The following is a 57,671-nucleotide window of genomic DNA, read 5'->3' on the forward strand; positions in this document are numbered from 1 at the left end:
TACAGGATATTTCAAAACACAGATTCAATCCTTAAAAAGTAAAAATTATGAGTAGAATGTTTCCGGCAGGAGTTGCCACAGGTGAAATGGTAACAGACCTTTTTCAGTATGCTAAAGAGAATAAATTTGCGCTTCCCGCTGTAAATGTTATTGGTTCCAGCAATGTAAATGCTACCATGGAAACCGCTGCCAAACTAAACTCGCCGGTAATTATTCAGTTTTCGAATGGCGGTGCTGCTTTCAACGGTGGTAAAGGCCTGAGTACTGAAGGACAAAAATCTGCTATCCTGGGCGGTATTGCTGGTGCACAGCACATTCACACATTGGCTGAAGCCTACGGTGCTACCGTGATTTTACATACCGACCATTGCGCGAAAAAACTACTTCCATGGATTGACGGTCTTATGGATGCCAACGAAGATTTCTACAAAAGAACCGGTAAATCACTTTACAGTTCGCATATGCTGGACCTTTCTGAAGAATCTTTGGAGGAAAATATGGAAATTTCCTGCAGATATTTTGAAAGAATGGCAAAGATGGGCATGACACTGGAGATTGAACTTGGTGTTACAGGTGGTGAAGAAGATGGTGTAGACAATACAGGTGTTGATTCCTCCAAACTTTACACACAACCTGATGAGGTGGCTTACGCTTATGAAAAACTGAAGGCGATTTCTGATAACTTCACTATTGCTGCAGCATTTGGTAATGTTCACGGAGTTTATAAGCCGGGTAATGTAAAACTTACCCCTAAGATTCTGGACAATTCACAGAAATTTGTACAGGAAAAATTTGGCACAGCTGAAAAACCGATCAATTTTGTATTCCATGGCGGTTCCGGTTCCTCACTGGAAGAAATCAGGGAAGCAATTGATTACGGAGTAATTAAGATGAATATCGATACTGATCTTCAGTTTGCATATACTGAAGGTGTTCGCGACTATGTGGCTGAAAAGATGGAATATCTGAAAGCGCAGATCGGAAACCCGGACGGTGATGACAAACCTAACAAGAAATTCTACGATCCAAGGGTTTGGATCAGAAAAGGTGAAGAAACATTCGGAACAAGACTGGTTCAGGCATTTGAGGACCTGAACAATGTAAACACCCTTAAGTAACAGTTAGAATTCCAAAGGAGCTCAGTAAATCGGAAAATTACAGAACTCCTTTGGAATTCAGTTTTAATAAATATTAGATAATGGCATTTGACTGGTTTAAAAGAAAGGCGCAGAATATAACAACTTCTACAGAAGACAAAAAGGACGTTCCTAAAGGTTTGTGGCACCAGACCCCATCCGGAAAGATAGTGGAGCATGAAGAGCTCAGGAAAAACAATTATGTTTCTCCTGAAGACGGGTTCCATGTGCGCATAGGCAGTACCGAATTCTTTGAAATGCTTTTTGACGGAAATCAGTACAAAGAACTGGACAAGGACGTGGAAAGTGTGGATATGCTGAACTTTAAGGATACAAAAGCATATTCAGAAAGATTGAAGGAGGTGAAGGCCAAAACCAAACTCACAGATTCAATACGGAACGCTACCGGAACCGTGAACGGTGCGCCTATGGTGGTTTCCTGTATGGATTTCTCTTTCATTGGAGGATCTTTGGGCTCTGTAATGGGTGAGAAAATCCGCCGTGCGGTGGATTACTGCATCGAAAATAAACTTCCGTACATGATTATATGTCAGTCCGGTGGTGCCCGAATGCAGGAAGCCACTTATTCGCTGATGCAATTGGCTAAAGTGCAGAGTAAACTGGCACAGCTGTCTGAAGCCGGCCTGCCCTATATTGCATATCTGTGCGACCCAACTTTTGGCGGGATCACCGCTTCGTTTGCGATGACGGCAGATATCATTATGGCAGAACCGGGTGCGCTTATCGGATTTGCAGGCCCGCGCGTTATTAAAGAGACCATTGGGCGTGATTTGCCGGAAGGTTTCCAGACATCTGAATTCATTCAGGAAAAAGGATTTGTTGATTTCATCGTACGCCGCACCGAAATCAAGGAAACAGTTTCCAAAACGGTTAAATTACTGACCCCGGCTTAATTTTAAAAACACTCTATAGATCTCACCTTATCGGGTGAGATTTCTGTTTATGCGGAAGTTACCTACCCTGTTTGTCCGGACTCTTTCTACCTTAAGCTTTGAAAAGATCGTGATGCTTATCAGAGCCACGGCTCCTCATCCTTTATTCACACTTTTGAGTTTTTACGCAACTGCAAGGTCTTTTTCCATTGCGCAGAAACATTTTCCGAAGACCAGTGCTGCAAACGGAATCGGCAATGCTTACCGGCATGCTTTATGGACCTGCCTGATTTTGATGTACTGCTGTAAGGTTTCCTCTCCGCAAAAGGCGTTGAATTACTGTAAGAAAATTACCGACCTGCACGAGGAACTTTTCCCCAATAAACCGCTGGAAAAAAAAATGGACCTGCACAACAACAAGGTAGGTATGGATTTGTTTATGAAACTGCTACAGGGCATTCACAGACAGTTTTTTGAGACTTCATTTTTTGTGGAACACCTGATGACCAAGACGAAAACTGCGGTAATACTTTCAGATATTAATCAGAATCCGGGTGAGGAACTGGTTTACCTGGAGGAGTAGACGGTTCTTATTAAAGAGGACGGCCATCCCGTAAAGAAATGGCCATCCGGTCAATATTTAATCAATAATTACACTTCAACTACCGTTGCGCGGTAATTCTGCACCAAATCCTGCTGCACATTTGACGGCACCAGCTGGTAGTCCGAGAATTTCATGCTGAACTTCGCTTTGCCGCCGGTAATAGATCTTAGTGAAGATCCATAGTCGTTCATTTCGGCCAGCGGCACCTCAGCCATAATCTTTTGGTAATGACCTTCAGTATCCATACCGGTGATCATGGCACGTCGGGTTTGCAGATCACCCATCACATCCCCGGTGGCTTCCTCTGGGCATAGAATCTCTACATGGTACATGGGTTCCAGCAGCTGGGGCTTCGCATTGTTAAAACCATCTCTGAATGCGCCGGAAGCTGCCAGCTGGAATGATATATCGTTACTGTCCACACTGTGCATCTTTCCGTCGTATACCACTACCCGTACGTTCTGACATGGAGATCCAGTTAAAGGGCCGTTTTTCATCTGCTGCATGATCCCTTTCTTGATGGCTCCGATGTAACGGTTGTCTATGGTGCCTCCTACAATACACCAGTAGAAAGCCAGTTTACCGCCCCAGGGCAGCTCCTCAAAATCTTTCTGACGGATACTCAGTCCGGATGGTTCGTCCATTCCGTCGTAATAATTTTCAACACGCATATGGATCTCAGCAAACTGTCCCGCACCACCTGACTGTTTTTTATGACGGTAACTTGCATCAGCACGTCCCGTAATGGTTTCCCTGTAAGAAATCCGCGGATCTTTCATCTGCATCTTTACCCCAAAATCCTTCTCCAACCTTTGTTTCAGCAAATCCAGATGCAACTGCCCCTGTCCGCCAATAATGGCTTCATGGGTGTCCGCATCAATATCAAGTTTCAGGGTTGGATCTTCCTCTTTCATTTTGTTCAGAGCTGCAAAAAGTTTTTCCGTATCGGCTGTAGTTTCAGCCCAAACAGCCTTCCTTACACGGCTTTCGGGAAATTCCATCGGCCTTATGCTCCTGGTGGCACCCCGGGCATTAAGGGTGCTGTTGGTGCGCGCAGACTTAAGTTTTACAGTTACCCCCAAATCACCAGCCTCCAGCTGACGGACGGGAATTCGCTCTTTTCCTTCAGAGACAAATAACTGCGCAATTCGTTCAATTTCTCCTGTTTCGGCATTCACAAGTTCATCTCCCGGTTTCAGGATTCCGGACATCACCTTAAAGTAGGAAAGGAGGCCCACCTGAGGTTCGGAGCTTGTTTTGTAGATAAATACGGTGGTTTTTTCAGTGGGATCACAGGTCAGCTCACTGCCATCCAGCAGCCTCCTGGCCGGACGGTCCAGCGGTGAGGGCGCAATATCATCAATAAAGCCCATGACTCTCCCACTGCCCATGTCTTTCAGGCCCGAAGAGACAAAAACCGGGAAAAACTGCTGGTGCGCTAATGCGATGGTTATCCCTTTTGCCAGTTCTTCCTCCGTAAGTGTTCCCTGTTCAAAATATTTTTCCATGAGTCCTTCTTCATTTTCAGCGGCAATCTCTACAAGAGCATTATGCATCTCATTTGCCCGCTGTATCTCACTTTCGGGAATAGGCATCTTTTCGGGCTTGCCGCCACTTTCAGGAAATTCATACATCACCATCCTTAAAGCATCAATAATCCGGTTAAACTTGTCGCCAGCGTTCAGCGGATACTGTACTGGTACAATGCGGGAACCGAATCTTTCACGAGCTTGCTGCAGGGTACTGTCATAGTCAGCCTTGGGATGATCCATCTGATTGATAACGAAAATTGCGGGTGTTTCATAACGCTGAACATATTCCCATACAAGTTCGGTACCTACCTCTACACCATTAGCAGCGTTCAGGACAATAACGGCAGTATCGGAAACCTTCAGCGAAGACACTTCCTCACCCACAAAGTCATCAAAACCCGGAGTATCCAGAACATTGATCTTATTGTTTTTCCAGTTTACGAACATCTGGTGCGAAAAGATTGTATTTTCCCGCTGATGTTCCAGATCTGTGTTATCACTTACGGTATTGTGACCCTCTACGCTGCCGCGGCGCCTTATGGCTCCTCCTTCATACAACATTGCCTCTATAAGCGTGGTTTTGCCGGAACCGGAATGTCCCAGCATCACCACATTACGTAAATCTTGTGTTTGTGCACTCATAGTATTGATGGTTTTTAGTTTCTAGGAAAGGATGCTGCATCGAGGTAAGCCCATCATCTGCATTTTGACATACTAAAGTTACGAAACTTTAAAATGCGCAATAAAAAAGTTTCCATGGTTTATCCATGATATTTAACATTGTTTTCCGAAAAGGCCTATTTTTAACGAAATTTTCAGAAGAATGGTTTTAAGCAGAATATGGTCAGCCTTCATCATTGTTGCCATCTTAGTAGCGAGCATAAAGTATCTTTTTTTCCCGGCCTACGGCGATATTTATAATGACATGGTTGTGGGAAAGGGCGGAGACACTGTGCAAATTGCACAGCAGCCGCTTGCCAGCATGACGCCAACGGTGCAGGAGGCACTGAAAAAAACCGATCTCTACGAAGAGCAGCATATTTCCTATAAAACGGACAGCCTGAAACAGAATGTTCAGGTCTACCGCGTACAGGCTACGGACGGCGTAATCGGCACTTCCGAAACGGCAGTAAAAATCTGCATAGGGCTTATCGGGATTATGACCCTGTTTATGGGTTTTATGAGTATTGCTGAAAAGGCCGGCGGCATCAACCTGCTTTCCAGGATGATACAGCCGTTTTTTTCCAGACTGTTTCCTGAAGTTCCTAAAAACCACCCCTCATTCGGACATATGATGCTGAATTTCAGCGCTAATCTCCTGGGTCTGGATAATGCCGCCACCCCTTTTGGACTGAAAGCCATGGAAAGCCTGCAGACCCTTAACCCATCTGCTGAGCGGGCATCCAATGCGCAGATCATGTTTCTGTGTCTTCATGCAAGTGGCCTAACGCTTATTCCGGTATCGATTATTGCCATCAGGGCCTCGATGAATGCTCAGAACCCAACTGATATCTTCCTGCCATGCCTTATTGCTACATTTGCCGCTACAATGGCCGCTATGATCATCGTATCCGTTAAGCAGAGAATAAATCTGTTTCAGCCTGTAATACTGGCGTATATCGGTGGGATCTCAGCGGTAATTGCTGCTCTGGTCGTATTCCTGCTACGCCTTAACCAGTCCGAACTTGCCAGTTTCTCCAAAGTGCTGAGCAACGGAATTATCCTGCTTATCTTCTTCGCTATTGTTCTGGGCGGGATTTATAAGAAAATTAATGTTTTTGATGCTTTTATTGAAGGGGCAAAAGAAGGTTTCTGGACCTGCGTGAAAATCATTCCTTACCTGGTTGGGATGCTTATCGCAATTTCCATGCTCAGAACTTCCGGTGTGTTCGAGGGGATCATAGACGGAATGAAGTGGCTGGCTGCGGCTGCAGGCACCGATACAAGGTTTGTGGACGGACTTCCGACTGCGCTCATCAAACCTCTGTCGGGGTCGGGAGCACGCGGTATGATGGTAGATACTATGGCCACCTTCGGCGCGGACTCCTTCCCCTCACGTTTAGCGGGTATTCTTCAGGGAAGTTCAGACACTACATTTTATGTAATCGCGGTATATTATGGAGCGGTAAATATCCGCAACACAAGATATACGGTTGGAGCCATGCTGCTGGCTGACCTGGTGGGTATTACTACATCTGTTATTTTGGCCTATATGTTCTTTGGGTAAAAATATGGTTCTTGTGATAGGCGAAGAGTGCAAATTATAAATACAGATTATCAGTCACCGAAAACCTCATTATGCTGTTCGGCCACACGGATAAATGTGGTTCGTTTGGAAAGCTCTTTAAGTTTTGACGCACCTACATAGGTACACGCAGAACGCACGCCGCCCAGGATATCCCGAACGGTTTCTGCTACGGCACCACGGTAGGGCACCTGGACAGTCTTGCCTTCGGAGGCACGATATCCTGCGACACCACCAGCATGTTTGTCCATAGCGGTCTTTGAGCTCATACCATAAAACTGGCGGAATTTTTTACCGTCAACCTCAACAATCTCACCACCGCTTTCGGCATGTCCGGCCAGCATGCCGCCAAGCATCACAAAATCGGCTCCGCCACCAAAGGCTTTGGCCACATCGCCGGGAACTCTGCAGCCTCCATCCGAAATAATATGTCCGCCCAAACCGTGTGCGGCATCAGCACACTCAACGATAGCAGAAAGTTGCGGATATCCCACACCTGTTTTTATTCGGGTGGTGCATACGGAGCCGGGACCAATACCGACCTTAATAATGTCTGCACCGGCGAGAATCAACTCTTCCACCATTTCGCCCGTCACCACATTTCCCGCCATAATCGTTTTAGCTGGAAAATGATGTCTCATTTTCTGAACAAATTCTACAAAATATTCCGAATAACCATTTGCCACATCAATACACAGAAACTGCAGCCGCGAGTGGTGTTGAAAGAGGTTTTTGATTTTTTGCTCATCTTCTTTACCTGTACCTGTGCTCACTGCAATATGTTCGTAAATTCCATCTGTAGGAGTACTGAGAAATTGATCCCATTCCTGCAGCGAGTAATGTTTATGAACAGCGGTCATCCATCCATCTCTTGCCAGTGCGGCAGCCATTTCAAATGTGCCCACCGTATCCATATTCGCTGCGATAAGCGGTATACCGTTCCACTCTTTCTGCGAGTTCCTGAAGATAAATTTTCTTGTTAAATCCACTTCGGCGCGTGACTTTAATGTAGAACGTTTTGGCCGGATCATCACATCCTTAAAACCAAGTTTTATATCATTTTCAATTCTCATTCGTTGCCATTTTATGATTGACAGTCATTTGGATTTCAAGGCCACAAGCGCCGCATCTACCACCATCAAAGCTTTCTCCCTTAATTCGCTGTTTCCACGGTTAAGTTTGAGGAGTATTTGACGTACTTCACGCAGATAAACGCGTGCAAAATCGCCGTCCCCGGCAGAAATTTCCTGCGCATTATCCATAATGTCGGCATACTTTATTGTCTGCGCGTCAGGCGATATGCGTATTAACCGCTGCAGTTCTTTTTCTTTACGGGTTCGACGGTTCAAAAGTGGATAGTTCTTTTTAATATAAACATCCGTCAGCTCGATCACCAGATCCACCGTTCTTTCTGTCTCGTCTTCATTCAGGTATATATTCAGGAACTTTCGCATTTCCCCGGCGGTAACCGGAGTATCTTCCAACACATCATGCAGCAGTGCAGCAGCAAGAACAGAAATATCAGAGGTATATATTTTTAAAGTTTCCATTACCCTTATCGGATGAACAATATATCTGTCCGGTGCGTATTTGCGGAGTTGTTCACCATGAGCTCTGTCTGCAAATTCTGTTATATGTTGAAGAATATTATTCAAACTTGTATATATTACGGAAAGTGCGGCAAAATCTGTTCCTATACCCTTTCACGATAACGTCAACGTTTTTCCTGCGCGTCCATCATCTTCTTATACTTTCCTTTGCTTTTCCTTATCCGGCAGCTCACCACTTTATATTCTGGACACATCGCTTCGGAACAATGTTCGTCCGAGGTGATGATGTTCAGCATAACCTCAGGGAAATGAAAGGTTGAACTCAATATTCCCGGTTTCATTTCCTCCGTTATTCTGGCTTTGATGTCTACTTTTCCACGCGGAGACTCCACACACACAAAATCGCCGTTCTGAATTTTTTCCCTGGCCGCATCTTCCGGGTTAATGAGCAAAAGATCTTCAGTAAGAATTTCTACATTGCCGGTACGGCGCGTCATTGCACCACAGTTATAATGTTCCAACTCACGGTTGGTGGTGATTATGTAGGGATAGTCCTTACCGTAATTTTCGATTTCATTGGATTCTTTAAAATTGATGAAGGTAAATTTTCCCAGGCCGCGGTTAAATTTTTCCACATGCAAAAGTTTGGTATCAGTGCCATCCGGCGCCACCGGCCACTGTTTTCCGCTGTTTCCCAGTTCGGTCCATTTTACGCCTGCAAAGAAGGGAACGATCTGGGAAATCTCCTGCAACATTACGCCCGCACTATAATCCGGCTGGGGATAACCCATTAAGTTCATTATATCAACTATAATTTGACCGTCGGTCTTTGTTCCTTGCAATGGCTGTACTACTCTTTGTACGCGCTGGATTCGTCGCTCGCCGTTTGTAAATGTGCCTTCTTTTTCCAGGAACGAAGTCCCGGGCAGGATTACTGTGGCATGACGCGCAGTTTCTGTCATGAAAAGCTCCTGCACGATGAGCATTTCCAGACTGTCCAGTGCATTGATCACCTTCTTCGTGTTGGGGTCCGTCTGCACGACATCTTCACCAATGAGCCAAAGCGCCTTTAATTTTCCTGCAATAGCTGCATCAAACATTTCGGGAATCTTGTAGCCAATATGCATTGGCAGGTTACGGCCGTAAAAAAGACTGTATCTTTCATTAATTTCGGGATCGGTTACATCCAGATAGCCGGCACCCTGGTGAGGCTGGCAACCCATATCTGCAGCACCCTGAACATTATTCTGCCCGCGCAGAGGATTTACGCCGGCGCCCTTTTTTCCGATATTGCCTGTGATCATCGCAAGATCTGCAATAAGCTGTACTGTAAATGTTCCCTGCATCTGCTCAGTAACACCCAAACCATGAAATTCCATGGCGGCCCCTGCCGCAGCGTATGCAACTGAGGCTTCCCGGACCAGCTTTTTATCAACACCTGTGATGCGCTCCAGTTCATCAATATCCAGTTTCAGGACTTCGCCTTTCATTTCCTCATAACCCTCTGTTCTGTTACGTATGAATTCCTGATCCTCCAATCCTTCACTAATAATATAGTACAACATCATGTTGAGCAAGGCGACGTTTGTACCCGGTCTGAGCTGAAGGTGATATTTTGCGAATTTGGCCAACTCTATTTTCCTGGGATCGATCACGATGCCAGTTACTCCCTTCATCATTCTTTGCTTGATCCGGGCACCTGTTACAGGATGCGCAACAGTAGGATTGGCACCGATCACCAGGATACAGTCCGTGTAGGCCAAATCATCTATGGAATTGGTGGCAGCTCCGGTTCCAAAGGCCCGCTGCATACCCAAAGCTGTTGGCGAATGGCAAACCCGGGCACAACAGTCTATATTATTAGTACCAATAACTGCACGCATGAATTTCTGCATCAGATAATTCTCTTCGTTGGGGGTGCGTGCCGATGATATGCCGGCAATGGAATCCGGTCCGTCATTTAGGAGTATTTTTTTGAAATTCTCAACTATAAATGAGTAGGCCTCATCCCAACTAACCTCCTCGAACTGACCGTTTCTCCTGATCATGGGGCTGCGAAGCCGGTCCGGATGATTGTAAAATTTAAAGGCATAGCGGCCTTTCAGACAGGTATGACCCAAATTGGCTTCAGCATCATAGGGACTTGTTATAGAAATTATTTCATTACCCCGGCTTGCGACATTGAGGTTACAACCCACCCCGCAGTAGGTACAGACAGTTCTTGTTATCTTTTCAGGAACAGTTTCAGACAGTTGGAAAATATCGGTGATGGCATCGGTAGGACAGGTTTGTGAGCAGGCGCCACAGCTTACGCAGTCTGATTCCATAAAACTAACGTCCATCCCTTTGATGATATGTGCTTCATATCCCCTGCCGGCCATATTGAGTACCATCTGGCCCTGAACCTCATCGCAGGCGCGAACGCAGCGGAAACAGTTGATGCAGTTATTCAGGTCCGACCGCATATAAGGATGGCTTGTATCCGGTAAGAAATAATCTTTACCTGATGTTTCATATCTGACACCCTTTATACCGATATTCTGAACCACACGGTCAAACTCCGAAGGCTGGGTACTTTTACTGAAACGTCGGTCAGGCGGCAGATCCGAAAGTACCAGTTCAAGGATGTTTTTTCTTAGACTCTGGATATTAGGCGATTCCGGGTAAATAAAAAGGTTTTTCGCCATTGGTGAGTGGCAGGAAGCCATCGCTTTTGTTTTCCCGTCCCGTTCCAGCGCCACATCAACGCAGCAAACCCTGCAGGAGCCAAAGGGCTCCAGATTAGGTGCATCACAAAGCGTGGGAACTGAATGCTGCCCTTTATGCCTCCGTATGAAGGTAAGCATGGTTTCGCCGGGATAGAATTCAAATGGCTGGTTATTGATATAGGCAATGTTTTCCATCATTCTGGAGATATTAATTGAAATGCAGGTTCAGCTCATCCACAAAATACATAAGTGCATTTCGTGCCGGCAGAGGAATTCCGCCGCCATGTGCACATAATGAACCCTGCTGCAGGGTGTTCAGCAAATCCATAAAAAGTTCCCTGTTTACTGTCTTCATATCATGGGCTGCCGCGTGCAGCATCTCATGCGCGCGTTTAGTGCCCAAACGGCAGGGGAAACATTTTCCGCAGCTTTCAAAAGCCGCAAACTGGAAAAGATGTTCCAGATATTTTATCATGGGAAAATCCGAAGGTATACAGACTATAGATGCATGGCCTAATAGAAAACCTTCTGCCGCAAAAGATTCAAAATCCACCGTAAGTGACGAAATTTTCTCTACAGGTACAATGCCACCCAAGGGCCCTCCAATGTGAAGCGCCTTAACCGGCTTGCGGAAGCCACCACCCAATTCATAAATAACTTTCTGCAGCGGTGTACCCATTTCAACCTCTACAATCCCCGGTCTGTTGAAGATTCCGTCCAGAGACACCAGTTTGGTACCTCTTGATTTTTCGGTTCCCAATCGGGCATATGCAGATCCTCCGTTCTCTACAATCCATTTGGCGGCTGCCAGTGTTTCTACATTATTCACCACAGTGGGCTTAAGGAAAAGCCCTTGTTGGGTAGGGAACGGGGGTCTTGTACGTACTTCGGGGCGCTGCCCTTCTATGGCGTTTATAAGCGCGGTTTCCTCGCCACAAATGTAGGCACCCTGTGCTTTTATTACCTTAAAATTAAAAGTAAAACCTGAACCTAGAATATCTTCTCCTATCAGTTTATTTGCTAATAGCTGCCGGATTGTCTCTTCAACTGTATGTACAGCCTCAGGATATTCCGCACGGATAAAGAGGACGCCCCAATTTGCACCCGTGCAGATACCGGCTATCAGCATACCGAAAAGCACGGACAAAGGCTTCTCCTCCAAAAGATAGCGGTCTGAAAACGCACCCGGATCTCCCTCATCGGCATTACAAATGATGAATTTTTCGTCTGAAATTTCATTACGGCAACCTTCCCATTTTATTCCCATAGGAAAACCGGCGCCACCCCTGCCGCGAATCTGAGAAATTTTTATTTCATCCAGGAGTTTCTCAGGACCACTTTGCAAAGCAGTGTAAAGCAGTGCTTTAAATTCCTTCACATCATTAAAAGATTCCGTGAGGAGCGGGTAACCGGCAGAAACTCCATAATGTCCGTTCTGAACCACTTCTTCTTTTTTAAGAAGATTTTCCAGTTGGTCAATACTGTTACCTGAGTAATTTTTTCCCTGATAATGGAAAGAGGAATTTTCGTGGCAGCGACCCAAACAGGTCATATGGCCTATCGCAGACTCCTCAAAATGCTGTTTCACTATTTCGTTAACCTTTTCCTGTGTACCGGCACAGAGGCAGGCGGAACCATTGCAGATGTAGATTTGCTTTCCCCTGTTTTCAGGTTTCATAAAATCATAAGCTGTGATGCTGCCGTAGGTATTCGCATCGCCGATAAGAAATTCATCTGCCAACCAGGCAAGAGCTTCAGGAGCCGGCGTACCGTCAGCGGCTATCGCTGCCAGTCCCATTTGTTCAAACAAATTCCGCTGAAGTCCTTTACGGCCTGAAAGTGCGCTTAAATTCCTGGACATGAGTACTTTATTTAGTAGAGTGAAGTTAAGAAAATTTATTTGCGGACTCAACTATTATTTCAAATCAGCTTGATTAGGTTGGAAGCATCTATATTTGCGGAAATTTGTGCTCATGGAACCCTTCATTGTCAGCATCGCCGTATTCACTGCTGTCCTTCTGGTTGCATACAGAAGAAATTCACTTCGCCTGCTTAACCCGGAAACCGCTGTGGGAAGTCCTTCACTGCTTATTTTGCTGAATGTGACAGGAATCCTGACGTTCGGACTTCTGCCACTGCTTTATTTTCCCCTGCCAGAAATGTTTCTGGTAAACGCAGCCACCTCAAAATGGCTGTTGCTTGCCGCACTTGTCTTGCTTACGTCCTGTTTCGCCTATTTTATTGCTGAAAAAGACCTTCAGCAAAATAAGGTTTCTGTTCATCCGAAACTCCTGAGCAGCGGGTTCCTTCTCCTGTATTTTACAGTGCGGATTGCCTTTATAGCCACTTATGAGATATGGTTCAGGGGATTTTTTCTGTTTTTCTGCATGGACCGGTTGGGAACCTTTAACGCCGTCGCATTAAATGTTGTTTTATATGTTCTTCTGCATGCTGTAAACGGAAAAAGGGAGATGCTGTCCTGCATTCCCTTTGGTATCTTGCTTTGCGCAATGGCTATTTGGTTTGAATCACCTCTTCCCGCCGTGCTGATTCATCTGGCACTCACGGTGCCGTATGACATTCAGTTTGTAAGGATTAAGTCTAAGACACGTTAGCTTCTGAATTCAGTATTTCACCGAGGCTGATCATATGCTCGTGTGCGGTAAGGTCAAACTTCACCGGCACGACCGATATATAACCTTCAGCGAGCGCATTCTCATCTGCATCGGCGCCCGAGTCCATATTGTTGAAATAACCTGTCAGCCAGTAATACTTCTTGCCGTGCGGATTGATTCTTTCATCAAAATTTTCTTCCCATTTAGCTACTGCCTGACGGCAAACACGGATTCCCTTGATCTTGTCTTTGTTTAGTTTAGGAATATTCACATTAAGAACCACTCCTTTAGGCATTGGGTTTTCCAGAGTCCTGGTAACTATTTGCTGTATATACTCCTTGGCCTGGCTGAAATCGGCGTCCCAGCTGAAGTCCAGCAGCGAGAAACCTATTGCCTGCAAGCCTTCGACTCCCGCTTCTACCGCTGCAGACATGGTACCTGAGTAGATGACGTTGATGGATGAATTGGCTCCGTGGTTAATTCCTGAGACAACAATGTCCGGGCGACGAGTTAATATCTTGTCCAGGGCAAATTTTACACAGTCCACCGGAGTACCGCTCAGTGAAAAATCCCTTTGTGGGCCTTCCAGCTGTATTTCCTCAAATGTTAGGGTAGAATTAATGGTGATAGCGTGACCTTTGCCACTTTGTGGAGAGTTAGGTGCAACCACAGTCACATCTCCTATTTCATTCATAAATTCAACCAGATTCCGAACACCCGGAGCGGTTATGCCATCATCATTGGTGACTAATATCTGAGGTCTCTGCATATTCCTTTCTATTTTTAACAAAAATAATTAAAAAACCCCGTTATCTTGCAATTAGGTATTAAATTTGAAGTTCTGACGAGCCATGTAACAACCACGGCTATATTTTAACTAATAACAGTATAAGTTTACAGTATGTTTAAAAAGTCCAAACTAAATAAATTACTTTTATTTGTTCCTTTAATGAGTCTGATGTTCTGTTTCAATGCAGCCCAGAATGACGACGAAAAGATGCAGACCATCATGGTTAGCGTGAAAAACACGCTCTCTTATCTTCATTACAGTCCGAAACCAATTAACGATGCGTATTCCCAGGAGGTATACGATAAATATTTTGAGATGGTAGATTTCGGCAAGAGGTATTTCCTGCAGTCCGATATGGCTGAATTCAGCAAACACCGTACTAAACTTGATGATTATCTGAACCGAGGTGACCTTACCTTCTACAAACTTACTGTGGACAGGCTTTATCAGCGTGTTGACGAGATAGACAAGATCACGCAGGAAATCTTCAGCAAGCCTATAAATCTGAATGAGGATGAAGTGCTTATCCTGGAACACAAAATTAAAAAAGCACCGGTTAACCGCGAGGAGCAGTATAATGAATGGAAGAAATTCATCAAGTACAATATCCTTCAGGAAATGGAAACGCTGAACAGCAGGGAAGAAAGCCAGCGTAAAAAGAAGGACAGTGTTCAGAAATTCGGTCTTAAGGATACCATAAAACTGGAAATTCTGACCCCCGAGCAAAAACTGACTAAAGCGACAGGTGAGGTGAAGGATCTTATGGGAGAAACCTTTACACGTTTTAAGAAAAGAAAGAAAATGGACTGGTTTACGGTCTATATGAATGCTTATTCTGAGGTTTTCGATCCGCATACCAATTATTTTTCACCCCGGGATAAAGAAGATTTTGATGTAAACTTCACCGGCAAAGTGATAGGCATCGGAGCCATTATCCAGGAGAGAAAAGGAAACCTATTTCTGGGAGCACTTACTGTTGGAGCACCTGCCTGGAAATCCAAACAGCTTTCCGAAGGCGACAAAATTCTTAAAGTAAAATCACTGCCAAACAAGGAGGCCGTCAATGTGGTAGGCATGCTGTCTGATGAGGCGGTAAGGCTTATTCGCGGCAAGGAAGGCACAGCAGTAACTTTAACCGTTGAGAAGAAAGATAAAACTGTGAAGGAAGTCACAATGATACGTGAGGAAGTGGCCATGGAGGATACTTATGCCCGAAGCATCATCATAAATTCTAAAGACGGCAAGAAATTCGGATTCATTAACCTTCCGGGATTCAATGCCGAGTTTGACAAGGAAGATGGCCGTAATGCCTCTGACGATATTAAGAATGAGATCATCAAGCTGAAAGCGCAGAATGTACAGGGAATTATTCTGGATTTGCGGAATAATGGCGGTGGGTCACTGACTGAAGTGGGCGACATCATGGGGCTTTTCATGAATGCCGGGCCTTATGTGCAGGTTAAGGATGGACAGGGTAAGATTCAGACTCTTAGAAATAAAACCAATGCACCAATCTGGACCGGACCACTGGCAATCATGCAGAATGAACTTTCTGCCTCTGCTTCCGAAATTCTGGCAGGAGCCATGCAGGATTACGGCCGCGCGGTAGTGCTGGGCTCTCCCCAATCCTTTGGTAAAGGAACTGTACAGACGTTTGTGGACCTGAACCGTTTCCTGAATACCAATGATGATTTCGGTTCGCTGAAACTCACCATTCAGAAGTTCTACCGTATTACCGGCGAATCCACACAGAAGAAAGGTATTGAATCGGATATAAAGATGAAGGACTTCTTCACATTTTCCGAAATTGGAGAACGCTATGACGATTATGCGTTGGCCTGGGACAAAATTCCTCAGGTAGCTTTCAATAAAGTAAACGGCATCAATATTCCGAAAATGCAGCAAAACAGCGCGCAGCGAATGAGCGTAAACTCCAATTATCAGTTATTGCTTGAATCTGCACAGTGGAAGGAAAAAATGGGTAAGGAAGAGAGTATTACGGTGAACCAAACCAAGTTTTTCGCACTGATGAAACAGCGAAAAGATGAAATCAGGAAATTTGAGAAACTGGATAAATTCAATAACGGACTGGTGTTTTCCATTTATCCTCAGGAAGTGCAGCGGGAAAAGACAGATGAAGTCTTCAGGAAAAAGACTGAGAACTGGAAAAAGATGCTTTCCAAAGATGTTTATCTGGAAGAAGCCGTCAATGTAATTTCTGAAATGATTTAACAGCCATCAATCGTAAACAAAAAAATCGTCATTTTCCAATGACGATTTTTTTGTTCTATAAATATTTGCATTATTTTATTTCCACGCACCCTATTCTTCCCCCTGCGTTTCCGGTAGGTTGGGTTTTGAAATCATCGGCCTGGGCATGAATGATAATTGATTTTCCGTAGAGGTTTTTTGCAGGATCACTACAACCCAGACACCATTTGTCCGTTTTCATCACCAGTCTTGAAGTACCGTTACCATCCGCTTTCAGATTTCCCAGGTCGCCGATATGGTGTTCGCCCATACCCCATTTACCGTGGTCGTGTGAAGTCGGATTCCAGTGTCCACCGGCTGAACTCCCATCCGCAGCACTGCAGTCTCCGTTTTCATGAATGTGTGCCGCATGTATGCCGTTGGGTTTCAGTTTCAGCACATTCATATCCAGTTCTACTGAACCCCCTTTTTGGGTAAACATTGCGGTTCCCTGAACCTCGGAGTTGCTTTTTGATTCAATTGTATACGTCTTGGTTGTAGCACAGGAAGTGAGCATTAAAGCCAGCACAGCGGCTACGGAGAATGTCGTTTTAGTCATTGCAGAAATTTTTACCGTAAATTTAGTACTATTTAAATGAGTAATCAACGTCAAATGGCCAATATGAAAGTTTCACTCTGAATTCTGTAATTAACTGAGGTATTTAAGATATCACACCGCTCCCCAGCAGTTCTTCACCGTTGTACCAAGCTGCAAACTGACCCTCCGCAATAGCGGACTGCGGTCCAGCAAACTCGATGTAGAGGCCGTCCTCAAACTGATACAAGACCGCTTCTTCCAAGCCCTGCCTGTATCTGATTCGGGCCTGCACCGGCATTGATCCGCCGTTTTCCAGCCTTAAATCTTCGCGAACCCAGTGAACATCAGCATTATCAATCTTAAGCGCCTTTCTGAAAAGGCCTGGAAAGTTACGGCCTTCACCCACGTAAATGATATTGTGTTCCATATCCCTGGAAATAATAAAGCAGCTCTCTTTGTGCCCACCTATTCCCAAACCCTTGCTTTGGCCAATCGTGAAGAACTGTGCGCCCTGGTGGGTCCCAATCACTTTACCGCCCTCTTTACTGTATTTTATTTTGGCTGACAGGAACTCCAACTCCTCCTGCTTGGAGTTAAATTCCGGGATTTCCTCGTGAAAAGCGGGAAAATCATTGAATATTTCAACAATCTCGCCTTCTTTCGGCACCAACTGCTGCTGAAGGAAAGTTGGAAGACTAACTTTACCTATGAAGCAAAGTCCCTGGGAATCTTTCTTTTCTGCAGTAACAAGTCCTATTTCCTTCGCAATCGCACGAACCTCCGGCTTTGTAAGTTCGCCAATGGGGAACAGGGCTTTTGACAGCTGCTCCTGGCTAAGCTGGCACAGGAAATACGACTGGTCCTTATTATTATCCTTACCCGCCATTAAACGGTAGGTGGTATCACCGCTTTCATTTTCAAACGAATCAACACGGGCGTAGTGTCCTGTGGCTACCTTATCAGCACCCAGAGACAGCGCAGTTTCCAGGAAAACATCAAACTTAACCTCACGGTTGCACAGAATATCCGGATTGGGTGTACGCCCGTTCTGATATTCGGCAAACATATAATCCACGATTCTTTCTTTATAAAGGTCGCTCATATCAATCACCTGAAAAGGAATTCCCAGTTTTTGAGCTACCATAAGGGCATCATTGCTGTCCTCCACCCAGGGGCATTCGTCCTCTAATGTGACAGAAGCGTCGTTCCAGTTCCGCATAAAGAGAGCGATCACCTCGTGACCCTGTTGCTGCAAAAGGTACGCAGCTACTGAAGAATCCACTCCGCCGGAAAGTCCAACTACAATCTTCATTATTAAGTAAATTTTTGCAAAATTAAGGTTTTAGGAATGATTGTACGCGTTCCAAGGATTTATGCTGTGCATCAGCGTCATTGACAGTACACTTATTTCCTGAGCCTGCGCGGTAACACGCTATAAAAAAGACCGCATTTCTGCGGTCCCCGGTTTAATAAATTCAGCTATCAGGCTTTTTCTTTCTTTGTTTTAGGAGCCACTTCCTTCTCCAGCCCATCTTTTTCCTCATTCAGTTTTAACACAATGTTCTGACCCTCGGAGATCTGCTTATTTACAAGCATTTCAGCTATAAGATCTTCAATATATTTCTGAATAGCTCTCTTCAGCGGACGTGCACCAAAGTCTTTGTCCCAACCTTTTTCGGCAATAAAATCCTGAGCTTCTTCAGTCAGTTCTACAGAATAGCCCAGTTTTTCAAGTCTCGCGTACAGTTTGGAAAGTTCCAGATTGATAATCTGTTTAATGTCTTCTTTGGAAAGTGAGTTAAAGATGATGATGTCATCAATTCTGTTCAGGAATTCCGGTGCGAAAGCCTTCTTCAGCGCATTTTCAATAGTTGCTCTGGCACGTGCGTCCGAAGATGATTTTTTGGCTGTTGTGCCGAATCCTACTCCATCTCCAAAATCCTTAAGGTCCCGGGTTCCGATATTAGATGTAAGGATGATTATCGTATTACGGAAATCGATCTTACGGCCCAAACTGTCGGTAATGTGTCCTTCGTCCAGAATCTGAAGAAGTATATTGAATACATCAGGATGCGCTTTTTCAATTTCGTCCAAAAGCAGTACTGCGTAAGGCTTTCTCCGGACGGCTTCAGTGAGCTGCCCTCCTTCTTCGTATCCTACATATCCCGGAGGCGCACCTACCAGCCTGGAAACAGCGAACTTCTCCATATATTCGCTCATGTCGATACGGATAAGCGCATCATCGCTGTCAAAGAGTTCACGGGCCATCACTTTCGCCAGTTCTGTCTTACCAACGCCGGTGGTTCCCAGGAAGATAAACGTACCAATAGGTCGGTTAGGATCTTTAAGACCGGCACGGTTTCTTTGAATGGCTTTCACCACCTTTTTCACAGCATCTTCCTGACCGATCACCTTGCCGTTCAGTTTATCATCCATCTGCGCCAGCTTGTCCAGTTCATTTTTACCTACCTTGGTTACAGGTATACCACTCATCATGGAAACGACCTCCGCCACACTTTCCTCGCTAACAACTTCTTTCTTTTCCTTCACATCCTTATCCCACTGCTCCTGAGCTGCGGCTAGTTCACGGGTAAGCCTTTCCTCTTCATCTTTAAGTTTACGTGCTTCAAGATAATCCTGGGCTTTTACAGCCTGCTGCTTTTTAGTTTTTATTTCCTCTATTTTCTTTTCATTGACAATGATTTCAGTAGGAACCTTCATGTTCTTGATATAGACACGGGAGCCCGCTTCATCCATCGCATCAATTGCTTTATCCGGCAGGAAACGGTCTGTAATGTATCTAGAAGTCAGATTAACACAGGCAGTAATAGCTTCGTCTGTATAGGTAACATTATGATGGTCTTCATATTTGTCCTTAATCTGCTTAAGGATCTGTATTGTCTCATCAATTGATGTGGGTTCAACCATCACCTTTTGGAACCTGCGCTCTAAAGCACCGTCCTTTTCAATATACTGACGGTATTCATCCAGGGTTGTAGCGCCTATGCACTGGATCTCTCCCCGTGCGAGAGCAGGCTTAAACATATTTGATGCATCGAGGCTGCCTGTAGAGCTTCCTGCTCCAACGATAGTGTGAAGTTCATCAATGAACAGTATGACATCGCGGTTTTTCTCCAGCTCAGTCATTATTGCCTTCATTCTTTCCTCAAACTGACCACGGTACTTTGTACCCGCCACCAAACTGGCTAAGTCTAAAGTAATTACCCGTTTACCGTATAAAACGCGGGAAACTTTCTTCTGGTGAATACGTAGTGCCAAGCCCTCAGCAATGGCGGACTTTCCCACCCCGGGTTCACCTATAAGAAGCGGGTTGTTCTTTTTGCGGCGCGACAGGATTTGCGAAACTCTTTCGATTTCCTTTTCGCGTCCTATTACGGGATCCAGCTTACCGTCTTTTGCCAGCGTGGTGAGATCCCTGCCGAAATTATCAAGTGTTGGAGTTTTACTTTTACCGGCGCCCAGACTGGCACCCGGCTTGCGCATCTGGCCATACTCTTCCCTCTCGTCATCATCGTCGTAAGCACTCATCTTCGGAGTTTCCCCAGAATTCTTAAGCATCAGCTGATATTCACGTGATACACCTTCGTAATCAACATCGTAAGCACTCAAAATGCTGGAAGTCGGGTCTTCAAACTTATAAAGTATACCCAGAAGCAGGTGCACTGTATTGATTTCGGAACTTTTATACTGACGGCACTCCAATTCAGAACGCTTTACCGCCTGATCTGCCAGTTTGGTAAATGATATATTCGGAATTTCATCATTCAGCACATTTACTCCCGAAACGCTCATTGTTTCAATCTTTCTGCGGATCTGAGTTAGGTCTGCATTAAGGTTCTGCAGAATTTCACGCGCGGAATTTTCGGTTTTTATGATTCCCAGAAGCAGATGTTCAGTGTTCAGGAATTCACTTTTCAGCCGTCGAGCCTCGCTTTTGCTGTGTTTGAAAACTTTGTCCAAACCATCTGAAAATTTATAATCCATAATTAGGTTCTCGTTTAAAAATAAGGCGGCGAATTCCGGCCTTAGTTACACTCTAAGTTACAAATACTTTACCAAAATTCAAATAATGACTTTCTGGCAGGCCCATTTTCAATATCTTACTGGAAATGATTAGATTTGCGGTCCAAAATCAATTTTTATGAGCCCAGAAATCGCCAGTTATTGCGGGTATGCAGCCTCGGTCTTTATCGTTTTAAGTTTCATACTGAAAGATGTAAGGAAAATCCGCTTTGTTAATATGATAGGCTGTATCCTCTTTGTCGTTTACGGCATTTTCAGCGGTATGCTGTGGCCCATAATCATTCCCAATGCAATTTTGTGTTTTATACAGGTGTATCATCTGGTCAGAAATGAAAAAACGCCTTCATGAAAATTCTGGTTTCGGCGTTCAGCAGTCTCTATACAGATCAGCGGATTGAAAAGGTTTGCCGCACACTTTATGAGAATGGGCACGGTATTCAGCTGATTGGTAACGACTGGGGCGGCGCAGAAGAGATGCATAGGCCTTATCCGTTTTCTCGGATTCGCATAAGATCCCGTGTTCTCCGGTTTGCTTACCCCGAGTTTATGTGGAAACTCTATAAGGAACTGGACAGAAAAACAGACAGGGAAACGGTTTTGTTGGCAAATGACCTGGACTCGCTTTTACCCAATATGATCATTGCCCGGAAATATAAGATCCCGCTGGTCTTTGACAGTCATGAAATTTTCACTGAGATGCCCGCCATCAAAGGCCGCTGGACGCAGAAGGTGTGGAAATTCCTTGAAAGAAGACTCGTACCCGGCCTCAGATATATGATGACGGAAAGTGAGAGCTATGCGGAATGGTTTACCAGGGAATACGGTGTACATCCTGTTGTGGTACGCAACATACCCCGTATCATCAAAGAACAAATTACCCTCCCCGAAAATCAAACAAAGATCATAATATATCAGGGTGCTGTAAATCAGTCACGTGGAATACCCAGCGCAATAAGGGCTATGCACTATATAAACGGTGCCAAGCTGGTCATTGCAGGTGACGGACCGATGCGTACCCAATATGAAAAACTTTCGGTTGATGAAGGACTGAAAGACCGGGTTCATTTTGCCGGCAAACTTCATCCGGACGACCTGCGCAAACTCACCCGTACCGCAGACGTTGGCCTGAGCCTGGAGGAAAACGGCGGAGTAAGTTACCTTTATTCGCTGCCTAACAAAGTGGCCGATTATATACAATCGCGGGTTCCGGTTGTTATGATCAACTTCCCTGAAATGATGAAAGTATATAATGATTTTAAAGTGGGTGAGGTGGTGCAAAATCATGATCCTGAAAACCTGGCGGCCAAGATAAAAACCGTCCTGGAGAAAGGAAGATCATATTATCAGCCTGAGCTTGAGAAGGCGGCAGAACACCTGAACTGGGAGAACGAGGAGCATCAGATCCTGACTCTTTTCGAAAAAGTGCGAAAGGAAAACTTTCGCTAATTTTGCACTATGACAATTAAAGAGAAACAGCAGGAGCTGATTGATGAGTTTGAATTTCTGGAAGACTGGGAGCAAAAATACGAATACCTGATTGACCTGGGGAAACAGCTCAACAGCTTTCCCGAAGATAAGAAGACTGATGAAAATCTCATTAAAGGCTGTCAGTCCAAAGTTTGGATAGACGCCAGTTTCCGTGACGGAAAACTGTTTTTCAACGCGGACTCCGACGGAATTCTGCCCAAAGGGATTGTAGCACTGCTTACTTCCATCTACAGCGGACACACTACTGAAGAAATCCTGGCTTCTGATTTTGATTTTATCTCAAAGATCGGACTGCAGGAGTTTCTTTCGCCCTCACGCGCCAACGGGCTGATGGCTATGACCAAGCAAATTAAATTTTACGCTGTCGCATATCAACTGAAATCGTGAGTACCGTTCTTGCATACCGGTTTTCTGCATTTGGCGATGTGGCAATGGCCGCCATCGTAATCCGTGAGTTTGTAGAGCAAAATCCGGACGTACGTTTGGTAATGGTCTCCCGGGAACATTTCAAACCTCTGTTCGGCGGTATTCCCAACTTATTTTTCAAAGGAGTAAATCTTGACGATTTTAAAGGATTCTTTGGCATGCAGCGACTTGCGACACAGCTTATAAGGGAATTCAGCCCAACGCATATTGCGGATTTGCATGATGTGATACGTACCAAAATCCTTGACAGGAAATTTGCTAGAAAAGGTTTTAACGTTGCAGTAATTAATAAGGGTAAGGAAGAAAAGGAAATACTTACTGACATCTGGAACCTGGAAAAACAGCAGTTGCGAAGTACAGTAGAACGTTATGCGGATGTTTTCAGAGAACTGGGTTTCGGCCTGACTCTTTCACATAAACTGAGGACGGACAGCAAGCCCCGGTCGGGTGTTGGTTTTGCCCCTTTTGCACAGCATAAAGGGAAGATGCTGCCACTGGACAAATCTTATGAACTGGCCCGGCTTCTGGCAAAGAAATATGAAGTCTATTTTTTTGGCGGCGGAAAGGATGAGACTGAAACTTTGAGCAAGTGGGAAAAACAGATTCCCAATACAAGAAGTTTGGCTGGTAGCCTCACGCTTAGTCAGGAACTGGAAAAAATATCCTGTCTTGACGTCATGATCTCAATGGATTCAGCAAATATGCATCTGGCCAGCCTGGCCGGAACACGGTGCATATCGGTTTGGGGATCTACGCACCATTTTGCCGGCTTTCTGGGATACGGTCAGAGTGAAGACGACATTGTTCAGGTTAAAGACCTAACCTGCAGACCCTGTTCTGTCTTTGGAGACCGGGAATGTTTCCGCGGCGACTATGCCTGCCTGCAGGAAATCCATATCCAGCAGATACTGAACAAGCTTTAAATTAGGTACAGGGTAATTATCCCTGATAAATTTCTGTAAAACTCAGGTGCGGATGAACCACCATCCTCCATTTCCTAAAGTCTCGCTTCCGGACATGCGCTGAAGTTATGCCAACTGCGGACCTTTTGCATGCGTTTTCCTTTACAATTGATTATTTTTGCCAATTAAGCACCTTAAAATGTCAGATATCATACAGCTTTTACCGGATCACGTTGCCAACCAGATTGCGGCAGGTGAAGTGGTACAGAGACCGGCCTCCATTGTAAAGGAGCTGCTGGAAAATGCAATTGATGCCGGTGCTTCCAAAATTGAACTCATTGTCCGTGAAGCCGGCCGAAACCTGATACAGGTGGTTGATGACGGTGCAGGAATGTCTGAAACTGATGCACGTATGGCGTTTGAAAGACATGCCACCTCCAAGATTAGGACGACTGAAGATATATTTAAGATTTCAACCAAAGGCTTCCGCGGCGAGGCTTTGGCTTCAATAGCCGCCGTAGCCCAGGTGGAACTCAAAACAAAAAAAGAAGGCGCCACCGTAGGGACCAACATCTATATCGAGGGTGGCGGCCTGCAGTTTCAGGAACCTGTACAAACCGTGGCCGGCTCTAATTTCTGTGTAAAAAACCTGTTCTACAACGTTCCCGCGCGCCGGAAGTTCCTTAAGAACAATAATGTGGAGTTCCGTCACATCATGGATGAATTCCACCGCGTGGCACTGGCACATGAGCATATTGAATTTTCACTTTTCCACGACGATGACCCGGTGTTCCGCTTACGCAAAGGTTCGCAGATGCAGCGTATTGTGGAAATCTTCGGCCGTAAACTGCATCCACTCCTGATTCCGGTAAAGGAAGATCTGGGTTGGGTGAAACTGGACGGTTTTGTGGCCAAGCCTGAGGGTGCGAAGAAAGTACGCGGTGAACAGTTTTTCTTTGTGAACGGCAGGTTTTTCCGCAGTCCCTATTTAAACAAGGCCGTTCAGGAAGCTTTTGAAGGACTTTTACTGCCCGGTCTGATTCCTACATTCTTCCTCTACCTGGAGTTGGATCCGGAGAAGATTGACGTTAATATTCATCCACAAAAAACAGAAGTAAAATTTGAGGATGAACATGTAATCTTTGCCCTCGTCCGTTCCACGGTAAAGAAAGCATTGGGTATTTATAATATCGCTCCCAGCCTGGATTTTGACCGTGACCCGCAGATGGACTTTTTCAGTACTCCAAAACAGGGTAGCGACATCGGTTTCCGGATGCCGGAGATCCAGGTAGACCGCAATTACAATCCCTTCCGCGACGAGACACAGGTGAAAAGTGAAGAGATACAGAACCTGGCGCAGATGTACCATCATACCATTGAAGCGGCACCGTCTAAGATCAATCTGTTTGAAGATGAAGATTTTGACGAAGATTTGATGCGGCTTCCAAACGGTTACTGGCTGCTTAATAAAGGCGAAAAGACACTGATGCTAGATTTAGGCAGGATGCACCGACTGGTGGTGACCGAGCAAAACCGGAACAGAAAAAAGGAACAGGTTTCCCATTCTCTTCTGTTCTCCCTGGAGTACCACATGAATGAAATCGAAAAAAACAAATACAAATCAATAAAGAAATTCCTGCCCGAACTCGGATTTGACATCAAGGTTGCACACGAGAACGTACTTCGTGTACACGCTGTTCCTACCGGCTTGAAAGAAACTCAGGTCGTGAAGTTTATTGAGGAACTTTTTGAAATCATGGAATACCGTACCGAAGATCAGTTCATGGAGTTCTATAACGGCAAATGGAGTAAGATGCAGAGTAAGTCCCGTTTTGACTTCATTTATAAAAATGACGCGGAGCAGGTAATCCGCGATTTTTCGCAGCTTGGATTTCCGGCGTATCTCCCGGATGGGAAATGCTGTTATGTGGAGCTTCCGCTGGAGGATTTGAAAAATAAATTTTAAGAAATTATGTTCAGAGAGATCACCCCACTGGTTAAGGCCATTATCATAATTAACGCGGTCCTGTTTATCCTGACCTACTATATATATCCTAACCTGCTTTATTATCTGGCAGCCTATTACCCGATGTCCGAAAGTTTCAAAAGCTGGCAGATCATCACCCATATGTTTACCCACGGTGGCTGGATGCACCTGCTCTTCAACATGTTTACCCTGTTCAGTTTCGGACCTGTACTCGAGAAAATCCTGGGTCAGCGTAAATTCATAATATTCTACCTTGTTTGTGGTCTGGGCTCCTTTGTAATCTACAATTTGTGGAATTATTTCCAGATCATGCAGCTTGCGCGCGAACTTACAGCTACGAATGTCAATCCCGCGGCGGTTTTTGCCAATGCCGATATCTTCAATATTAATAACGCCTTTTACAATTCCCTGAATCCGGATGGTAAACAGCTGTTTCAGTTGCTTGTAACTCCTATGGTAGGCGCTTCCGGAGCCATTTTTGGGGTGATTACCGCATTTGCGATCCTCTTTCCGAATGCCGAACTGATGTTGATGTTCATTCCGGTACCTATAAAAGCGAAAGTGTTATTGCCCATAGTCATTGCGGGCTCCCTGTATTTGGGTTTCAGCCAGTTTGAAGGTGATAATATTGCGCACTTCGCGCACCTGGGCGGAGCTCTGATCGGATTTCTCTGGATACGGAACTGGAAAAGCAATCAAAACCGCTTCGACAGATTTTAAGAATGATCGTCCGCAAATTTTTTGTGCTTGCGCATACGGCCGTTGTGATGCTGTTAGCCGCCACATTGCTGAATGCCTATATTCCGCCGTCGGTGCTTCCGGGACTGAACCTGCTTTCTCTTGCGTTCCCGGGCCTGTTTGCCGTACATCTTTTATTGTGCCTCTTTTGGATATTTTTATGGAAGAAGCAGGCCGTGCTCTTTCTGGCCGTGTCAATTCTATTCCTGAATCCCGTCCGCAGGTGGCTGAACTACAATCCCCAATCAGCAGACATCCCCACTTTGAAGGTCGTTTCGGCCAATCTGAAAACCGGAAAACTTGGCGAAATGGCCGCTGCTGACTATCTGAACGAAACCGGTGCGCACCTGATGATTCTTCAGGACCCTGGTGAAGTACAGAATATGATAGGTCTCGCCCACAAATCAAGAGATTATTGGGTAGTCTCTACATCCTCGGCTACGGAAATTATCGCACAGGGACCACTCTTTGGGGAAGATGGCTATTCTTTTTATGCAGACATCAAACATCAGGGCAAAGTGATCCGCGTCATAAATGTTTATCTAACTCCTTTCTTCTTTGACAAAAACAAAGTGCGCCCCGCAGAGGATCTGGAAAAAAACAGAAGCAAGGCAAAATATATACTTAAGCGCCTTATTCCAACCTTCAGAATTCACGAAGATGAAGTGGATCTTATTGCTGATGCCGTGCGAAAATCACCTTATCCTGTAATTTTGGCAGGAGATTTTAATGCAGTACCTAATTCGTATGAATATTATACGCTGTTGGGCGATTTGAAAGATGCTTTTGTGGAAGTTGGCAGGGGTTCTGCTACGAGTTTCCATGACTATAAAGTGCCGATAAGGATTGATTATATTTTTACATCTGAAAGCATAAAGGCCATAAGCTTCCGTGTGGAACGGAATGTAAAAATATCTGACCACTTTCCAGTGATTGCTGAATTTAAAATTGAGTAAAAGATGAAAAAGTTCATTTTTATTTACGTTTTATTAATGATATCCTGTTCTGAAAAAAAATCCGTGAGCCGTGCTGCAGCGGTGGATGAGGATGTGCACGCAGAGTATGACACCGTGCCTATTGACTCGTTTTCGCCCGGAGCAACTTCGGCCGCAGTGGCTGCAGGGATGCGGCAGTCTGTGATCCGAAGTACAGATTCAGCAGCCGACTTACAGAAGGATGAGAAGGAGACCGCGAATAAAGCGGATGTGACAATCCGGACGGAAACCGGTCCGGATATGTCTGCATCTTCAGAGAAAACATCTCAACAAAATCCATGATATTAATTTAACCAAATGACAAATACTATGAAAAAGCTGATGATTACGGGAACTATTTCGCTCGTCTTAACCGCCTGCACAAAGTCTGAAACGAAGACGGAAACAATAGAAAATCCCGACGGCACTGTAACTACCACAGTGGTTGAGAATGAAGAAACGACCGGACTGGATACCGTTGCCATTACCAACACCCTGGAGACCGCTAAGGAAAAACTTAACATAGCCGGCGAGAAAATAGAAAAGGCAGCCGATAAAGCCGGTACCGAACTGCAAAAGGCCGGTGAAGATGTGAAAGTAGCCACGAAAAAAGGTGCTGAAAAGGTAGAACGCTCTGCCGAAAAAGCAGAGGCAGACCTTAAGAACAACTAATCTGCTGCGTTCAGCCTGAGAAGCGGTTCAATATACTCCCGGTCATTGCTTAACCGGGGTACTTTGTTCTGTCCGCCCAATTTACCCCTTTCGGACATCCAGCTGTAGAAAAGTTTCGGTCTGGCAACGTGGATAATTGGTTTGCTAAGGGTCATATTATTATATCGCTTGGCTTCATAATCAGAGTTGATTGATTTCAGATGATTATCAAAAACTTCTCTAAAGAGGTCCATATCCCTCGGAGCGTTGCAGAATTCAAAGATCCACTCATGAGCCCCACTTTGGCCGTCTTTCATGAAAACCGGTGCCCCGGTGTAATCAGACACTGATGCTTGCGTAGCTTCGCAGGCCTTTTCAAGTGCAGCCTCTACATTATCAATCATGAGTTCTTCGCCAAAAGCATTGATATAATGCTTGGTACGGCCGGAAATTTTAATCCTGAACGGACTCAGGGAGGTAAATTTCACTGTATCCCCAATGAGGTAACGCCATAGCCCTCCGTTGGTAGTGATTACGATTGCGTAATTCTTACCTATTTCCACCTGTTCCAAAGGAATTGCCTGCAGGTCATCGGGGTTAAATCTATCCATGGGTATGAATTCATAGAAGATTCCGTAATCAAGCATCAGCAGCATCTCATCACTGCCGGACTGGTCCTGGATGCCGAAAAAACCCTCTGAGGCATTATAAATTTCGTAATAATTAATGTCTTTGCCAATTATACTGCGGTACTGCTCTCGATAGGGTTTAAAGCTGATGCCTCCATGGAAAAACACTTCCAGATTGGGCCACAGTTCGCTTATACTGCGCAGTCCGGTATCTGCCAATATACGCTGCAGCAATACCAGCATCCAGCTGGGCACACCGGTAAGACTTCCCACGTCTTCATTTCTCACCTCCGTTACAATTGCCTTCAGTTTACTTTCCCATTCGGACATGAGTGAGGTCTTCTTGCTGGGTGTAGTCGTAATTTCAACCCAAAACGGAAGATTCTCGATCATAATAGCCGAAAGGTCACCAAACTTCGTGTTAAAATCCTGGTAGAGCTCGGCACTGCCACCCAGCCTCAGGTTTTTGTTAAGGAAAAGCGTATTATCGGGATGGTTGTTCGCATAGATGGAAAGCAGGTCTTTACCTGCCTTGAAATGACATTGATCAAGACTTTCGTCGGAAATAGGTATGAATTTGCTTTTGGCATTGGTGGTACCCGAGGATTTTGCAAACTGCTTAATCTGCCCCGGCCAGAAAACATCTTTTTCACCTTTTCTTGCGCGTTCAATATAAGGTTCAAAGTCCTCATAAGCCACCACCGGCACACGATCCTTAAAATCATTATACGAACTGATGGAACTGAAACCGTGGATCTGGCCGTATTCCGTGTTTTCGGCATGGAAAAGCTGCGAAAAAAGGACACCATTCTGCGTCTCGATGGGATTTTTGATAAAGTTTTCAATCTGATCTATCCTTTGTTTGATAAACCAGTTTACGACAGAATTGAACAGTGCTTTGGTTGCCATCTTCAAATATAACTGATTTCCGGAAAATGCAGGTAAAAAAAAACAGGCTAAAACATTAATGCACAAAAAAAACCGCGGCTGAAATTCAGCAGCGGTCCTGTCGTAAACTTTTCGGTTTTAGCAGTACTCGTCGTAAGCCGACTGAAGATTTGCTGCAATTGCACCTGCAGGGTTACCTTCAATGTGGTGACGCTCCAGCATGTGTACCAATTCACCATCCTTGAAAAGCGCGATGCACGGTGAGCTGGGAGGGAACGGCGCCAGGTGTTTTCTGGCTTCGGCGACAGCTTCACCATCAAAACCTGCAAAAACAGTAACCAAGTGATCAGGCTTTTTGTCACCGGTTAGTGAGAAAACAGCACCCGGCCTGGCAGCACCTGCCGCACAGCCGCATACGGAGTTAATCATAAGCAAAGTGGTTCCGGGTTTTGCCAAAGCCTCATTTACAGCTTCAGCAGAAGTTACGTCCTGGAAACCTTTATCAGTAAGTTCTGCCTTCATTGGCATAACCAATTCTTCTGGATACATATTTATATAATTTTAGGTTGTTAATAATGAGGTATCAAAACCATTCCAAACGATAAGTGTGGACATTTTGACAACGCCTATCTTCTAATTTGTCTTTTTAACGGCCTTAGCAATATTCACAATTACTTTCACCGCTTTTTCCATCGTTTCCAGCGCGACGTATTCATAAGGCCCGTGGAAGTTCATGCCGCCCGCAAAGATATTAGGACACGGCAATCCCATATATGAAAGTTGGGCACCATCGGTTCCGCCGCGAATCGCCTTGATCTTTGGCTCTACATTGGCATCTTTCATGGCCTGTGCAGCAATATCGATGATGTGCATTTTGCCCTCAAACTGCTGCTTCATATTGCGGTACTGCTCTTTAATCTCTATTTCAGCAGTTCCTTCGCCATACTTCGCATTAAACTCGGCCACCTTCTCTGTCATCAGGTTCTTTCTGGCCTCAAATTTCTCTTCGTCATGATCACGGATTATATACTGGATTTTCGCCTCAGAAACATCCGATTTCAGGTCTGTTAAATGATAAAAACCATCAAATCCTTTTGTGGTGGACGGCGTTTCGTTGGCCGGTAACATTTGAATAAATTCAGCCGCAAGCAATGAAGCATTGACCATTTTCCCGAAAGCATAGCCCGGGTGCACACTCAGTCCGTGAATTTTAACTACAGCTCCCGCAGCGTTGAAGTTCTCATATTCCAGTTCTCCCGCTTCGCTTCCGTCCATTGTATAAGCCCATTCGGCACCGAACTTCTTCACATCAAACTTGTGTGCGCCACGGCCAATTTCCTCATCGGGTGTAAATCCAATGGCGATCCTGCCGTGTTTGATTTCCGGATGCGCCAGCAGATACTCTGCCGCTGTCACAATTTCAGCAACTCCGGCTTTATCATCTGCTCCAAGCAAGGTTGTTCCGTCGGTAGTGATGAGCGTTTTACCTACATATTGCTTCAGCCTTTCGAACTTTGATGAAGAAAGGGTAAAGCCGGTCTCTTTATTCAGAAGAAGGTCACCACCGTCATAATCGTCCCAGATCTGGGGCTTTACTCCTTCGCCATTAAAATCCGGTGAGGTGTCATAATGCGCGATAAAACCAACTACAGGCTCATCATCATTTTCGATATTTGAAGGGATGTAGGCGTAGATATAACCATTCTCATCAAGTTCTACATTTTCCAGTCCAAGAGACTGCAGCTCTTCAAAAATATATTTCGCGATATCCCACTGCTGCGGTGTGGAGGGTGTGGACTCACTTTCAGGGTCGCTGGTGGAATATATTTTAACGTAATTGATGAAACGGTTCTGGAGTTTCAGTTTCCACTCCAGGTTGAATTCTATGGTCTGCATGTCTCTCTTGGTTTTGTGTATAGCAAAGTTAATGAATTATGTTTTACCGCACCGCAGTCAGATATTACCCATGCATGAAACCGCATTACGGCCGGATGATTATTTATGTGCCATGCAGTTCTTTGGCGGATGCCGAAAATTGCTATCTTTGTAAGTTATGAAGCCAATTCTTGATAAGTCCGGGGTTATGAGATTGCTGATAATAACTTTCGCAGCACTGGCAATGTTTGTTGACCATCTATACTTCAAATTAGCATTAATCTTAGGAGCATTAATCCTGTTTTTAATTAAAAATTACAGAAATAAAACCGCTCTGACTTATTTCGTATTTGTAATAGGATTGGGCATCATAGGAGCCCTTGTGGTTCAGAACATTGTGGTGACGTAATAATGCTCCCTACAACATTGTAATCACAGGCCTGCATAGTATTCTGTGCGGGACTTTTCATTCCCTGTAAATTGGTTATCTTTGAAATCAATTAAACTTACTCAATGTTTCTCACCGAATGTCCACGTGATGCAATGCAGGGTTGGAAGGATTTTATACCGACGGCTCAAAAAATCGACTATATAAACACTCTGATGTCAGTTGGTTTTGATGTATTGGATTGCGGCAGTTTTGTTTCGCCTAAATCCATACCTCAGATGGCCGACACCAGTGAAGTTCTGGCGAATATTGACAAAAGCAACTCGAATACAAAACTTTCGGTGATTGTAGCTAATGTGCGCGGAGCAGAAAAGGCACTTACACATACAAATGTAGACATCCTCGGTTTTCCGTTTTCTATTTCTGAAACATTCCAGCAGCGCAACACAAACAAGGACAGAGAGGAGGCTTTCCTGCAGATTACAGAAATCCTGAATCTTGCCAAAAATGAAAATAAGGAACTGAATGTCTATTTCTCAATGGCTTTCGGAAATCCGTACGGCGACCACTGGAGTTGGGAGGAGGTAGATCAATGGGCGAAGCGCTTTTCCGAAATCGGTGTCCGCAACATCCTTTTATCCGATACTACAGGGACAGGAACACTTGAGGACATCGAACTTCTGTTCAGCAAAATCCCGTCAGGGTATGCTGATGTTGATTTTGGTGCACACTTTCATAACCGGTACGAAGACTCCTATAAAAAACTGAAGGCTGCTTATGATAACGGTTGCCGCCGTTTCGATTCAGCGATCAAAGGGATTGGTGGCTGCCCGATGGCAAACGACGATCTGGTAGGGAACATGCCCACCGAGCAGATCATTAACTTTATGGCGCTGGAAAAAATAAGTCACTCACTTAATCTTCTTCACTTTGAAAGTGCATACAACAAAGCGAAGGATGTATTTCATTTCTAAAATTTTATGTGTAAAAATATATTAACTCTTATTGTCTTTTTCTTATTTTCTCTAACGATGGGTCAAACCTCTGCCGTTTTTGAATTACGTAAGTTGAATAAAAGATACGATTCAATCCTGATCGCTTATCAGCAAAGAGCGAAAGATTCTCTTTCGGGTCATTCCAAGAAGGACAGGCTTAAAATAATGGCGCTATATGAGCAGAAGGTAAATAAGCAGAGACGCCAACAAAATCTGGCCTATCTCGATAAAATAAAATTAGAAGAAGATACTTCTTCCGGGACACCAGCTAAAAGAGACATAAAGTGTAAAAGTATGGGTAATTTCGGACCTCCCAACTTTAAACGCAACAGCAAGTATAAAGCAACGGAATCTCCGCAGGTAAGCGCCGTACCTCATTTTCTTGGAGAAGTCAAATCCGTTGTGACATTTATTGTTGACGAAGAAGGCACTGTTAAAAATGTGAGGGCAAACGGTGAAAATGAAGATTTTAACCGTGAAATTGAATTGATGTTTTACACGATGGAAAAGAAATGGACCCCCGTCTGTGTTGGTGGATTTGCGCAGGCCAATCGCTTCATATTACCTATAACACAAACAGCAGAATAGATTTATGACATCAAAAATAAAATACATAGGTGGCTTCCGCTGCGAATCAGAACATTTACAGTCCAGCTCACTCATTGTGACTGATGCTCCTACTGATAATCAGGGCAAGGGTGAGGCATTTTCACCCACGGACCTTTGCGCAGCTTCTCTGGCGCAGTGCATGCTGACCACGATTGCCATTCTCGGCAAAAACAAAGGAATTAATATGGAGGGCGCCTATGCGGAAATACAAAAGATAATGACCGCAGCCCCACGTAAAATTGGCGAGATCGAATGTGACCTCTATTTTGCCAGCGGACATACCGATGACCAAAAGCAGTTTATTGAGAATACTGCCATGAACTGTCCGGTAGCGCTTTCGCTGCACCCGGACTTAAAGAAGACTGTTCGCTTCCACTTCGGGTAGTCTTTAAAACATTCCCAGTTCAAAACGGGCTTCCTCGCTCATCATATCCTTGTTCCAGGAAGGCTCGAAGGTAAGTTCAAGATCAACGCTCTTCACACCCTCAACTTCGGAAACCTTTTCACGTACTTCGGCCGGAAGGCTTTCCGCCACAGGACAGTTTGGAGTTGTAAGGGTCATAATCACCTTTACATCACCTTCTTCTGAAATCTGAACATCGTAGATAAGGCCGAGTTCGTAGATGTCTACCGGGATTTCAGGATCGTATACGGTCTTGAGGTTTTTTATGATATTTTCGCCAATATCGGCAATCTGATCGTCTGTTAAATTCATCTTTTAAGTCTCACTTCTGATTAACAAATCTTCCTGACGCATTCGCCGGAAAACATTTGCCAAAGTTAAGACATCTTTCTCACAATATTGAACTATTCTAAATAAGTCTTTCTCGATGTGATAAATCGATGAAACCATTGAGCCGTCAATATCATCTTTTGGTGTCGGGATTCCAAAGACGCTGGCCAGCAGTTCCAGTGAAACGTAGGACTTGTAGTCCCCAAATTTCCAAAGCTCCATGGTGTCCAGGTGCGGAATTTCCCAGGGTTTTTTGCCAAACATCTGAAAGGGTTTCGGTGGCTCCATGCCATTGATAAGGAAACGCCGCGCAATCCACGGAAAATCGAATTCCTTACCATTGTGAGCGCACAATATAACATCGCGAAGTTTGGGCCTGTTAAAGATATCCCCGAATTCTTCCAGTATACTTTTTTCATTATCATCTGCAAAACTCCTGATCAAGAGCTTTCCATTCTTTTCCACCATTCCTACCGAGATGCAGATAATCTTTCCGAATTCAGCCATTACGCCGGCCCTTTCCATGTAGAAATCTTCCGCTGTAATCTCATTTTTGCGTTGGTGAAATGTCTTTTTGTCCCAAAGTCTCTTCTCACTTTCCGGCAAATCTTCCCAGGCCGAAGCATTGGGCACAGTTTCAATGTCCAGAAAAAGGACTTTTTCAATCGGGATATGCTGTATCATTAAACAGAATTTTTCTGGATTCTCTGATTTTCCGTGCACAATAATCCACGAATGGATTTATACTTTCGGAAATTTCTCAATAAAGTAAAGAAAAAAAGGGTGAAAACACTTAATCGCCGGTAAGCAATAATGTTTAAATTTACATGTAAAATGCGCAAATATGCTTGTAAAAATCTATGGGAGTGCCATTTACGGAGTAACTGCACAGACGATTACGATAGAGGTGAGCGTAGATACGCCCGGCGTGGGCTACAATTTGGTGGGTCTGCCGGACAATGCAATTAAGGAGAGCAGTTACAGGATTTCGGCAGCGCTTAAAAATGTAGGTTACAAAGTTCCGGGGAAGAAAATCACAATCAATATGGCTCCCGCAGATCTGAGGAAAGAAGGCTCGGCATATGATCTCAGCATCGCGCTTGGAATCCTGGCAGCTTCGGATCAGATAAATTCAGATACTATTGCCGATTATATCATAATGGGCGAACTTTCACTTGACGGCGGTCTGCAGCCTATTAAAGGAGTTTTGCCTATCGCTATAAAAGCCAGAGAGGAAGGCTTTAAAGGATTTATCCTGCCCAGGCAGAATACCCGTGAGGCTGCCATTGTGAGCAATCTTGAAGTTTACGGCGTAGAGAATATCAGCGAGGTCATTGACTTCTTCAACAAAGGCATACCTCTGGTAAGGACGGAAATAGATACGCGAAAGGAATTTCAGGACAAGATCAACTATTTCCCGTTTGATTTTTCGGAAGTGAAGGGACAGGAAACCGCCAAACGTGCCATGGAGGTAGCAGCGGCCGGTGGTCACAATATAATCCTGATCGGTCCGCCGGGCAGCGGCAAAACCATGCTGGCCAAGAGAGTCCCCAGCATCCTGCCCCCTTTCACACTGAAAGAAGCCCTGGAGACGACCAAAATCCATTCGGTAGCCGGAAAAATAGGCTCTGAAACTTCACTCATGACGGTAAGGCCCTTCCGAAGTCCCCATCATACAATATCTGATGTGGCCCTCGTAGGCGGGGGCAGTTACCCCCAGCCCGGCGAAATCTCCCTGGCCCATAACGGGGTCCTGTTTCTGGACGAGATGCCGGAATTTAAACGAACGGTACTGGAGGTCATGCGTCAGCCGCTGGAAGACAGGGTTGTTACCATTTCCCGTGCAAAATTTACCGTAAACTATCCCGCCAGCTTCATGCTTGTAGCCAGCATGAACCCAAGCCCCAGCGGCTACTTCCCGGACGATCCGAACAACACCTCCACCTCTTTCGAGATGCAGCGCTATATGAACCGGCTGTCTGGTCCGCTGCTGGACAGAATTGATATCCATGTAGAGGTACAGAAAGTTGAATTTGAGCAGTTGGCCGACCGACGCAAAGGTGAGGACAGCCTAACCATACGGGAACGCGTAATGAAAGCACGTGAAGAGCAGAATAAGCGATATAAGGATCTTGAAATAAGTTACAATGCCCAGATGGGCCCAAAGGAAATTGAGCGCTTCTGCGAGCTAGATATGGACTCTCAAAATCTGATCAGGAATGCAATGGATAAACTGAGTCTTTCTGCCAGAGCCTATGACCGTATACTTAAGGTGGCACGTACAATCGCTGACCTGGAAGGGTTAACAAATATACAGAGCAGCCACATAGCCGAAGCAATACAGTACCGAAGCCTGGACAGGGAATTCTGGAATATATAATTTAGCAAAAACAACCAAGTAACTACTTTAAAAACATTTAAAATGGTAGCAAAACAATTTATTGAAGTCCTGATAAAATCTTTATTTTCGACCATACTCATTCTTTTTGCCATTAATCTGGGATCATTTTTCCTACAGCTCGGCAGCATCTGGATTTCCGACCAGAATGTTCATTCATTTGAATACAGTAATTTTACCTTTGCCCTTAACGCCCAGCCGGGTCATAACCAGTTTGAGCGTAACTATTTATTAGTTAACACTGCCATTTTCCTCATTACTACAGCCCTTGTATCCAGGAAAATCTATACCCGGAGAAAACAGATGGAAATGTAGAAAGCTTATCCAACATTCCTCCTGAAAACCTTTACAGGAAATTTCAACTTGAAAAAGAAATAAATTATGGAACTAAAATCGACATTTAATGATCCACGGGAACTACGATTAAATTCTCAGGCAAAAAAATTTTTAAGCGAGGCTGCCGGCTGGGCCCGATTCCTCTCGCTACTCGGTCTGGTACTGGTGGGCCTGCAGGCATTGGTTGTACTTTCGGCACTTTTGTTTGGTTCTTTTTCGGGTTTATCGATGGGACCATTTGAGGGGTCAGTAATCATGCTGATTTACGGATTGCTGGCCTTATTCTACTTTTTCCCGCTGTACTACCTCTTTCTCTTTTCAGGGCGGGCCAAACGTGCTGTCGCTTCAGATGATGAGATGGCACTTGAAGACTGTTTTGGCTATCTGAGGTCGCATTACAAGTTTATAGGAATTATCGTTATAATGATGCTTGCGGTATATGTGCTCGCATTAGCTGGTGTGGCAGCCGGAAGTCTTGAAAGTATATTTTAAGCACGGCTCTGCCATTCCTCTTTCGTAATCAGGTAGTAAAGAGTTCTTCAGGATCATTGGGGATAAACACTTTTTTCCTAAAGGTGAGTCCAAGCTTTTCAATCAGTTTTCTGGAAGCTAGATTTTCCTGAACTGTCAGTGCTGAAATTTCTTGCAGTCCGAAATCTCTGAATCCGGCATCAAGTATAACTTTGGCGGCTTCATAACCATAGCTCCGGCCATAATACTGCGGGAGGAAAGCGAAACCAATGTCCACTACCGCTACGCCTTCCCTGTGATAAAGTCCGCAACTGCCTATTTTTTCTCCATTCTCCTTCAGGATTACTGTATAATTGCCATAGCCTAATTTTTCAATTTGAGGAAAGGCTCTGTTTTTCAGATATTCCAAAGCATCTTCGGCCGTATTCAGGCTGCGGTCACCAACGAACTGAAGGAATTCCTGGGTATTATAGAGCCTGTGCGTTAACTCCGCATCACCCGCATTTGTAAGCCGCAGCCGCAGCCGCTCCGTTTCATAGGTTTGGTAGTCCATGTTCACTAGATTTAACTAAATAATTACTGTTCAGTCTGTATGCTGAAGGAAAAATAATTATATCAAAGCTACAAAAAAAGCTTCCCCGGTAGAGGAAGCCTTTTATCTGTGGTATTTGCTTTGAACTTATCTTTTTTTCTTCGTAAGCTCGCTGCCTTTCACTGGTTTAGGATGTTCGTTGGTTACGAAAGTCATTTCATCCACCAACCTTTTGGACCCTGCATATTTATCAATAATCCACATCACGAACCGGATATCTACGTTGATGGTCTTTTGGGAATCCTTTTCAAAAACAATATCGCCGGATAAAGCTTCAGAGTTACCGTCGAATGCGATTCCGATCAGGTTTCCTTCCGCATCAATAACCGGTGATCCTGAGTTTCCACCTGTGATATCGTGATCTGTCAGGAAGTTTACCGGCAGGTAACCTGCAGCATCGGCATAGATTCCGTAATCACGCATGGCATGCATGTCCATCACTTTTTTAGGAAGGTCAAACTCTTCATCACCTTCCTTGTACTTGTTTACAAGCCCCTGCATATCGGTATAGAAATTATCGGTAATCCCGTCGTAGTTTCTGTCCGGTCTTTGTGGCAAACGGTCCACCTTACCGTAGGTAAGTCTCATTGTTCCGTTAGCATCCGGGTAAAATACCTTGGTTGGGAAAGCCTTTCTGTAGCCGTCCATAAGCAGTCTGTTGTTTTTGGCAAAATTGGCTTCCACTTTTGCAAAACGGGTTCCCAGGGCTCTCACATCAGTAATATAAGCATTGGAAAGTTTGTAAAGCGGATCTGCATCCAGCTTAAGGGCGTCCGGATTCAATATAAAAGTAACAGCAGAAGCTTTATTGGCAAAAACAGAAGAATGCGCCTGCAGAGAAAGTGTCTCGGAGGCCTGAGCCAGCAAAGTACGTGAGGCCACATCCTTATTCACCTTGTTTTGATACAGATTCACGAGTGAGTTCAGCATCTCACCTTCCAGCTCCGGATCAAAATCCGCATAAAGTTCATTAACCGCCTCTTCCAACTGAGGTTTCATCGCAATCCTGTTATTAATGTCCTGCGCTGCATAAACCTTGAAAAGTGAGCCCAGCTGGAACGGAATCGTAATATATTTGGCATTCATCTGCAGTATACCGCTGTACATTCTTTCCACATTTCTGTTGGCTATCTGGTCGTAATAAACCTGGATATTGGGCAGTAGACCGCTGTACATGCTGTTGCTGGGTAAGGAAGCCCAATCTTGGAACTTTCTTTCCTCATTTTGCTTCTCGGCGATGGTTGAATTTTTTATTACCGCATCAATGGTTCCCTGTCTGTTTTTCCAGTAGTTGGCCACATTAGCATACTGCGAAGCATAATCAAGCTGTGTAGCTTTATTGCTGTCCATATACTTCTTCATTACCTTCATGGCAAGATTTGAGGCTTCTACCCAGGCCGGATAGTCGCTTCTGATCATTTTCTCAATACCAAAGGAAGTCAGATAACGGTTGGTTCTTCCCGGATAGCCAATAATCATTGAGAAATCACCCGGCTGAACTCCTTTAAGGGATACAGGAAGATGATGCTTAGGTTTCAGAGGCACGTTCTTCGGGTTGTACTCGGCAGGTGCGCCTTTAGCATCCGCATAAACTCTGAATACGGCAAAATCTGCCGTATGTCTTGGCCATTCCCAGTTATCAGTATCGCCTCCAAACTTACCCAGTGCGGAAGGTGGTGCGCCTACCAAACGAACGTCTTTATAATCCTGGTATACAAAATAGTAAAATTCATTGCCGTTAAAGAAATCCTTTACTACAACCGTATATTTCCCGTTCTCGGAATTTTCCTGCTGTATTGCCTTGTACTCAGCATCGATAACTGCCTTGCGTTGCTCGGCAGTCATATCGTTATTCAGTTTGGAATTGATTCTCTGTGTGGCGTCGTCCATACGGATAAGGAACCTTACATATAGGTCCTTAGCATTGAACTCATCGTTCTGGCGGTTTGCCCAGAATCCGTTTTTCAGGAAATCTTTTTCAGGAGTGGATGCAGCCGCAATCGCGTCATAGCCGCAGTGGTGGTTGGTAAAGATCAGACCCTGGTCGGAAACGATTTCACCCGTACAGAAGCCTCCAAAACTTACGATGGCATCTTTTAAAGATGAATTGTTAACGGAGTAGATTTCTTCCGGAGTCAGTTTTAAACCCTGCCTCTGCATGTCTACACCATTGAGTCTTTTAATAAGCATCATCAGCCACATTCCCTCATCGGCCTTCAGTTGCACAAAACTCAGAAGAAATGTAAACAGTAAAAATATTCTTTTCATTTTTAGATTTATTTAGCGTCGCTAATGTAGTAAAATTTTGAAAATTTTAAGGTTTGGATTGGGATTAAAGCAGTTATAAATAAATAAACCGCCGAAATAATCAGCGGTTTAGTCAGCTTTTGTTGTGCGGCATTCTTTCCATAATCTAATTAAGTCTTCTGCATATCTTCCCATAATAGGAACTGCTTTTTCTTTCTTTACTTCATAATACTTTTTTGGAAACTGCTGTTCACTATATCCCTTTTGTTGCTGATCCGTAAGACCTTTCTGACGCTGTATTTCAAAATAGACCGATTTATCAAAATTAATTTTCTCAGGTTCTATAGTATTACATTTCCAATCTTTGTAATAAAGTTCATCATGAGGTTTAACCGGGCTTGCCCACCGTCCATTTTTAGTTTTATAAACAGGGAAGAATTGATATTTTAAATGGATTAACTCATTACAAAATTCGCCAACAAAAATTAAGACAGTTTCATAGTTCTGAAATTGATATTCGTAAGTACTGTTATGATCATATGCAGTAAAAACTATATTCGAATCCGGATAGTAGTCAGAATATTGCTGTATAATTTTATATTCGGCTCTATAAGCGCTATCCCAAATATTTTCACAATAAGTAGAGGTGTCAATGTGAGATACATTTAACTTCTTCCCAACAAAAATGTATAGTTTGTCTGGTTGTTTATGTTCACATTGCTTAAGTTTTTTACAAGGTGCTGGCTTTAGAAAAACCTCTGTTTTTTTAGCAATAATATCTCCTACTTTATATTTTTGGGTGGCGAATTTGAATCTCCTAAAATATAAGGTGTCCGTTAATTTTGCATTAATGGTATAGTTTCCACCTGAATCTGGAATTGTGTGAAAATCTTTATTGTTAACCAACGCGTCAAACTCACTCTGATATTTTTTTGCAAATCCTTCATCCCTTGAGGCTTTTTCACGGAATTTTTGTAAAGTATCGTTTACAACAATTGAGATGAAATTGTTAATTGAATCTTTTGCAATTCCCCAAACTGTAACGGTCTGTTGGGCTTCGCTAAAAATTGAAACAAATATACTAAGAGCTAAAATTGTTTTACAAAATATAGTTTTCATTATACAAAAACCCCACTATACTTAGTGGGGCATTAATTCTAATTACTTTACAATTGTCATTTCGTCTAACAGGTGACCGGCGCCATAAAGCTTGTCGATAACCCACAGAACAAAACGTGAATCTACGTTAATTGTTTTCTGCCAGTCCTCTTCGAATACGATGTCTCCGGAAAGAGCTTCAGAGTTACCGTCGAATGCAAGACCGATAAGTTCGCCGTTGCCATTCATGATTGGGGAACCGGAGTTTCCACCGGTAATGTCATTATCAGACAGGAAATTCACGGGAAGGTAACCTGCAGGATCAGCATACTGACCATAATCTCTTTTGGCAGCCATATCAAGCAGTTCTTGAGGCAGGTCAAATTCTTCATCACCTTTCTTATACTTCTTCACCATACCGTCCAGGTCTGTATAGAAGTTATTGGTAACGCCGTTATAATCTCTGTCATCGCGTACCGGCAGGGTGGCCACTTTTCCGAAAGTTATTCTCATTGTTGAGTTGGCATCGGGGTAGAATTCCTGCTTAGGATGTGACTTACGAAGACCATCGAAGAAGAGACGGTTGCTGTCGCTGAATTTATCGTCATAAGAAGTATAGCGTTCTGCAGTGGCCCGGGAATCGGCAGTATAGCCGTTGGCAATTTTCAGAAGTGCATCGCTGTTCAGCTTTTCGGCATCCGGATTATTAAGGAAAGCCATTGCTGAAGCTTTGGTGGCAAAAATGGAGTTTTTAGCAACCTCATCCAAAAGCTCAGGATTAATGGTTTGAAGGGACGGAGCTCCAGCTTCATTTCTGACCTTAGCACGGTACAGTGACACCATTTCTTTAAGCATTTCCTGTTCCAGAGCAGGATTGAATTTTTCATAATTGGCGTTGATGCGGTCTGCAATGGCTTTCTTCATCTCCGCTTTTTTCCCAGCATCTGTTTCAGCTATATAATTTTTGAACATAGAACCGAAACCTGTAGCGAAGGACAGATATTTTGCGTTTCTGGTCATCTGTGCAGCGTAATTACGCTCAATTCCTCTGGCAGAAGTCTTGCGGTAATAATCCTGCATATCGGCGAGCACATTTCCGTAAAGATCCTTATTCTCAGATCTGTTAGCCCACGCCTGGAAAACCTCTTCAACTTTACGTTTGTCTTCAATCGTTCCGTTTTTGTTTACAGATTCGATGGTACCACCTCTGTTTTTCCAGTAGTTTGCTACAGAAGCATACTGTGAAGCATAGTTAAGTTTCGTAGCCTGGTCGCGGTCCATGTACTTCTTCATGACATCCATGGCCACTTTGGATGCATCTACCCAACCCGGATAATCTTTATTCACCAGCTGGTCAATACCGTATGAAGTCATAAAACGGTTGGTACGGCCAGGGTAACCTACGATCATTGTCATATCGCCCGGTTTAATGGGCTTTATGGAAACAGGAAGGTGGTGTTTAGGCTTAAACGGAATGTTGTATGGAGAATATTCCGCAGGGTTTCCGTTTACATCAGTATATACTCTGAAAACGGAGAAATCGCCGGTATGTCTAGGCCACTCCCAGTTGTCAGTATCGCCGCCGAATTTTCCGATGGAGTTAGGTGGGGTTCCTACCAGACGAACGTCCTTGAAATCCTGATACACAAAATAGTAGAACTCATTCCCGTTATAGAAATCCTTTACACTTACTACATATTTACCGTTTTCAGAATTCTCGGCCTGTATTTTTTTGTATTCTGCATCAATGATGTCCCTTCTTTCCTTCGCCGACATTTGGTTGTTAAGCAGCGCATTGATTCGGCTGGTCACATCGTCCATGCGAACCAGGAAACGAACAGAAAGTCCTTTGGCAGGAAGTTCCTCACTTTTCTTCATTGCCCAGAAACCATTGGTCAGGTGATCCTTTTCAGGAGTGGACAGTGCTGCAATCTGACCGTAACCACAGTGATGGTTGGTAAACACCAGACCTTCTCTGGAAACAATCTCAGCCGTACATCCGCCACCAAACTGAACGATGGCATCTTTCAGGCTGGCCTGATTTACGGAATAGATTTCTTCTGCAGTAAGTTTAAGTCCTTTTTTCTGCAAATCCTGTCCGTTCAGCCTTTTGATCAGCATCATCAGCCACATACCTTCATCAGCACGCATCTGTACGAAGCTCAGCATGAAGGTTAACAATAAAAATATTCTTTTCATTTTTAAAAATTATTTTAAGGCTGCTAATTTAATGCTTTTATTATAAACGCCTGCCCGATGGTACGAAAATGGCACGTTTCCGGAGAATAATCAGCATCTTTTTAAGAAAAACCATGGAAATTAATCCTGAAATCATCGGCTTTATAGCCGGCGGACTTTCCTCCGCTCTGTTTATTCCACAAATCATCAAGATACTTAGGGAAAAATCGGCCGAAGAAATTTCCCTCCTCACCTGCATCATAGGTATTGTAAGCTCTGCGCTTTGGCTTTGGTACGGAATCCTGCAGGACCATATTTCCATGATGGTTACCAACAGCATCGCGGTAGCTGCCACTGCGGTTCTCGTGGTCCTCAGGCTGATTTATAACGGCGAAAAAAACTAAATTTGTAATTCTACATTAATAAAGTAAACTATATGCTGGAAAATAAAGAACATTTGTACGAAAATGCAGTGCTGGTAGGCGTCATAACCCAACAGCAGGAAGAAGACAAGCTGATTGAATACATGGATGAACTGGAATTTCTGGCTCATACCGCCGGTGCTACGGTTGTGAAGCGTTTTACCCAGAAACTTACCCAGCCTGACTCCAAAACATTCATAGGCAGTGGGAAGGCTCAGGAAGTCCGCGACTATGTAAAGGAGCATGGGATTGGTACCGTAATCTTTGATGATGAACTTTCTCCCTCGCAACTTAAAAACCTGGAAAGGGAAATCGAAGTAAAAATTCTGGACCGCACCAACTTGATCCTGGACATTTTTGCGCAGCGCGCGCAGACCTCCTATGCCCGGACACAGGTCGAACTAGCACAATATCAATACCTTTTGCCTCGCCTGACCCGTATGTGGACCCACCTGGAAAGGCAGAAAGGGGGAATTGGGATGCGCGGACCCGGGGAAACGGAAATTGAGACGGACAGAAGGATCATCAGAGACCGGATCTCGCTGCTTAAAGAAAAATTAAAGACCATAGACAGACAGATGTCCACCCAGCGTAATAACCGTGGCAAAGTGGTGAGGGCTGCACTGGTGGGCTACACTAACGTGGGGAAATCCACACTGATGAATGCCCTTTCGAAATCAGATGTTTTTGCAGAAAACAAGCTTTTTGCCACCCTGGATACGACTGTACGGAAAGTGGTTATAGGTAATCTGCCTTTCCTGCTTACGGATACGGTTGGTTTTATCCGCAAATTACCCACACAGTTGGTTGAGAGTTTCAAATCCACACTGGATGAAGTTCGGGAAGCGGACCTGCTCATTCATGTAGTCGATATTTCACATGAGAGTTTTGAGGATCATATCGCCTCAGTAAACCAAATCCTTATGGAAATCAATGCCCATCAGAAACCGATGATCATGGTTTTCAATAAGATTGATGACTTCAGCTATGAAAAAAAGGAGGAGGATGACCTGACACCTGAATCCAGAAAAAACATCTCCCTTGCGGAATGGGAAAAGACGTGGATGTCCAAATCGAAGTATCCGACCGTGTTTATATCCGCACTTACCAAAGAGAATTTTGAGGAAATGAAAAAGATGATTTATGACGAAGTGCTGAAAATTCATATCTCGCGTTTCCCGTATAATGATTTCCTTTTCGAATATTTTGAAGATGAAACCGATCCTAATAACTAAGTATCCGTTATTCTTGTGAGTGCTGCAGATGAAATAAAAATGGCGCTGGCAGACCTTGCCCTTCCTGAAAAGGCAGCATTCTTCCCGCGCTTCTTTAAAGCCGGAAAAGGAGAATATGCTGAGGGCGATCAGTTTATAGGCGTAACCGTGCCCGACCAGCGAAAAGTTGCAAAAGAATTCCGGGATAAGATATCCGTAGAGGAACTGTCTGAAGTTTTAAGTTCGGAAATCCACGAACACCGTCACTGCGCCCTGTTGATTTTGGTCGCAAAATTTGAAAAGTCAAAAGACAGTAGTGAAAAAGAGGCGATGGTCAGCTTTTATCTTCAGCACAGGAAACATATCAACAACTGGGATCTGGTAGACAATTCATGCTATAAAATCCTGGGCCGGCACTGCTTCGATAAAGAAGATCACCGTATTCTTGAAGACCTTGCCACGGAAGAGGACCTATGGAGCAAGCGCATGGCAGTAGTTTCAACCATGCACTACGTTAAACGGGGTGAATTTGACCTTATGAAGAAGTTAGTTCTGAAAAACCTTAACCATCCGCACGATTTAATACATAAGGCAAACGGCTGGCTGCTGCGGGAAATGGGTGGTAAGAATGAAGCTGAATTGCTGGACTTCCTGAAGAAGCATTATAGAAAAATGCCCCGGACTACACTGCGATATGCGATTGAGAAGTTGGATGAGAGCATCAGGCAGGATTTTCTTAAAGGCCGGATATGATGGAAGACCTGTATTGGCTGAGAAGTTCGGTTCACTATTTCCTGCATTTCGTATTCCCATTTTTTCTGGCCATCACCTTTTTTAAGCCCTTTTGGCGCAAGGCCTACTTAATAATGATTGCCACCATGCTGGTAGACTTGGATCATCTGCTGGCTAATCCCGTTTTTGATCCTGACCGGAGCAGTGTGGGTTTTCATATTTTACATTCCTACCCTATGGTCGCGGTTTATTTTTTGGGCGTTGTTTTCCTTAAAGGAGTTTACCGTGTTTTTGCAGTCGGTCTCCTGTTTCATATGTTTACGGATTTTCAGGATTATCACCTTTGGAAGTTAATACAGGATTTTTGATTTGTTTTATCTAAAATATTTTGAAATAAAATAGATATTTTGTATAATTGTGAAAATCGTGACTTTATGAAATTCAGAAATTTACTTCACTGGACTGTTCTTTTTCCAATTATTTCCGCGCTGTTCTACTTGAGCGGCATATTAAATACATCAATTTTTACGAATGTGATTGGCGCCTTCCTGCTGTTCGGAACCGTTCTGGCAGCTGTGCATCATGCTGAAGTTGTGGCTCACCGCGTGGGCGAACCTTATGGGACCATTATACTGGCAATATGTATTACGATTCTGGAAGTTGGTCTTATCGTCTCATTTATGCTCTCGGGCAGCGAAGGAGCCATGACCTATGCCCGGGATACGGTATTTGCAGCCGTTATGCTTATCCTGAACGGTATTCTGGGAGTCTGCATCGTAGCGGGAAGTATGAAATATAAGGAGCAGTTTTTTATGCGCAGCTCTGCAACTACCTACCTCGTAAGTCTTGTTGCTATACTTGTACTTACGCTCATATTGCCCAATTATACCTCCAGCGTACGCGGGCCGTTTTATACAGAAACGCAGCTCGTCTTTATATCATTGGCCTGTCTGGTAATTTACGGCTCCTTTCTGATGTTCCAGACGGTCCGTCACAGGAATTACTTTGTTGTAGCAGAAGCTGATAAAACAGTGCATGAGGCCGACCCGCCCTCTAACTTTAAGACCATTTCCAGCTTGCTCCTGTTAATTATCTGTTTGGCTGTAGTGATATTCATGGCAAAAGGACTTTCACCCGTTATCGAGAATTTTGTAAAGACGGTGGGCGCGCCGCGGGCACTCGTAGGTGTCATTATTGCGTCGGTGGTACTGCTTCCGGAGGGACTGGCTGCCATCCGCGCGGCACGGAACAATCAAATACAGACTTCAATCAATTTAGGCCTGGGTTCCGCGCTTGCCAGTGTTGGGCTTACCATTCCCGCCATCTCGGTGGTTTGCATCATTTATGATATCCCATTTGTGCTTGGCCTGGATATGAAATCAATTATCCTGCTGGCGCTGTCTGTGTTTACGGTGATGCTGTCGCTGAGCCGCGGAAAAACAAATCACCTTTACGGCGCTGTGCTGCTGGTGAACCTTGCAGCCTACATCTTTTACGTAATAGTTCCTTAAACTAAAAACTATATCAGTACAAAATATAAAGAGGTGAGTTGATGGGTCACCTCTTTATTTATACCGTCTCCGACTGGCTGAAAAGCTATAGCTTCCGGGCCATTTCCATTTTATGTCCCATAAGATTCGCAATGTTTGTGGCTTTATAGATGGCCAGGTCCGCCATTTCGCCGCTGAAGTTTTCCTCCACGGTTTCCGTCCACAGTTTTATCCAGTGTGCAAAGTGTCTTTTTTCCATAGCCACTTTTTCATTTATAGGGAAATGCATGGCCATTGGATTGCCTTTGTAGGAAATCTGGCCAAACAAAAGCGTTTCCCAGAAGGCGTACATCTTAGGTAAGTGGTGGCTCCAGTCTACCTTTGCCACATCACTGAAAAAGAACCCAATGGTTTCATCACGGCCAACCTTATCATAAAATGTATTTACAAGGAATTCAATATCTTCCCTGCTTTCTAACTTTTTCATGCGGTAAAATTACGGCTTTTAAAACAGTCGGAATATGACTGCAGTCACTACTTGTTTTTTGGGCGGACATTTCGCGCTATGCGCTATTACTCCTCAGTCGGCGGCGCCGCTTCGCTGCGCCGCCTCCCTGCGGGGTAGCCGCTCCTATCGCGGCCGCAGGTTGCGCTGGAGATACACTTCTGAAATAAATATGGCGTATTTTTGCCGCATGGATCTTGAATTCTACAAAAATCAGGCGTCTTTGAAACAGAAAGACCACCGCAAAACGCTGGAGGCTCTGAAAAAGAAACCACCCAAAAACCTCGACTATCTGGTGCAGGAAGTCCATGAAGAAGTTTTTAGGAAGGTGGACTGCTTGCAGTGCGCCAACTGCTGCAAAACTACCGGTCCGCTATTCACCGACAAAGACACCGAACGTATCGCAAAACATCTGCGGATGAAAACCTCAGATTTTGAGTCCAGATATCTGAGGACCGACGAAGACGGCGACAAAGTGCTGCAAAAACTGCCCTGCTGGTTTTTAAATGCCGACAATACCTGCTCCATTTATGAAGTGCGGCCCAAAGCCTGCCGGGAATTTCCGCATACGGACCGGAAAAAGATATATCAGATCAATCACCTCACCATCCGGAATACTCTGATCTGTCCTGCCGCTTTTGAGTTTGTAGAAAAAATCCGGCTCCGCGCAGGACTGAGGTAATCCGGGCGGACGTATATCACCGTTCTTCATCAAAAAAGAGCAGATATAAAATCTGCCCTTTCATGAGTCCTCATCTATTTCTTTCTGGCTTTCACCTTTTTTACCTCATCTTTCATAAACGGGTACTTCTGAAGCATATCCTCTGCAATGGATTCATCCAGTTCAAGCGCTTTCTCCAGGTCTGCACGGCCGGATTTCTCATCATTCAGATGAAACCGGCAGTTGCTTCGCTGATAGTAAAGCTCAGCCCTTTGATGTTTCAAAACAGCCCTGTCCAAAAGTGTAATGGCCTCCTCGTATTCACCCAACAGCATTAAAACCTCTGAATATGCATACCAGTTATAAAACCTTTCGGGTTCCTGGGTCACCAGTTTCTTCAGGCAATTAAGGCTTTCTTCAAACCTTCCCGATTCAATATAAAGGAAAGCCATTCTTTTCTGATAATCAAGATTATTCTCATTCAGTGCTGTGGCTTCCTTTGCAAAATGCAGCGCTTCCTTCATTCCGCCCATTTCTTCATAAATATAACTTTGCTCCATCATTGACTGATAGAACTGCGGATCTTCCACCATGGATTTCTGAAAGGCAGCAAGCGCCTGTACAGGCTGTTTAAGCTCACGGTAGCAGAGACCGATTTTATAATAGGTGAAGGCTTTCGTAAACTCAACTTCAAGCATTTCCTGATATACTTTGATGGCTTCATCATACTTCCCTAACGCTTCAAGACAGGCAGCTTTGTTTCCGTAAACATTAACCGAACCCGAGTTGATCGCAAGCAGATAGTCAAAAGCTTTAATTGCCTCCTCATAATTCTTCCGGTTAAAGAAAAACTGGCCATACTCATACCAGGCAGTTTCCGAGAAGGGAAAACGGTCCAGGTAGGAATTCATAAATTCCACAGCCTCCTCATATTTCTTGAGTTCGTTCAGGCAGACCAGACAGTTTTCAAAAGAATACTCGTCGTTAGGATCAAAAGTTAGGGCAAGTTTATAATGCTTCAGTGCGCTGAAGGGATCCTGCAGATTTACATGTTCATCGGCAATGAAGTTATGGAGGAAATTCTGCTCCTCTTCCAGTTTCAAAGCCTTCTCACAATATTCAATTGCTCTTCTGGGATTCCCCAGGTTAGAATAATATTTGGCACAGCACACCAGAAAATCCGTACTGTCCATACAGGATTCAGAAAGCTCAGCAATTAAACGGCGGGCGGTACTGTAATCTTCAAGTTCCAAAAGAACCTCCAGCTGCTTGGTTTTAATCTCAATGGAATTGGGATGCAGTTTCAGACCAAAATTCACGGCCTGCTCTGCGTAGGAGATATCACCAAGTTCCAGATAGTATATAATGATATCTTCCAGCTCCTCACTGTCGAAGTAATACTCATCATTATTCTCTATCATATCTTCGAACTTTTTTGCAAGTTCGTTTTCAAAAAATTCTTCCACTTATTTTATGTGCAGTCCAACCAATGTATGAAACCGGGTTCCAAACTTTGACTGAACATTTAATTATACTTATCACTGCTGACCTTAGATCAGCGTTTTGATCTTTGCTATCATCTCATCTCCTAAACGGTCAGCTTCTTCCTGGGATTTCGCTTCCGTATAGATACGGATAATAGGTTCTGTATTGGACTTCCTAAGGTGCACCCAATTTTCTTTAAAATCAATTTTAACACCATCTACCACGGAAACCTCTTCATTTTGATACTCTTTTTCCATCTTTGTTAAAAGTGCGTCCACATCTATGCCGGGGGTAAGTTCAATTTTCTTCTTGCCCATGAAGTAGGCAGGATAGCCGGCACGGAGTTCTGAAACCGTCTTACCCTCTTTCGCAAGATGCGTAAGGAACAGCGCTGCACCTACCAGAGAATCCCTGCCGTAATGCAGGTCCGGGTAGATGATTCCGCCATTTCCTTCACCACCAATCACCGCGTTTTTCTCCTTCATCAGGTTCACCACATTAACCTCACCAACGGCACTCGCAAAATACTGTGAGTCGTGGGTCATTGCCACATCCCTAAGCGCGCGGCTTGAGGAAAGGTTGGAAACCGCCACTCCCTGAGTATGCTTCAGCAGGTAATCGGCAACGGCAACCAGGGTGTATTCTTCACCAAACATTTCCCCGTTCTCATCGATTAATGCCAGCCGGTCTACGTCGGGATCGACTACAATTCCCAGATCTGCTTTTTCCTTGATAACAAGCTCGCAGATATCTGTCAGGTGCTCCTTTAAGGGCTCAGGATTGTGCGGGAACTGTCCGTTTGGTTCACAGTAAAGTTTTATGACCTCACATCCTAATTTTTCCAATAGCGGTGGAAGAGAAATGCCCCCAGTTGAGTTCACCGCATCCAGCACGACTTTATATTTCCTGGCCTGCACTGCCTGCGCATCAACCATTGGCAATGCCAAAATCTTCTGTATATGGATGTCAAAAGCATCTTCCCGGCCTTCATATTTTCCAAGATCATCCACCTCAGCAAACTCAAAATCCTCTTCTTCGGCGATCTTCAGTACTTTTGCCCCTTCATCAGCATTAATAAATTCGCCTTTCGCATTGAGCAGTTTCAGAGCGTTCCACTGCTTGGGGTTGTGCGAGGCTGTAAGGATAATTCCGCCCTGCGCCTGCAGCTCAGGAACCATTACCTCCACCGTAGGTGTTGTGGACAGTCCCAGGTCCACTACATGTATTCCCAGTCCCTGAAGCGTAGCCGTAACCAGGGAATTTACCATGGCACCGGAAATACGCGCATCGCGGCCGATGACCAGCGTAAGGTCTTTTCGGTTGTGAGAACGCTGGAGCAGCGTCCCGAAAGCAGCTGTAAATTTTACGACATCAACAGGTGTAAGATTGTCATTTACCTTACCTCCAATGGTACCTCTGATACCGGAAATGCTTTTAATCAAGGACATTAATCTGTGTTTTTAAGTTCTTTGCAAAAATAGGAATTCCACAGGGAATAAAAGGCCGCAGTTTTCCACAGGCAATGAGTCACTTTCCGCGTCAAATCCTATAACCGACATGATTATCCGCATCCACAATCGGAGTCGCAGCTGTTTTCCTTCCTTTCCTTACTTCGCATGCCGAACTTCCTGCGGAATACATTAACGATATAAATGCAGGCCGCAACCAGCAGGACTGCAATAATAATATACTGTATGAGCAAAGTGGTTTCCATTATATTATTTTAAAATCTGATATGCAATAAATGCCACAATGTAAGCCAGGCCGGTCATAGCTACAGTTTGGATCAAGGTCCACCTCCAGCTCTTTGTTTCGCGGTATACCACTGCAATGGTAGAGATACACTGCATGGCAAAGGCATAGTATAGAAGAATCGAGATTCCGGTAGCCAGTGTGAAGATCGGTTCACCGTTGGGCCGTACATCGTTTCGCATCTTATCAATAATCTTTTTTTCTTCGGTATCATCGTCCATGCTGTACAGCATACTCATTGTCCCAACAAACACTTCACGTGCCGCAAAACTGGTAATAATAGATACACCCATTTTCCAGTCATAGCCCAAAGGTTCAAACACCGGTTCTATGGCCTGCCCTACTTTGGTAAGGTAGGAATGATCCAGATGCACATCGGTGGCAACTATTTCACCTTCGTTCCGGGCCGGTCCCAGATAACTGATCACCCAGAGTATCATGCTTACAGCAAGTATTATTTTACCTGCACCTGTTATAAAGTCCCAAACTTTGCCCAGCACCAGCCGAAAATCATAGCCAAAGAGAGGCATCTTATAAAGCGGCAGGTCCATAATCAGAAAAGTCTTACTTTTTTGCCTGATCATCTTTTTCAAAACAATAGCGGATAGAAGTGCTGCCACAAACCCGAGAAGGTACATGGCCAGTAGTGCGATCGCTCTGTAATCAATGCCCAGTAAGTTGCCTTCTGGAATGACCAGCGCAATGATGATACTGTACACCGGCAGTCTGGCCGCACAGGTCATGAAAGGCGTAACCAAAATCGTAATAAGCCGTTCCTTTACATTTTCAATATTCCGTGTGCTCATAATAGCCGGAATAGCACAGGCAACCCCGGAAACCAGCGGAACAATACTTTTCCCATTCAACCCAAATGGCTTTAGGAAGCGGTCCATAAGGAAAATTACCCTGGCCATATAACCGGAATCTTCCAGCAAATACAGGAAGTACAGCAATATTCCTATCTGTGGTGCAAATATGACAATTCCTCCGAGGCCCGGAATGATGCCCTCGGCCAGAAGGCTGTTCAGGGGTCCTTCCGGAAGAAGGCCGGCTACAGTTTCGGAGAGCCAGGCGAAACCGCTGTCGATCCAGTTCATGGGATATTCAGCCATGAAGAAGACCATCTGGAAGATGAGCAGCAATATAGCTGTAAAGAATACATAACCCCAAAAGCGGTGAACCAGCACAGCGTCGAGTTTTTCTGTAAGAAATTCTTTTAGCTGAGGTTTTTCGGAAAGTACTTTTGCAACGGTTTTATCAATGCTTTGATAGCGGCGGATGGTTTCCTGTGTCTGCAGCCGTTTGGGGACTATGCATTTGTCTTCGCTGAGATTCAGTTGCTCGTGCACCGAGTCCAGTTTGCCCATATAGGTTCCCGAGGAAAGCAGAGTCCAGACCTTGTACTCATTTTTTTCTGTGGTTTGTGCCGCAATTCTCTTAACGGTTTCGCGCTGTTCCAGCGGAATTTCAAAGGAGGCAGAATGGGTTACCTTAAATTCATTGCGGTAGATAGCCTCCCGTAGTTCGTCAATACCATGCTTCTCTTTAGCATTGGTTTGCAGTATCTTCACATCCAGTTCCTGAGCAAGTACCTCAAAATTGATGGCAATGCCGCGTCTTTCGGCTTCATCCAGTTGGTTTGCCACCATGAGAAGGGGTACGCCCAAATCCTGAATCTGCCGGAAGAGCAAAAGACCGCGCTTCACATTCATGGCATCCAGGATATAGATTACACCGGAATAATTTTGGATTTCGTCTATCAGGAACTTGGCAAAAATAGCTTCATCTTCGGAACTGGGATAAATGCTGTAAGAGCCGGGCAGATCTATCACCTCTATTTCCTCGCCTTCAAAGATGTAGTTTCCTGAGTGGCTGGCTACGGTCACACCCGCGTAATTACCTGTTTTTTGCTGACGGTTACACAGGGCATTAAATATTGTTGATTTACCTACGTTGGGATTACCAACGAGCAGGACCTGTTTCTTTTCTGGGGGAGTTTGCATTTCAGTCTGTAAGGGATTCCACAATTATGAAGCGTGCCTCTTCCTGGCGAAGTGCAATCCGGCTTTTTTCCTCTCCAAACTCTACATACAGTGGACCGCGGAAGGGTGCCTGGTACAAAATGCGGAAAACAGTTCCGGGCAAAAGTCCCATTTCAATGATTTTACCGGGCATCTCCAGATGCTCATTATCATATTCCACAATCTTCCCGGAGGTCTTACGCGGGAAGCAGCAAAGTTTGTTGGAAAGATCGTTTTTCAAGCCTGTAAATTTTGGTGCAAATATACGTTATTTAAATTTAATCTAAATAAGGATTGCATGCTTGAGGCGACTTGTAATCAAAAAAAAAGCCCGGCTTACGAGTGTACCGGACTTTCCAATTATAATGAAGTTAATATGTTATTTTTTCTTTCCGCCAGTGGCCGGAATCTCAATTGGATTGTTGTTTGAACCATAGAAATCCTTGGCAAACTTTTCCTGATCTTTAATGAATTCACCAATAGTTTTGTCTGAGCCCGGCATCTTGCGGCCCATCATCTCAGGAGTCATATAAGGACGCATCTCTGCCATAGGATCTGCTTTAAAGTTCTCAAGCGATTTCTCGAATTTATCTCTGGCCACAAGCACCACATTCTGACTCATTCCATACTTGGAGTTCAGCTTTTCGGCGTAGGAAAGTTCTTCCCAGTTGTTTACTTTTTTGTTTCCTTTTAGTGTCCAGCTGTAATCCTTCTTACTGTCCTCCACCTTTACAATCAGTCCCGGTAGGCCCGCAAATTTATAAGGCCCGTCTGTGAAAGGTAACTCTGTCGTAAACCAGGCAGTCCATTTACGCCCACCCATCTCTGTTGTTGCTTTCTGAGTATTGTACTCACCCACTTTCTCCTTTTCAGGCAAAATGGTCCAGTTCAGTTTGGCAGTTTCTTCGTAGCCAAATCTCTTCATGCTGATCTGGTCAGAATAGGTAACCTTCATGTCCGGATAAGTTTTCTGTACCTTATGGGTAAACTTGGGCATACGGATGGACTTGGTAATGTCTTTCCAGGCACCACTCTTCTCCATTGCCTCCACTTCCAGCTTAATCAGTGAATCCTGTGCCGGTACGGTAAAATCCTGATAGATGGATTTATCTGCTACTATATCAAGAGCTGTCATAACTTTCTCTGTACGAGTTGAATCCTTCTTCGGTTTGAAGGTCAGTTCATAGAAAAAGCGGTTGGCGGTCTGCTGAGCGTTAAGCGCAAAGAATGCGGTTACCAAAAATAAGCTGAATAATCTCTTCATTTCACAATGTTTCTTTATTAGTGTAGCAGACTGGCCAAATGTTACAAATTAAATCATAAAAGAAAGTAAACTCTTTCGCTTCAGAATTTTTAACTTTAAGCAAAAAACTTATGGAAACCTTACCTAACCTAAGAAATGAGTTAAAGCAGGAGTATGAGACTACAAAAAAATTTCTGTCCCTATTTCCGGACGGCAAAAATGATTTTGCGCCTCACGAAAAAAGCATGAAGATGATGCCGCTGGCTACTCATTTGGCTGAAATATTCGGCTGGCCGCATTTTATGATGACTACAGATAATCTGGATTTTGCTTCAGGAGATTATAAGCCTGCAGTCCTGACGGACAAAGCTGGACTTGAGCAACTGTTTGAAACCGAATATGAAAAAAGCATAACCACATTGAACAGCATGGATGAAGAAGATCTGGAAGGCAGCTGGAGCATGAGTATGGGTGACGAGCTGATTGCCAAATTCAGTAAATATGAAGCCATACGGCATGCCCTGAACCAAATTACGCACCACCGCGCTCAACTGGGTGTATACTACCGTTTGCTTGAAATTCCGCTACCGGGAAGTTACGGACCAAGTGCAGATCATGAAACCTTTTAAACGAAAAAAAGCCCTGCGCGGGCTTTTTTTTAAGGTTGCAGCTCAATTTTGTTATTATTGGATGCCAAGCGTTCGCGTGCGCTTTTCTCCATCACCTTTAAAATATCCTTTGGATCAGTGAATTCTGTTCCATTCACATTAATTTTAACTGTGGAATTAGGCCGGTTCAGCATTTCACGCATGCCCTGTACAGGATCGTTTTCGTACTGCTTAAGCTGTTTCACATACTGAGCGCGGCTTACATCAAGGGGTTGGCGGGCCAGCAGCGGAATTTCCCGGCCTTTGGTATCCAAAATTTCCTGTTGAAGTGCCGCTACTTTCTTCACTGCCTTAAGTTCCATTCTGTGACTTCCTGTAGCATCTTCCACGGCAACTATAAGTCCGGGCAATCCATGAAATTTATAGGGTCCTTCCTGAATGGGAATTTCGGGGGTAAACCATGCCGTCCACGTTCGGCCTGCAAATTGGGTTGTGGCTTTTTGTGCTTTGAATTCCCCAATCTGTTTATTTTCTGAACTGATTTTCCAATTGATTGCGCGGTCTTCTGTAACCCTGTAACTTTGATTGCCTATTTCGGTAATTAAAAAAGTCTTATAGGACGGATGACTTTTCTCCACTTTATACCTCACCGCATCACCATAATTCTGTCTGGAAATGGAAATATTACCCATTCCTGCAGCCAGCTGTTTCTTCAAATTGTCGTTCATAATGGAATCCGCATCAAATGCTGTTTTGCTGTAGTATTTTGATGCTTTCTCGTCCACGTCCAGATACATCCATTCGGTCCTGAGGCTGTCCCTCCTGGTAGAGTCGGCCCGGAAGGAATATTCGTAGATAAACCTATTGAGCTGTGCCGAAGTCATTACCGAGACAAGAAGCAGGAAAAGGGTAAGCGTTCTCATGAGATAGGTGTTATTTAAAGTTGAACTTAACAGCAACCATCACCTGGCTCGGACGAATCCTGATCTGTTCAAAGGAATAAGTGAAAGCATCATCAAAAACCCTTTCAAAAACCTTTTTGTTTGCGATATTAAGCCATTTCAGTTCAAAATCAATTTTTTTTGCGGTCCAGGCATACTGATAGGTCAGGTCGTAAAAGCCGTTTTTAAAATTCTGCGCCCCGCTGGAGTAGTTAAGCTGGTCCCAGTTTAGGGTTACGGAATGGTTTTCCACCGGATAAAGCGTAAGAGCCAGATTATGGTTAAAGCTGTCAGTCTCTGAATCTCCAATGCTGCTGCGGTTTTTACCCCACCCGGTGGTGAAATTATAATCCAGCGTCATCCAGGAGAAATAAGCATTGTTAAGTTTAAAGGTAAGGTTCTGAGTTGAGTTTTTATTCTCAAAGATCTGGCCACCCCGTGCATTGTCGGAGGTAGAAGCAGAATTTCGGAAAGACAGGGACAGGTTCGATTTGAATTTTGGAAAGTATTTCCCTATTTCTGCACTTTGGGAATTGGTTACCGTCCGGTTATCCTGTTCAATATAACTGATGATTCCCAATCCAAACCCCCTGTTCACATCAGCAATCAGATTACGGTCCGTTTGCGAAAGGCTGTAATTCACATTGAAGAAAAGGTTATTTAAAGGGTTTCGGTATTCCAAACGTGAACCCACGCGTTTTGATTCTGTTTCGGAAAGAGGATTTGCAGCGTTCATTGCTGAAAAAGAGGTAGGGCGCGACATCAGGATTCCCGCGTATAAATCATCTATGGCCGCAAAATTGTAATTCCAGTTACCGCTTACAGCAGCTTTCCAAAAGGAGGCAAAGGAGTACTGTACAAAGCCGGAAGGTTCAAATGTTGTCCGGTTAAAACTTTTGTCTACCATACGTGCTGCATCTTCAGCCCGGATCATATTGTAATTAACCGGCAACTGGATTCCGACCGTCCAGGCCTCGGATTTATAGTTAACACCCAGCCCAACATATGGCACCGCCCGGCTAAAACGCAGGTCATTGGTGAATTCTTCGCGTCGCTGGCTGGAGGCTGAATTGGCAAGTTCCAGAATTT

Annotated in this window: 56 protein-coding genes (1 of these 56 only partly in view); 29 read left to right on the top strand and 27 right to left on the bottom strand. The window is 44.4% G+C overall.

Going from position 1 to position 57,671, the window contains the following annotated elements; all coding sequences use genetic code 11:
• The first annotated feature begins 47 nt into the window (after nt 1-47).
• The 3 genes from fbaA (at nt 48) to F7R58_RS12190 (ending at nt 2,612) form a co-directional block, all read left to right on the top strand.
• A complete protein-coding gene (gene fbaA / locus F7R58_RS12180; protein WP_158065178.1) occupies nt 48-1,118 on the top strand; it encodes a class II fructose-bisphosphate aldolase in 1,071 nt (356 codons plus the stop codon).
• 80 nt (nt 1,119-1,198) lie between these two features.
• On the top strand, nt 1,199-2,050 hold the full coding sequence (accD, locus tag F7R58_RS12185; protein ID WP_158065179.1) for an acetyl-CoA carboxylase, carboxyltransferase subunit beta: 852 nt from the start codon (nt 1,199-1,201) through the stop codon (nt 2,048-2,050).
• Between the two features lie 49 nt (nt 2,051-2,099).
• Entirely contained in the window at nt 2,100-2,612 is a 513-nt protein-coding gene (locus tag F7R58_RS12190; protein ID WP_158065180.1) for a DUF6973 domain-containing protein, read from the top strand.
• Between the two features lie 68 nt (nt 2,613-2,680).
• On the opposite strand, the gene F7R58_RS12195 is transcribed toward F7R58_RS12190, so the two are convergent.
• Entirely contained in the window at nt 2,681-4,807 is a 2,127-nt protein-coding gene (locus F7R58_RS12195) for an elongation factor G (protein ID WP_158065181.1), read from the bottom strand.
• A gap of 181 nt (nt 4,808-4,988) precedes the next feature.
• Here F7R58_RS12195 and F7R58_RS12200 point away from each other — a divergent pair, with 181 nt between their 5' ends.
• Nucleotides 4,989-6,392 carry a nucleoside recognition domain-containing protein gene (locus tag F7R58_RS12200; RefSeq protein WP_158065182.1) on the top strand — a complete coding sequence of 468 codons (1,404 nt, stop codon included), beginning with the start codon at nt 4,989-4,991 and terminating at the stop codon, nt 6,390-6,392.
• Between the two features lie 50 nt (nt 6,393-6,442).
• Here F7R58_RS12200 and F7R58_RS12205 read toward each other — a convergent pair whose 3' ends face one another.
• The 4 genes from F7R58_RS12205 to F7R58_RS12220 are packed head-to-tail and all read right to left on the bottom strand — an operon-like array spanning nt 6,443 to nt 12,529.
• Nucleotides 6,443-7,483, bottom strand: coding sequence for a GMP reductase (locus F7R58_RS12205; protein WP_158065183.1), 1,041 nt, complete (start codon nt 7,481-7,483; stop codon nt 6,443-6,445).
• Between the two features lie 24 nt (nt 7,484-7,507).
• Nucleotides 7,508-8,065 carry an HD domain-containing protein gene (locus F7R58_RS12210; RefSeq protein ID WP_158065184.1) on the bottom strand — a complete coding sequence of 186 codons (558 nt, stop codon included), beginning with the start codon at nt 8,063-8,065 and terminating at the stop codon, nt 7,508-7,510.
• Between the two features lie 59 nt (nt 8,066-8,124).
• Nucleotides 8,125-10,866, bottom strand: coding sequence for a formate dehydrogenase subunit alpha (gene fdhF, locus F7R58_RS12215; RefSeq protein WP_158065185.1), 2,742 nt, complete (start codon nt 10,864-10,866; stop codon nt 8,125-8,127).
• Between the two features lie 10 nt (nt 10,867-10,876).
• Nucleotides 10,877-12,529: an NADH-ubiquinone oxidoreductase-F iron-sulfur binding region domain-containing protein gene (locus F7R58_RS12220; RefSeq protein WP_158065186.1), complete on the bottom strand. Its 1,653-nt coding sequence runs from the start codon at nt 12,527-12,529 to the stop codon at nt 10,877-10,879.
• Nucleotides 12,530-12,641: 112 nt separating this feature from the next.
• Between F7R58_RS12220 and F7R58_RS12225 the strand changes: the two genes are divergently transcribed.
• Nucleotides 12,642-13,283: a CPBP family intramembrane glutamic endopeptidase gene (locus F7R58_RS12225; RefSeq protein ID WP_158065187.1), complete on the top strand. Its 642-nt coding sequence runs from the start codon at nt 12,642-12,644 to the stop codon at nt 13,281-13,283.
• Here F7R58_RS12225 and surE read toward each other — a convergent pair.
• Complete coding sequence (surE, locus tag F7R58_RS12230) at nt 13,270-14,052, bottom strand: 5'/3'-nucleotidase SurE (RefSeq protein WP_158065188.1); 783 nt, start codon at nt 14,050-14,052, stop codon at nt 13,270-13,272. The genes F7R58_RS12225 and surE overlap by 14 nt on opposite strands.
• A gap of 132 nt (nt 14,053-14,184) precedes the next feature.
• Here surE and F7R58_RS12235 point away from each other — a divergent pair, with 132 nt between their 5' ends.
• Nucleotides 14,185-16,305 carry a carboxy terminal-processing peptidase gene (locus F7R58_RS12235; RefSeq protein ID WP_158065189.1) on the top strand — a complete coding sequence of 707 codons (2,121 nt, stop codon included), beginning with the start codon at nt 14,185-14,187 and terminating at the stop codon, nt 16,303-16,305.
• A 70-nt stretch (nt 16,306-16,375) separates the two neighbouring features.
• Here the strand turns inward: F7R58_RS12235 and F7R58_RS12240 are convergent, their stop codons facing one another.
• The 3 genes from F7R58_RS12240 to F7R58_RS12250 form a co-directional block, all read right to left on the bottom strand.
• Nucleotides 16,376-16,882 carry a superoxide dismutase family protein gene (locus F7R58_RS12240; protein WP_158065190.1) on the bottom strand — a complete coding sequence of 169 codons (507 nt, stop codon included), beginning with the start codon at nt 16,880-16,882 and terminating at the stop codon, nt 16,376-16,378.
• Between the two features lie 103 nt (nt 16,883-16,985).
• Complete coding sequence (mnmA, locus tag F7R58_RS12245; protein WP_158065191.1) at nt 16,986-18,173, bottom strand: tRNA 2-thiouridine(34) synthase MnmA; 1,188 nt, start codon at nt 18,171-18,173, stop codon at nt 16,986-16,988.
• Between the two features lie 170 nt (nt 18,174-18,343).
• Nucleotides 18,344-20,866: an ATP-dependent Clp protease ATP-binding subunit gene (locus F7R58_RS12250; protein WP_158065192.1), complete on the bottom strand. Its 2,523-nt coding sequence runs from the start codon at nt 20,864-20,866 to the stop codon at nt 18,344-18,346.
• Between the two features lie 157 nt (nt 20,867-21,023).
• Between F7R58_RS12250 and F7R58_RS12255 the strand changes: the two genes are divergently transcribed.
• The 9 genes from F7R58_RS12255 (at nt 21,024) to F7R58_RS12295 (ending at nt 28,092) form a co-directional block, all read left to right on the top strand.
• Nucleotides 21,024-21,254 (top strand): uroporphyrinogen decarboxylase, encoded by a 231-nt coding sequence (locus F7R58_RS12255; RefSeq protein WP_158065193.1) that lies wholly within the window; start codon nt 21,024-21,026, stop codon nt 21,252-21,254.
• Nucleotides 21,251-22,351, top strand: coding sequence for a glycosyltransferase (locus F7R58_RS12260; RefSeq protein ID WP_158065194.1), 1,101 nt, complete (start codon nt 21,251-21,253; stop codon nt 22,349-22,351). The genes F7R58_RS12255 and F7R58_RS12260 overlap by 4 nt, the downstream gene beginning before the upstream one ends.
• Nucleotides 22,352-22,360: 9 nt before the next feature.
• Entirely contained in the window at nt 22,361-22,780 is a 420-nt protein-coding gene (locus F7R58_RS12265) for a SufE family protein (RefSeq protein ID WP_158065195.1), read from the top strand.
• Entirely contained in the window at nt 22,777-23,742 is a 966-nt protein-coding gene (locus F7R58_RS12270; protein ID WP_229723818.1) for a glycosyltransferase family 9 protein, read from the top strand. The genes F7R58_RS12265 and F7R58_RS12270 overlap by 4 nt, the downstream gene beginning before the upstream one ends.
• A gap of 178 nt (nt 23,743-23,920) precedes the next feature.
• The gene (mutL, locus tag F7R58_RS12275; RefSeq protein ID WP_158065196.1) at nt 23,921-25,687 is read left to right on the top strand and encodes a DNA mismatch repair endonuclease MutL; all 1,767 of its coding nucleotides are present in this window, start codon (nt 23,921-23,923) and stop codon (nt 25,685-25,687) included.
• Nucleotides 25,688-25,693: 6 nt separating this feature from the next.
• A complete protein-coding gene (locus F7R58_RS12280) occupies nt 25,694-26,428 on the top strand; it encodes a rhomboid family intramembrane serine protease (RefSeq protein ID WP_187695239.1) in 735 nt (244 codons plus the stop codon).
• Between the two features lie 2 nt (nt 26,429-26,430).
• The gene (locus tag F7R58_RS12285; RefSeq protein ID WP_158065198.1) at nt 26,431-27,402 is read left to right on the top strand and encodes an endonuclease/exonuclease/phosphatase family protein; all 972 of its coding nucleotides are present in this window, start codon (nt 26,431-26,433) and stop codon (nt 27,400-27,402) included.
• A gap of 3 nt (nt 27,403-27,405) precedes the next feature.
• Nucleotides 27,406-27,723, top strand: a complete 318-nt coding sequence (locus tag F7R58_RS12290) for a hypothetical protein (protein ID WP_158065199.1) — start codon at nt 27,406-27,408, stop codon at nt 27,721-27,723.
• A gap of 15 nt (nt 27,724-27,738) precedes the next feature.
• Nucleotides 27,739-28,092, top strand: a complete 354-nt coding sequence (locus tag F7R58_RS12295; RefSeq protein ID WP_229723819.1) for a hypothetical protein — start codon at nt 27,739-27,741, stop codon at nt 28,090-28,092.
• On the opposite strand, the gene F7R58_RS12300 is transcribed toward F7R58_RS12295, so the two are convergent.
• The 3 genes from F7R58_RS12300 to pepT form a co-directional block, all read right to left on the bottom strand.
• On the bottom strand, nt 28,089-29,609 hold the full coding sequence (locus tag F7R58_RS12300) for a GH3 auxin-responsive promoter family protein (protein WP_158065201.1): 1,521 nt from the start codon (nt 29,607-29,609) through the stop codon (nt 28,089-28,091). The genes F7R58_RS12295 and F7R58_RS12300 overlap by 4 nt on opposite strands.
• A gap of 117 nt (nt 29,610-29,726) precedes the next feature.
• Complete coding sequence (locus F7R58_RS12305; protein WP_158065202.1) at nt 29,727-30,137, bottom strand: BrxA/BrxB family bacilliredoxin; 411 nt, start codon at nt 30,135-30,137, stop codon at nt 29,727-29,729.
• An 84-nt stretch (nt 30,138-30,221) separates the two neighbouring features.
• The gene (pepT, locus tag F7R58_RS12310) at nt 30,222-31,484 is read right to left on the bottom strand and encodes a peptidase T (RefSeq protein ID WP_158065203.1); all 1,263 of its coding nucleotides are present in this window, start codon (nt 31,482-31,484) and stop codon (nt 30,222-30,224) included.
• A gap of 157 nt (nt 31,485-31,641) precedes the next feature.
• Here pepT and F7R58_RS12980 point away from each other — a divergent pair, with 157 nt between their 5' ends.
• From F7R58_RS12980 to F7R58_RS12325, 4 genes are all read left to right on the top strand, one after another.
• A complete protein-coding gene (locus F7R58_RS12980) occupies nt 31,642-31,872 on the top strand; it encodes a hypothetical protein (RefSeq protein ID WP_187695240.1) in 231 nt (76 codons plus the stop codon).
• Nucleotides 31,873-31,976: 104 nt separating this feature from the next.
• Nucleotides 31,977-32,825 (top strand): hydroxymethylglutaryl-CoA lyase, encoded by an 849-nt coding sequence (locus tag F7R58_RS12315; RefSeq protein ID WP_158065204.1) that lies wholly within the window; start codon nt 31,977-31,979, stop codon nt 32,823-32,825.
• A gap of 6 nt (nt 32,826-32,831) precedes the next feature.
• Entirely contained in the window at nt 32,832-33,434 is a 603-nt protein-coding gene (locus tag F7R58_RS12320; RefSeq protein WP_158065205.1) for an energy transducer TonB, read from the top strand.
• 4 nt (nt 33,435-33,438) lie between these two features.
• On the top strand, nt 33,439-33,840 hold the full coding sequence (locus tag F7R58_RS12325) for an OsmC family protein (RefSeq protein WP_158065206.1): 402 nt from the start codon (nt 33,439-33,441) through the stop codon (nt 33,838-33,840).
• A gap of 3 nt (nt 33,841-33,843) precedes the next feature.
• Here F7R58_RS12325 and F7R58_RS12330 read toward each other — a convergent pair whose 3' ends face one another.
• Nucleotides 33,844-34,170, bottom strand: coding sequence for an SUF system Fe-S cluster assembly protein (locus F7R58_RS12330; RefSeq protein ID WP_158065208.1), 327 nt, complete (start codon nt 34,168-34,170; stop codon nt 33,844-33,846).
• Between the two features lie 3 nt (nt 34,171-34,173).
• The gene (locus tag F7R58_RS12335; protein ID WP_158065210.1) at nt 34,174-34,872 is read right to left on the bottom strand and encodes a 3'-5' exonuclease; all 699 of its coding nucleotides are present in this window, start codon (nt 34,870-34,872) and stop codon (nt 34,174-34,176) included.
• Nucleotides 34,873-35,032: 160 nt separating this feature from the next.
• Here F7R58_RS12335 and F7R58_RS12340 point away from each other — a divergent pair, with 160 nt between their 5' ends.
• From F7R58_RS12340 to F7R58_RS12350, 3 genes are all read left to right on the top strand, one after another.
• Nucleotides 35,033-36,568 carry a YifB family Mg chelatase-like AAA ATPase gene (locus tag F7R58_RS12340; RefSeq protein ID WP_158065212.1) on the top strand — a complete coding sequence of 512 codons (1,536 nt, stop codon included), beginning with the start codon at nt 35,033-35,035 and terminating at the stop codon, nt 36,566-36,568.
• 42 nt (nt 36,569-36,610) lie between these two features.
• Nucleotides 36,611-36,901 carry a hypothetical protein gene (locus tag F7R58_RS12345; RefSeq protein WP_158065214.1) on the top strand — a complete coding sequence of 97 codons (291 nt, stop codon included), beginning with the start codon at nt 36,611-36,613 and terminating at the stop codon, nt 36,899-36,901.
• A 66-nt stretch (nt 36,902-36,967) separates the two neighbouring features.
• Complete coding sequence (locus F7R58_RS12350) at nt 36,968-37,414, top strand: hypothetical protein (protein WP_158065216.1); 447 nt, start codon at nt 36,968-36,970, stop codon at nt 37,412-37,414.
• 28 nt (nt 37,415-37,442) lie between these two features.
• Here F7R58_RS12350 and F7R58_RS12355 read toward each other — a convergent pair whose 3' ends face one another.
• The 4 genes from F7R58_RS12355 to F7R58_RS12370 all read right to left on the bottom strand — a co-directional run bounded on the left by F7R58_RS12355 (nt 37,443) and on the right by F7R58_RS12370 (nt 43,529).
• Nucleotides 37,443-37,946, bottom strand: a complete 504-nt coding sequence (locus tag F7R58_RS12355) for a GNAT family N-acetyltransferase (RefSeq protein ID WP_158065218.1) — start codon at nt 37,944-37,946, stop codon at nt 37,443-37,445.
• Nucleotides 37,947-38,072: 126 nt separating this feature from the next.
• Nucleotides 38,073-40,253: a S46 family peptidase gene (locus F7R58_RS12360; protein ID WP_158065220.1), complete on the bottom strand. Its 2,181-nt coding sequence runs from the start codon at nt 40,251-40,253 to the stop codon at nt 38,073-38,075.
• Between the two features lie 108 nt (nt 40,254-40,361).
• On the bottom strand, nt 40,362-41,351 hold the full coding sequence (locus tag F7R58_RS12365; protein WP_158065222.1) for a hypothetical protein: 990 nt from the start codon (nt 41,349-41,351) through the stop codon (nt 40,362-40,364).
• 42 nt (nt 41,352-41,393) lie between these two features.
• Nucleotides 41,394-43,529: a S46 family peptidase gene (locus F7R58_RS12370; protein ID WP_158065223.1), complete on the bottom strand. Its 2,136-nt coding sequence runs from the start codon at nt 43,527-43,529 to the stop codon at nt 41,394-41,396.
• Between the two features lie 113 nt (nt 43,530-43,642).
• On the opposite strand from F7R58_RS12370, the gene F7R58_RS12375 reads away from it, so the two are divergent.
• From F7R58_RS12375 to F7R58_RS12395, 5 genes are all read left to right on the top strand, one after another.
• Entirely contained in the window at nt 43,643-43,912 is a 270-nt protein-coding gene (locus F7R58_RS12375; RefSeq protein WP_187695241.1) for a SemiSWEET family sugar transporter, read from the top strand.
• A 32-nt stretch (nt 43,913-43,944) separates the two neighbouring features.
• Nucleotides 43,945-45,165 carry a GTPase HflX gene (gene hflX / locus F7R58_RS12380; RefSeq protein WP_158065227.1) on the top strand — a complete coding sequence of 407 codons (1,221 nt, stop codon included), beginning with the start codon at nt 43,945-43,947 and terminating at the stop codon, nt 45,163-45,165.
• Between the two features lie 39 nt (nt 45,166-45,204).
• Nucleotides 45,205-45,897 carry a DNA alkylation repair protein gene (locus tag F7R58_RS12385; protein ID WP_158065229.1) on the top strand — a complete coding sequence of 231 codons (693 nt, stop codon included), beginning with the start codon at nt 45,205-45,207 and terminating at the stop codon, nt 45,895-45,897.
• Complete coding sequence (locus F7R58_RS12390; RefSeq protein ID WP_317132562.1) at nt 45,894-46,244, top strand: DUF6122 family protein; 351 nt, start codon at nt 45,894-45,896, stop codon at nt 46,242-46,244. Before F7R58_RS12385 ends, F7R58_RS12390 begins: the two co-directional genes overlap by 4 nt.
• Before the next feature lie 66 nt (nt 46,245-46,310).
• Entirely contained in the window at nt 46,311-47,387 is a 1,077-nt protein-coding gene (locus F7R58_RS12395; protein WP_158065230.1) for a calcium:proton antiporter, read from the top strand.
• Between the two features lie 85 nt (nt 47,388-47,472).
• Here F7R58_RS12395 and F7R58_RS12400 read toward each other — a convergent pair whose 3' ends face one another.
• Nucleotides 47,473-47,853: a group III truncated hemoglobin gene (locus tag F7R58_RS12400; RefSeq protein WP_158065232.1), complete on the bottom strand. Its 381-nt coding sequence runs from the start codon at nt 47,851-47,853 to the stop codon at nt 47,473-47,475.
• Between the two features lie 208 nt (nt 47,854-48,061).
• Here F7R58_RS12400 and F7R58_RS12405 point away from each other — a divergent pair, with 208 nt between their 5' ends.
• A complete protein-coding gene (locus F7R58_RS12405; RefSeq protein ID WP_158065499.1) occupies nt 48,062-48,553 on the top strand; it encodes a YkgJ family cysteine cluster protein in 492 nt (163 codons plus the stop codon).
• A 74-nt stretch (nt 48,554-48,627) separates the two neighbouring features.
• Here F7R58_RS12405 and F7R58_RS12410 read toward each other — a convergent pair whose 3' ends face one another.
• The 6 genes from F7R58_RS12410 to F7R58_RS12435 form a co-directional block, all read right to left on the bottom strand.
• Entirely contained in the window at nt 48,628-49,998 is a 1,371-nt protein-coding gene (locus F7R58_RS12410) for a tetratricopeptide repeat protein (protein WP_158065234.1), read from the bottom strand.
• Between the two features lie 84 nt (nt 49,999-50,082).
• Nucleotides 50,083-51,465, bottom strand: a complete 1,383-nt coding sequence (gene glmM, locus F7R58_RS12415; protein ID WP_158065236.1) for a phosphoglucosamine mutase — start codon at nt 51,463-51,465, stop codon at nt 50,083-50,085.
• Between the two features lie 113 nt (nt 51,466-51,578).
• A complete protein-coding gene (locus F7R58_RS12420) occupies nt 51,579-51,731 on the bottom strand; it encodes a FeoB-associated Cys-rich membrane protein (protein WP_229723820.1) in 153 nt (50 codons plus the stop codon).
• Between the two features lie 4 nt (nt 51,732-51,735).
• The gene (gene feoB, locus F7R58_RS12425) at nt 51,736-53,772 is read right to left on the bottom strand and encodes a ferrous iron transport protein B (RefSeq protein ID WP_158065238.1); all 2,037 of its coding nucleotides are present in this window, start codon (nt 53,770-53,772) and stop codon (nt 51,736-51,738) included.
• A gap of 1 nt (nt 53,773) precedes the next feature.
• Nucleotides 53,774-54,031: a ferrous iron transport protein A gene (locus tag F7R58_RS12430; RefSeq protein ID WP_158065240.1), complete on the bottom strand. Its 258-nt coding sequence runs from the start codon at nt 54,029-54,031 to the stop codon at nt 53,774-53,776.
• 138 nt (nt 54,032-54,169) lie between these two features.
• Nucleotides 54,170-55,054 (bottom strand): GLPGLI family protein, encoded by an 885-nt coding sequence (locus tag F7R58_RS12435; protein ID WP_158065242.1) that lies wholly within the window; start codon nt 55,052-55,054, stop codon nt 54,170-54,172.
• 110 nt (nt 55,055-55,164) lie between these two features.
• On the opposite strand from F7R58_RS12435, the gene F7R58_RS12440 reads away from it, so the two are divergent.
• Entirely contained in the window at nt 55,165-55,662 is a 498-nt protein-coding gene (locus tag F7R58_RS12440) for a DinB family protein (RefSeq protein WP_158065244.1), read from the top strand.
• Nucleotides 55,663-55,691: 29 nt separating this feature from the next.
• Here F7R58_RS12440 and F7R58_RS12445 read toward each other — a convergent pair whose 3' ends face one another.
• Nucleotides 55,692-56,564 carry a GLPGLI family protein gene (locus tag F7R58_RS12445; RefSeq protein ID WP_158065246.1) on the bottom strand — a complete coding sequence of 291 codons (873 nt, stop codon included), beginning with the start codon at nt 56,562-56,564 and terminating at the stop codon, nt 55,692-55,694.
• Between the two features lie 10 nt (nt 56,565-56,574).
• Nucleotides 56,575-57,671 carry the final stretch of a carboxypeptidase regulatory-like domain-containing protein gene (locus tag F7R58_RS12450; RefSeq protein ID WP_158065248.1) on the bottom strand. Its footprint extends 1,615 nt past the window's final position, so 1,097 of the gene's 2,712 nt are visible here — the last part of the coding sequence; its start codon lies beyond the right edge, outside the window — the gene reads right to left on this strand; it ends in the stop codon at nt 56,575-56,577.

Origin of the sequence: Chryseobacterium sp., from assembly GCF_008831505.1 — a bacterium.
Classification (GTDB): Bacteria; Bacteroidota; Bacteroidia; order Flavobacteriales; family Weeksellaceae; genus Marnyiella.

Bases quoted from the DNA above. Each gene is read 5' to 3' on its own strand.
- F7R58_RS12440 (WP_158065244.1), top strand. From the start codon at position 55,165: ATGGAAACCTTACCTAACCTAAGAAATGAGTTAAAGCAGGAGTATGAG.
- F7R58_RS12370 (WP_158065223.1), bottom strand. From the start codon at position 43,529: ATGAAAAGAATATTTTTATTGTTAACCTTCATGCTGAGCTTCGTACAG.
- F7R58_RS12400 (WP_158065232.1), bottom strand. From the start codon at position 47,853: ATGAAAAAGTTAGAAAGCAGGGAAGATATTGAATTCCTTGTAAATACA.
- F7R58_RS12360 (WP_158065220.1), bottom strand. From the start codon at position 40,253: ATGAAAAGAATATTTTTACTGTTTACATTTCTTCTGAGTTTTGTGCAA.
- F7R58_RS12290 (WP_158065199.1), top strand. From the start codon at position 27,406: ATGAAAAAGTTCATTTTTATTTACGTTTTATTAATGATATCCTGTTCT.
- F7R58_RS12225 (WP_158065187.1), top strand. From the start codon at position 12,642: ATGGAACCCTTCATTGTCAGCATCGCCGTATTCACTGCTGTCCTTCTG.
- F7R58_RS12420 (WP_229723820.1), bottom strand. From the start codon at position 51,731: ATGGAAACCACTTTGCTCATACAGTATATTATTATTGCAGTCCTGCTG.
- F7R58_RS12235 (WP_158065189.1), top strand. From the start codon at position 14,185: ATGTTTAAAAAGTCCAAACTAAATAAATTACTTTTATTTGTTCCTTTA.
- F7R58_RS12445 (WP_158065246.1), bottom strand. From the start codon at position 56,564: ATGAGAACGCTTACCCTTTTCCTGCTTCTTGTCTCGGTAATGACTTCG.
- F7R58_RS12350 (WP_158065216.1), top strand. From the start codon at position 36,968: ATGGAACTAAAATCGACATTTAATGATCCACGGGAACTACGATTAAAT.
- F7R58_RS12285 (WP_158065198.1), top strand. From the start codon at position 26,431: ATGATCGTCCGCAAATTTTTTGTGCTTGCGCATACGGCCGTTGTGATG.
- surE (WP_158065188.1), bottom strand. From the start codon at position 14,052: ATGCAGAGACCTCAGATATTAGTCACCAATGATGATGGCATAACCGCT.
- F7R58_RS12255 (WP_158065193.1), top strand. From the start codon at position 21,024: ATGAGCCCAGAAATCGCCAGTTATTGCGGGTATGCAGCCTCGGTCTTT.
- fbaA (WP_158065178.1), top strand. From the start codon at position 48: ATGAGTAGAATGTTTCCGGCAGGAGTTGCCACAGGTGAAATGGTAACA.
- F7R58_RS12195 (WP_158065181.1), bottom strand. From the start codon at position 4,807: ATGAGTGCACAAACACAAGATTTACGTAATGTGGTGATGCTGGGACAT.
- F7R58_RS12250 (WP_158065192.1), bottom strand. From the start codon at position 20,866: ATGGATTATAAATTTTCAGATGGTTTGGACAAAGTTTTCAAACACAGC.
- F7R58_RS12260 (WP_158065194.1), top strand. From the start codon at position 21,251: ATGAAAATTCTGGTTTCGGCGTTCAGCAGTCTCTATACAGATCAGCGG.
- F7R58_RS12205 (WP_158065183.1), bottom strand. From the start codon at position 7,483: ATGAGAATTGAAAATGATATAAAACTTGGTTTTAAGGATGTGATGATC.
- fdhF (WP_158065185.1), bottom strand. From the start codon at position 10,866: ATGATGGAAAACATTGCCTATATCAATAACCAGCCATTTGAATTCTAT.
- F7R58_RS12315 (WP_158065204.1), top strand. From the start codon at position 31,977: ATGTTTCTCACCGAATGTCCACGTGATGCAATGCAGGGTTGGAAGGAT.
- F7R58_RS12365 (WP_158065222.1), bottom strand. From the start codon at position 41,351: ATGAAAACTATATTTTGTAAAACAATTTTAGCTCTTAGTATATTTGTT.
- mnmA (WP_158065191.1), bottom strand. From the start codon at position 18,173: ATGAAGATTGTAGTTGGACTTTCCGGCGGAGTGGATTCTTCAGTAGCT.
- F7R58_RS12265 (WP_158065195.1), top strand. From the start codon at position 22,361: ATGACAATTAAAGAGAAACAGCAGGAGCTGATTGATGAGTTTGAATTT.
- F7R58_RS12405 (WP_158065499.1), top strand. From the start codon at position 48,062: ATGGATCTTGAATTCTACAAAAATCAGGCGTCTTTGAAACAGAAAGAC.
- F7R58_RS12330 (WP_158065208.1), bottom strand. From the start codon at position 34,170: ATGAATTTAACAGACGATCAGATTGCCGATATTGGCGAAAATATCATA.
- accD (WP_158065179.1), top strand. From the start codon at position 1,199: ATGGCATTTGACTGGTTTAAAAGAAAGGCGCAGAATATAACAACTTCT.
- F7R58_RS12980 (WP_187695240.1), top strand. From the start codon at position 31,642: ATGAAGCCAATTCTTGATAAGTCCGGGGTTATGAGATTGCTGATAATA.
- feoB (WP_158065238.1), bottom strand. From the start codon at position 53,772: ATGCAAACTCCCCCAGAAAAGAAACAGGTCCTGCTCGTTGGTAATCCC.
- F7R58_RS12390 (WP_317132562.1), top strand. From the start codon at position 45,894: ATGATGGAAGACCTGTATTGGCTGAGAAGTTCGGTTCACTATTTCCTG.
- F7R58_RS12295 (WP_229723819.1), top strand. From the start codon at position 27,739: ATGACAAATACTATGAAAAAGCTGATGATTACGGGAACTATTTCGCTC.
- F7R58_RS12335 (WP_158065210.1), bottom strand. From the start codon at position 34,872: ATGATACAGCATATCCCGATTGAAAAAGTCCTTTTTCTGGACATTGAA.
- F7R58_RS12190 (WP_158065180.1), top strand. From the start codon at position 2,100: ATGCGGAAGTTACCTACCCTGTTTGTCCGGACTCTTTCTACCTTAAGC.
- glmM (WP_158065236.1), bottom strand. From the start codon at position 51,465: ATGTCCTTGATTAAAAGCATTTCCGGTATCAGAGGTACCATTGGAGGT.
- F7R58_RS12300 (WP_158065201.1), bottom strand. From the start codon at position 29,609: ATGGCAACCAAAGCACTGTTCAATTCTGTCGTAAACTGGTTTATCAAA.
- F7R58_RS12355 (WP_158065218.1), bottom strand. From the start codon at position 37,946: ATGGACTACCAAACCTATGAAACGGAGCGGCTGCGGCTGCGGCTTACA.
- F7R58_RS12340 (WP_158065212.1), top strand. From the start codon at position 35,033: ATGCTTGTAAAAATCTATGGGAGTGCCATTTACGGAGTAACTGCACAG.
- hflX (WP_158065227.1), top strand. From the start codon at position 43,945: ATGCTGGAAAATAAAGAACATTTGTACGAAAATGCAGTGCTGGTAGGC.
- F7R58_RS12220 (WP_158065186.1), bottom strand. From the start codon at position 12,529: ATGTCCAGGAATTTAAGCGCACTTTCAGGCCGTAAAGGACTTCAGCGG.
- F7R58_RS12240 (WP_158065190.1), bottom strand. From the start codon at position 16,882: ATGACTAAAACGACATTCTCCGTAGCCGCTGTGCTGGCTTTAATGCTC.
- F7R58_RS12395 (WP_158065230.1), top strand. From the start codon at position 46,311: ATGAAATTCAGAAATTTACTTCACTGGACTGTTCTTTTTCCAATTATT.
- F7R58_RS12345 (WP_158065214.1), top strand. From the start codon at position 36,611: ATGGTAGCAAAACAATTTATTGAAGTCCTGATAAAATCTTTATTTTCG.
- F7R58_RS12320 (WP_158065205.1), top strand. From the start codon at position 32,832: ATGTGTAAAAATATATTAACTCTTATTGTCTTTTTCTTATTTTCTCTA.
- F7R58_RS12280 (WP_187695239.1), top strand. From the start codon at position 25,694: ATGTTCAGAGAGATCACCCCACTGGTTAAGGCCATTATCATAATTAAC.
- mutL (WP_158065196.1), top strand. From the start codon at position 23,921: ATGTCAGATATCATACAGCTTTTACCGGATCACGTTGCCAACCAGATT.
- F7R58_RS12435 (WP_158065242.1), bottom strand. From the start codon at position 55,054: ATGAAGAGATTATTCAGCTTATTTTTGGTAACCGCATTCTTTGCGCTT.
- pepT (WP_158065203.1), bottom strand. From the start codon at position 31,484: ATGCAGACCATAGAATTCAACCTGGAGTGGAAACTGAAACTCCAGAAC.
- F7R58_RS12325 (WP_158065206.1), top strand. From the start codon at position 33,439: ATGACATCAAAAATAAAATACATAGGTGGCTTCCGCTGCGAATCAGAA.
- F7R58_RS12375 (WP_187695241.1), top strand. From the start codon at position 43,643: ATGGAAATTAATCCTGAAATCATCGGCTTTATAGCCGGCGGACTTTCC.
- F7R58_RS12385 (WP_158065229.1), top strand. From the start codon at position 45,205: ATGGCGCTGGCAGACCTTGCCCTTCCTGAAAAGGCAGCATTCTTCCCG.
- F7R58_RS12200 (WP_158065182.1), top strand. From the start codon at position 4,989: ATGGTTTTAAGCAGAATATGGTCAGCCTTCATCATTGTTGCCATCTTA.
- F7R58_RS12305 (WP_158065202.1), bottom strand. From the start codon at position 30,137: ATGTATCCAGAAGAATTGGTTATGCCAATGAAGGCAGAACTTACTGAT.